The sequence below is a fragment of the Glycomyces algeriensis genome, from assembly GCF_027622855.1.
In the GTDB taxonomy this organism is placed as follows: Bacteria; Actinomycetota; Actinomycetes; order Mycobacteriales; family Micromonosporaceae; genus Glycomyces; species Glycomyces algeriensis.
This window is the reverse complement of sequence record NZ_JAPZVR010000010.1, coordinates 4005-61675: the sequence shown is the minus strand read 5'-3', so window position 1 is coordinate 61675 and position 57671 is coordinate 4005. Positions and strand designations below refer to the sequence as shown.

The 57671-nt window shown below is 70.1% G+C and carries 46 protein-coding genes, 2 tRNA genes, 1 other RNA gene, 2 pseudogenes and 1 riboswitch (1 of these 52 only partly in view); of the genes and pseudogenes, 30 read left to right on the top strand and 21 right to left on the bottom strand.

Annotation, left to right across the window (positions count from 1 at the left end):
- From O2L52_RS17845 to O2L52_RS17830, 4 genes are all read right to left on the bottom strand, one after another.
- Positions 1-662, bottom strand: the 5' portion of a protein-coding gene (locus tag O2L52_RS17845) for an ABC transporter permease (RefSeq protein ID WP_270117161.1). The gene continues 346 nt to the left of window position 1, outside the view; 662 of the gene's 1008 nt are visible here — the first part of the coding sequence; the start codon lies at positions 660-662; its stop codon lies off the left edge, out of view.
- 21 nt (positions 663-683) lie between these two features.
- Positions 684-2369 (bottom strand): ABC transporter substrate-binding protein, encoded by a 1686-nt coding sequence (locus tag O2L52_RS17840; RefSeq protein WP_270117160.1) that lies wholly within the window; start codon positions 2367-2369, stop codon positions 684-686.
- A 678-nt stretch (positions 2370-3047) separates the two neighbouring features.
- The gene (gene recR, locus O2L52_RS17835) at positions 3048-3644 is read right to left on the bottom strand and encodes a recombination mediator RecR (RefSeq protein WP_309299853.1); all 597 of its coding nucleotides are present in this window, start codon (positions 3642-3644) and stop codon (positions 3048-3050) included.
- A gap of 101 nt (positions 3645-3745) precedes the next feature.
- A complete protein-coding gene (locus O2L52_RS17830) occupies positions 3746-4084 on the bottom strand; it encodes a YbaB/EbfC family nucleoid-associated protein (protein ID WP_270117158.1) in 339 nt (112 codons plus the stop codon).
- Positions 4085-4493: 409 nt separating this feature from the next.
- On the opposite strand from O2L52_RS17830, the pseudogene O2L52_RS17825 reads away from it, so the two are divergent.
- A pseudogene (locus O2L52_RS17825) lies at positions 4494-4958 on the top strand (low temperature requirement protein A); the annotation flags it as partial.
- A 233-nt stretch (positions 4959-5191) separates the two neighbouring features.
- Here O2L52_RS17825 and O2L52_RS17820 read toward each other — a convergent pair.
- Positions 5192-5665 carry a GNAT family N-acetyltransferase gene (locus O2L52_RS17820; protein WP_270117156.1) on the bottom strand — a complete coding sequence of 158 codons (474 nt, stop codon included), beginning with the start codon at positions 5663-5665 and terminating at the stop codon, positions 5192-5194.
- 85 nt (positions 5666-5750) lie between these two features.
- Here O2L52_RS17820 and O2L52_RS17815 point away from each other — a divergent pair, with 85 nt between their 5' ends.
- Entirely contained in the window at positions 5751-7445 is a 1695-nt protein-coding gene (locus tag O2L52_RS17815) for a metallophosphoesterase (RefSeq protein WP_270117155.1), read from the top strand.
- On the opposite strand, the gene O2L52_RS17810 is transcribed toward O2L52_RS17815, so the two are convergent.
- A complete protein-coding gene (locus O2L52_RS17810) occupies positions 7442-9004 on the bottom strand; it encodes a peptide MFS transporter (protein WP_270117154.1) in 1563 nt (520 codons plus the stop codon). The two genes, O2L52_RS17815 and O2L52_RS17810, sit on opposite strands and share 4 nt — an antisense overlap.
- 176 nt (positions 9005-9180) lie before the next feature.
- Here O2L52_RS17810 and O2L52_RS17805 point away from each other — a divergent pair, with 176 nt between their 5' ends.
- The 7 genes from O2L52_RS17805 (at position 9181) to O2L52_RS17775 (ending at position 19380) form a co-directional block, all read left to right on the top strand.
- A complete protein-coding gene (locus tag O2L52_RS17805) occupies positions 9181-10134 on the top strand; it encodes a hypothetical protein (protein WP_270117153.1) in 954 nt (317 codons plus the stop codon).
- Between the two features lie 337 nt (positions 10135-10471).
- Entirely contained in the window at positions 10472-12097 is a 1626-nt protein-coding gene (gene groL, locus O2L52_RS17800) for a chaperonin GroEL (protein WP_270117152.1), read from the top strand.
- 378 nt (positions 12098-12475) lie between these two features.
- The gene (locus tag O2L52_RS17795; protein ID WP_270117151.1) at positions 12476-14380 is read left to right on the top strand and encodes a right-handed parallel beta-helix repeat-containing protein; all 1905 of its coding nucleotides are present in this window, start codon (positions 12476-12478) and stop codon (positions 14378-14380) included.
- Between the two features lie 127 nt (positions 14381-14507).
- Positions 14508-14708 carry a hypothetical protein gene (locus O2L52_RS17790; protein ID WP_270117150.1) on the top strand — a complete coding sequence of 67 codons (201 nt, stop codon included), beginning with the start codon at positions 14508-14510 and terminating at the stop codon, positions 14706-14708.
- A 102-nt stretch (positions 14709-14810) separates the two neighbouring features.
- Positions 14811-17105, top strand: a complete 2295-nt coding sequence (locus tag O2L52_RS17785; RefSeq protein ID WP_270117149.1) for an AAA family ATPase — start codon at positions 14811-14813, stop codon at positions 17103-17105.
- A gap of 255 nt (positions 17106-17360) precedes the next feature.
- Positions 17361-18185 carry a potassium channel family protein gene (locus O2L52_RS17780; protein WP_270117148.1) on the top strand — a complete coding sequence of 275 codons (825 nt, stop codon included), beginning with the start codon at positions 17361-17363 and terminating at the stop codon, positions 18183-18185.
- A 130-nt stretch (positions 18186-18315) separates the two neighbouring features.
- Entirely contained in the window at positions 18316-19380 is a 1065-nt protein-coding gene (locus O2L52_RS17775; protein ID WP_270117147.1) for a glycosyltransferase, read from the top strand.
- 1 nt (position 19381) lies between these two features.
- Here the strand turns inward: O2L52_RS17775 and O2L52_RS17770 are convergent, their stop codons facing one another.
- The 7 genes from O2L52_RS17770 to O2L52_RS17740 all read right to left on the bottom strand — a co-directional run bounded on the left by O2L52_RS17770 (position 19382) and on the right by O2L52_RS17740 (position 28286).
- Positions 19382-20404 (bottom strand): GNAT family N-acetyltransferase, encoded by a 1023-nt coding sequence (locus O2L52_RS17770; protein ID WP_270117146.1) that lies wholly within the window; start codon positions 20402-20404, stop codon positions 19382-19384.
- Positions 20405-20785: 381 nt separating this feature from the next.
- Positions 20786-22048, bottom strand: a complete 1263-nt coding sequence (thrC, locus tag O2L52_RS17765) for a threonine synthase (RefSeq protein ID WP_270117145.1) — start codon at positions 22046-22048, stop codon at positions 20786-20788.
- Between the two features lie 14 nt (positions 22049-22062).
- Positions 22063-22178: riboswitch (SAM riboswitch) on the bottom strand.
- A 164-nt stretch (positions 22179-22342) separates the two neighbouring features.
- Positions 22343-23140, bottom strand: coding sequence for a dihydropteroate synthase (gene folP / locus O2L52_RS17760; protein ID WP_344473587.1), 798 nt, complete (start codon positions 23138-23140; stop codon positions 22343-22345).
- Positions 23141-23241: 101 nt separating this feature from the next.
- Positions 23242-24351, bottom strand: a complete 1110-nt coding sequence (locus O2L52_RS17755) for a hypothetical protein (protein WP_270117143.1) — start codon at positions 24349-24351, stop codon at positions 23242-23244.
- A gap of 35 nt (positions 24352-24386) precedes the next feature.
- The gene (locus O2L52_RS17750) at positions 24387-25277 is read right to left on the bottom strand and encodes an HAD family hydrolase (protein ID WP_270117142.1); all 891 of its coding nucleotides are present in this window, start codon (positions 25275-25277) and stop codon (positions 24387-24389) included.
- Positions 25278-25960: 683 nt separating this feature from the next.
- Positions 25961-27034 (bottom strand): DUF5667 domain-containing protein, encoded by a 1074-nt coding sequence (locus O2L52_RS17745; RefSeq protein WP_270117141.1) that lies wholly within the window; start codon positions 27032-27034, stop codon positions 25961-25963.
- Between the two features lie 427 nt (positions 27035-27461).
- A complete protein-coding gene (locus O2L52_RS17740; protein WP_270117140.1) occupies positions 27462-28286 on the bottom strand; it encodes an ECF subfamily RNA polymerase sigma factor, BldN family in 825 nt (274 codons plus the stop codon).
- Positions 28287-28632: 346 nt separating this feature from the next.
- Here O2L52_RS17740 and O2L52_RS17735 point away from each other — a divergent pair, with 346 nt between their 5' ends.
- From O2L52_RS17735 to hemB, 6 genes are all read left to right on the top strand, one after another.
- Positions 28633-28881 (top strand): glutaredoxin family protein, encoded by a 249-nt coding sequence (locus O2L52_RS17735; protein ID WP_270117139.1) that lies wholly within the window; start codon positions 28633-28635, stop codon positions 28879-28881.
- A gap of 276 nt (positions 28882-29157) precedes the next feature.
- Positions 29158-29892 (top strand): redox-sensing transcriptional repressor Rex, encoded by a 735-nt coding sequence (locus tag O2L52_RS17730; protein ID WP_270117138.1) that lies wholly within the window; start codon positions 29158-29160, stop codon positions 29890-29892.
- A 68-nt stretch (positions 29893-29960) separates the two neighbouring features.
- A complete protein-coding gene (locus tag O2L52_RS17725) occupies positions 29961-31364 on the top strand; it encodes a glutamyl-tRNA reductase (RefSeq protein WP_270117137.1) in 1404 nt (467 codons plus the stop codon).
- Between the two features lie 15 nt (positions 31365-31379).
- Positions 31380-32345 carry a hydroxymethylbilane synthase gene (gene hemC / locus O2L52_RS17720; RefSeq protein ID WP_270117136.1) on the top strand — a complete coding sequence of 322 codons (966 nt, stop codon included), beginning with the start codon at positions 31380-31382 and terminating at the stop codon, positions 32343-32345.
- A 10-nt stretch (positions 32346-32355) separates the two neighbouring features.
- The gene (locus tag O2L52_RS17715) at positions 32356-33936 is read left to right on the top strand and encodes a bifunctional uroporphyrinogen-III C-methyltransferase/uroporphyrinogen-III synthase (protein ID WP_270117135.1); all 1581 of its coding nucleotides are present in this window, start codon (positions 32356-32358) and stop codon (positions 33934-33936) included.
- 24 nt (positions 33937-33960) lie between these two features.
- The gene (gene hemB, locus O2L52_RS17710) at positions 33961-34947 is read left to right on the top strand and encodes a porphobilinogen synthase (protein ID WP_270117134.1); all 987 of its coding nucleotides are present in this window, start codon (positions 33961-33963) and stop codon (positions 34945-34947) included.
- Here the strand turns inward: hemB and O2L52_RS17705 are convergent.
- The 3 genes from O2L52_RS17705 to O2L52_RS17695 form a co-directional block, all read right to left on the bottom strand.
- Entirely contained in the window at positions 34944-35372 is a 429-nt protein-coding gene (locus tag O2L52_RS17705) for a PIN domain-containing protein (protein ID WP_270117133.1), read from the bottom strand. The two genes, hemB and O2L52_RS17705, sit on opposite strands and share 4 nt — an antisense overlap.
- The gene (locus tag O2L52_RS17700; RefSeq protein WP_270117132.1) at positions 35369-35608 is read right to left on the bottom strand and encodes a type II toxin-antitoxin system VapB family antitoxin; all 240 of its coding nucleotides are present in this window, start codon (positions 35606-35608) and stop codon (positions 35369-35371) included. Before O2L52_RS17700 ends, O2L52_RS17705 begins: the two co-directional genes overlap by 4 nt.
- A 106-nt stretch (positions 35609-35714) precedes the next feature.
- Positions 35715-36524: a TetR/AcrR family transcriptional regulator gene (locus tag O2L52_RS17695; RefSeq protein WP_270117130.1), complete on the bottom strand. Its 810-nt coding sequence runs from the start codon at positions 36522-36524 to the stop codon at positions 35715-35717.
- Between the two features lie 94 nt (positions 36525-36618).
- Here O2L52_RS17695 and O2L52_RS17690 point away from each other — a divergent pair, with 94 nt between their 5' ends.
- On the top strand, positions 36619-38760 hold the full coding sequence (locus O2L52_RS17690) for an MMPL family transporter (protein ID WP_270117128.1): 2142 nt from the start codon (positions 36619-36621) through the stop codon (positions 38758-38760).
- On the opposite strand, the gene O2L52_RS17685 is transcribed toward O2L52_RS17690, so the two are convergent.
- Positions 38757-39812 (bottom strand): UDP-N-acetylmuramate dehydrogenase, encoded by a 1056-nt coding sequence (locus O2L52_RS17685; RefSeq protein WP_270117127.1) that lies wholly within the window; start codon positions 39810-39812, stop codon positions 38757-38759. The two genes, O2L52_RS17690 and O2L52_RS17685, sit on opposite strands and share 4 nt — an antisense overlap.
- Positions 39813-39859: 47 nt before the next feature.
- Between O2L52_RS17685 and O2L52_RS17680 the strand changes: the two genes are divergently transcribed.
- From O2L52_RS17680 to O2L52_RS17650, 7 genes and pseudogenes are all read left to right on the top strand, one after another.
- Positions 39860-40606 carry a hypothetical protein gene (locus tag O2L52_RS17680; RefSeq protein ID WP_270117126.1) on the top strand — a complete coding sequence of 249 codons (747 nt, stop codon included), beginning with the start codon at positions 39860-39862 and terminating at the stop codon, positions 40604-40606.
- A gap of 226 nt (positions 40607-40832) precedes the next feature.
- Positions 40833-41927, top strand: a complete 1095-nt coding sequence (locus O2L52_RS17675; RefSeq protein WP_270117125.1) for an ABC transporter ATP-binding protein — start codon at positions 40833-40835, stop codon at positions 41925-41927.
- Positions 41928-42091: 164 nt separating this feature from the next.
- Complete coding sequence (gene amrS, locus O2L52_RS17670) at positions 42092-43252, top strand: AmmeMemoRadiSam system radical SAM enzyme (protein ID WP_270117123.1); 1161 nt, start codon at positions 42092-42094, stop codon at positions 43250-43252.
- A gap of 47 nt (positions 43253-43299) precedes the next feature.
- On the top strand, positions 43300-44106 hold the full coding sequence (gene amrB, locus O2L52_RS17665) for an AmmeMemoRadiSam system protein B (RefSeq protein WP_270117122.1): 807 nt from the start codon (positions 43300-43302) through the stop codon (positions 44104-44106).
- Positions 44107-44463: 357 nt separating this feature from the next.
- A complete protein-coding gene (gene lysS / locus O2L52_RS17660; RefSeq protein WP_344473589.1) occupies positions 44464-45918 on the top strand; it encodes a lysine--tRNA ligase in 1455 nt (484 codons plus the stop codon).
- Between the two features lie 244 nt (positions 45919-46162).
- Entirely contained in the window at positions 46163-46519 is a 357-nt protein-coding gene (locus tag O2L52_RS17655) for a histone-like nucleoid-structuring protein Lsr2 (RefSeq protein WP_208498769.1), read from the top strand.
- Positions 46520-46937: 418 nt separating this feature from the next.
- Positions 46938-49448 (top strand): annotated as a pseudogene (locus O2L52_RS17650) (ATP-dependent Clp protease ATP-binding subunit); the annotation flags it as partial.
- Positions 49449-49925: 477 nt separating this feature from the next.
- Here O2L52_RS17650 and O2L52_RS17645 read toward each other — a convergent pair.
- Positions 49926-50372 carry an Hsp20/alpha crystallin family protein gene (locus O2L52_RS17645; RefSeq protein ID WP_270117118.1) on the bottom strand — a complete coding sequence of 149 codons (447 nt, stop codon included), beginning with the start codon at positions 50370-50372 and terminating at the stop codon, positions 49926-49928.
- A gap of 117 nt (positions 50373-50489) precedes the next feature.
- On the opposite strand from O2L52_RS17645, the gene O2L52_RS17640 reads away from it, so the two are divergent.
- On the top strand, positions 50490-50828 hold the full coding sequence (locus O2L52_RS17640) for a MerR family transcriptional regulator (protein WP_270117116.1): 339 nt from the start codon (positions 50490-50492) through the stop codon (positions 50826-50828).
- Between the two features lie 63 nt (positions 50829-50891).
- Here the strand turns inward: O2L52_RS17640 and O2L52_RS17635 are convergent.
- Positions 50892-50979 (bottom strand) — tRNA-Ser (locus O2L52_RS17635).
- A 125-nt stretch (positions 50980-51104) separates the two neighbouring features.
- Here O2L52_RS17635 and ffs point away from each other — a divergent pair.
- An RNA gene (gene ffs, locus O2L52_RS17630) (signal recognition particle sRNA small type) lies at positions 51105-51198 on the top strand.
- Positions 51196-51271, top strand: a tRNA-Thr gene (locus O2L52_RS17625). Before ffs ends, O2L52_RS17625 begins: the two co-directional genes overlap by 3 nt.
- Positions 51272-51364: 93 nt before the next feature.
- On the opposite strand, the gene O2L52_RS17620 is transcribed toward O2L52_RS17625, so the two are convergent.
- Together O2L52_RS17620 and O2L52_RS17615 are read right to left on the bottom strand one after the other, a co-directional pair.
- The gene (locus O2L52_RS17620; RefSeq protein WP_270117115.1) at positions 51365-52534 is read right to left on the bottom strand and encodes a sensor histidine kinase; all 1170 of its coding nucleotides are present in this window, start codon (positions 52532-52534) and stop codon (positions 51365-51367) included.
- 17 nt (positions 52535-52551) lie between these two features.
- Positions 52552-53208 carry a response regulator transcription factor gene (locus O2L52_RS17615; RefSeq protein WP_270117113.1) on the bottom strand — a complete coding sequence of 219 codons (657 nt, stop codon included), beginning with the start codon at positions 53206-53208 and terminating at the stop codon, positions 52552-52554.
- Positions 53209-53336: 128 nt separating this feature from the next.
- Here O2L52_RS17615 and O2L52_RS17610 point away from each other — a divergent pair, with 128 nt between their 5' ends.
- The 4 genes from O2L52_RS17610 (at position 53337) to O2L52_RS17595 (ending at position 57585) form a co-directional block, all read left to right on the top strand.
- The gene (locus O2L52_RS17610) at positions 53337-53885 is read left to right on the top strand and encodes a hypothetical protein (RefSeq protein ID WP_270117111.1); all 549 of its coding nucleotides are present in this window, start codon (positions 53337-53339) and stop codon (positions 53883-53885) included.
- Positions 53885-54973: a peptidoglycan-binding protein gene (locus O2L52_RS17605; RefSeq protein WP_270117109.1), complete on the top strand. Its 1089-nt coding sequence runs from the start codon at positions 53885-53887 to the stop codon at positions 54971-54973. The genes O2L52_RS17610 and O2L52_RS17605 overlap by 1 nt, the downstream gene beginning before the upstream one ends.
- On the top strand, positions 54970-55674 hold the full coding sequence (locus O2L52_RS17600; RefSeq protein WP_270117107.1) for an ABC transporter ATP-binding protein: 705 nt from the start codon (positions 54970-54972) through the stop codon (positions 55672-55674). Before O2L52_RS17605 ends, O2L52_RS17600 begins: the two co-directional genes overlap by 4 nt.
- 675 nt (positions 55675-56349) lie before the next feature.
- Complete coding sequence (locus O2L52_RS17595) at positions 56350-57585, top strand: ABC transporter permease (protein WP_270117105.1); 1236 nt, start codon at positions 56350-56352, stop codon at positions 57583-57585.
- Positions 57586-57671 lie beyond the last annotated feature (86 nt).

Sequence of the window (57671 nt, the reverse complement as noted above, 5' to 3'; positions counted from 1 at the left end):
CGGGTGATGCGGACGATGACCGCGAGCGGGATCGAGGAGAGCGCGATCGCGGGCAGGATCAGGTGCCGCACCGCGTCCCAGGCGATGTCGAGCTCGCCGGTGATGAGCCCGTCGAACACGCGCAGGCCCGTCACTTCGGTGAAGTCGGCGCCGGCGGTGAGGCGGAACGTCGTGGGCAGCCACCCGAGCTCCTGCGCGAACACCACTTTCAGCATGGCGGCGAGGAAGAAGATCGGGATGCAGGTGCCCAGGAGCGAGCCGGAGACGGTGCTGAAGTCGACCCAGGTGCCGCGGCGCTTCGCCGCGAGGTACCCGAGCGGAATGCCCAGGCCGACGGCGATGAGCATGGCGGCCAAGGAGAGTTCGACGGTGGCGGGCAGGCGTTCGGCGAGTTCCGTCGCGATCGGACGTCCGCTCGACAGCGAGGAGCCGAAGTCGAGGCGGACGATCCGGGCGAGGAACTCGCCGTACTGGGTCCAGACCGGCTCGTCCAGACCCAGGGCGGCCCGCAGCGCCTCCCGCTGCTGGTCCGTGGCGTTCTCGGGGAGCAACCGGTTCTCGGGTCCGCCCGGAAGGGCTTTGAACCACGCGAACAGCAGGAGCGAGAGTCCCAAGAGCGCCACGGACAGCTGCAGGAGGCGCTTAACGGTGTAGCGCAGCATATTCGGCTGTAATCGATCCGGTCAGGAACCGGTGGTGAAGTAGACCTGCGAGAAGTCCTCCCGCGTCAGCGGGGAGACGTCCGGCGGGTACACGTCCGGCGCGAAGGCGATCGACGGCGGCGAGGACGAGATCGGCAGGCCCGGGAGCTCTTCCATCACGGCCTCGTTCGCGGTCTTCCACAGGTCCACGCGGGTGGCCTGGTCGGGCTCGGTGTTGGCCGTGGCGATCGCGTCGAAGACCTCCTGGTTGTCGAAGCCCCATTCGGTGGACTCGGTGGCGAACCAGGTGCCGAGGAAGTTGTACGGGTCGGCGAAGTCGCCGGTCCAGCCCAGCAGGTACAGCGGGCATTCGCCGGAGCGGGTGGTCGGGATGTAGTCGACCCACGTGATCGGCTTGGCCTCCACCGTGACTCCCGCGGCCTGCAGGTCGGAGGAGATCATGTCGAAGATGTCCTTCGGGGCCGGCATGTACGGCCGGGTCACGTCGGTCGGGTAGCAGAAGGTGATGCTGAGGTCTTCCGCGCCCGCGTCGGCGAGCATCTGCTTGGCCTTCTCGGCGTCGTAGTCGTAGGTCGCGACGTCCTCCGAGTACCCCTCGAGGCTCGGGGGCATGAACTGGGTGGCGACCATGCCGCCGGCCGGGAGCACGGAGTTGACGATGCGCTCGCGGTCGATGGCGTAGGAGAGGGCCTCGCGGACGGCGTGGTCCTCGAGCGGGGCGTGGCTCTGCGTGTACGCGAGGTACAGCAGGTTGAAGACGCCGCGGACGGGGACCTGGTAGCCCGCGTCGAGGAGCGACTGGGCGTCGGCCGGGGCGGCGAGGTCGTAGCCGTGGATGTCGCCGGCTTCGAGGGCCTGGCGGCGGGCGGTCTCGTCGGAGATGGTCTTGAAGATGACCGTCTTGACCTTCGCGGGCTCGCCGAAGTACTCGTCGTTGCGGGTGAGCACGACCTCTTGCGAGCTGTGGTCCCAGCTCTCGAGCTTGTAGGGCCCGGTGCCGGCGAGGGTGCCGACGGTCTGGGTGTACTCGGGCAGCGGCGAGTCGGCCGTGGGGATCGCGGCGTCGGCGACGGCGTCGATCGAGGCCGGGCTGATGATCGAGAGCGACTCGAGGGTGAACGCGCCCGGGAAGCTCGAGGTGTACTTGCTCAGGCTGATGGTGACGTCGAGGCCGTCTGCGGCGCAGCCCTTGTAGATCGACTCGGCCTCGATGCCCATGGCCGGGTCGTTCTCGGCGAAGCCGCCGAAGACCGAGGAGTAGTAGTAGGTGAAGTTCGGGGACTGGTAGCCCGCCTTGAAGTTCGCCCAGCGTTCGAAGTTCTTGCAGACGGCGGCGCCGTCGAGGGCCTGCCCGTCGTGGAAGGTCACGCCCTCACGCAGGTGGAACGTCCACTCCGTGCCTTCCTCGTTCTGCTCGTAGGACTCCGCGAGACCGGGGACGGTGTCGGTGCAGTCGGCGTCCAGGAGGGTGTCGAAGACCTGGCGGTTGACGCGGAAGGTCTCACCGTCGGAGGCGAGGATGGGGTCGAGGCTGGTCGGGTCGCCGGGGGTGCCGAAGACGAACGGCTGCGAGTCGTTCCGGGCCGCGTCGGCGGCGGGTTCGCCGTCGGTGCGTTCAGGACACGAGAAGTCGAAGTCTTCGGCGGTGTCGGCGTCGCCGCCGCTTTCACCGTCGGAGCCGCAGGCGGCGAGCAGGCCCAAGGCCATTGCGGCGCCCGCCGCTGCGGCCAGAGCGCGCCTGATTGGGGTTGGGGACGTGCGCATAGGTTGTCTCACCCGTCGGTCGTTGGGTATTCGGAGGTAGAGACAGCCTAAGTGCAGGTGAGTTACACCACTGTTAAGCGTTATGTGATCGTGACCGTTTCGGCGAATATTGTTACCCAAATCGTAAGGATCGCACCGAAGTGAATCCCGTTGCACCACAACGGAACCCAAAAACCCGCCGCCTGACGGGCCCTAACGGAGAGCAAACCTGCCAATTACCGACCGCAGGACCTCAACGGCTTCGAAGCCCTGGGCGGACCAGAGCGCGCTCGCGGTGGACGCGCACCGCCCCGTCCGAGCACCAGACCTCGGCACCTTCAGGCCCGCAACCGCTGGCCCCATAAACCGGAACGGACCGCGCATGCACCGCACACCAATGCCCTTCGCCCGCAACGCCCCGACGAACCCCGCGCACCCAAGACCCCGGAACCAGTCGGCCCGCACACAGATGAACCCGGAGCCCGAAAACCCGGAGCGAGCCGCGCTCGCACCGCACCCCCATGCCCCGCACCTACACCTGCAACGCCCCATCGAACCCCGCGCCGAAACCACAACGCGGGGGCAACGCCAGAACCAGGGCTTGGGACCCGCGGCCCTTCGCGCCCGCCCTTTCGGTGCCGTCTAGTCGACGTCCCGCCGGCCCGAGAACGCCCGGCCGAGCGTCACCTCGTCCGCGTACTCCAGGTCCCCGCCCACGGGCAGACCGCTCGCGAGCCGGGTCACCTTGAACCCCATGGGCTTGATGAGCATCGCCAGGTAGGTCGCGGTCGCCTCGCCCTCGGTGTTCGGGTCCGTGGCCAGGATCAGCTCCTTGGTCTCTCCCTTTTGGAGACGGATCATCAGCTGGCGGATGCGCAGGTCGTCCGGGCCGATGCCCTCCAGCGGGTTGATCGCCCCGCCCAGCACGTGGTACCGGCCGCGGAACTCGCCGGTGCGCTCGATCGCGAGCACGTCCTTGGGTTCCTCGACGACGCAGATGAGCGTCTCCGACCGGCGCGGGTCCCTGCAGATGCCGCACTGCTCGGCCTCGGTCACATTGCCGCAGGTCTCGCAGAAGCGCACCTGGGCCTTGACCCGCTCGAGCGCGGAAGTGAGGCGCTCGACATCGACGCTCTCGGAAGCGAGCAGATGGAAGGCGAGCCGCTGGGCGCTCTTCGGCCCAATGCCCGGGAGCTGCCCCAGCTCTTCGATGAGGTCGCCCAAAGCCCCGTCGTACAAGGATCTCTCTTTTCCTGCGGCTCGTTCGTGGTCAATGTGGGGGTGGCGGCTGGTGAACGGCGCATACGCGCCGGGGCCTTGCGGCCCTGAGGTCTTCCGGTCTACATCCCGGGCAGGCCGAGGCCGCCGGTCATTCCCCCGAGGGCGTCCCCCAGCGGGCCCATCTTCTCGGCGGCGAGGCGCTTGGCGTCCGCGTTGGCGGCCTGGACCGCGGCGAGGATGAGGTCCTCGAGGGTCTCGGCGTCTTCGGGGTCGATCGCCTTCGGGTCGATCTTGACGCCCTTGAGCTCACCGTCGCCGGTGACCGTGGCGCTCACGAGCCCGCCGCCGGCGGAGGCTGTGACCTCGGACTCGGCCAGCTCGGCCTGGGCCTGCATCATGTCGGCCTGCATCTGCTGCGCCTGTTGCAGCATCTTCTGCAGGTCTCCTCCTGCGAACATGTCCATGTCACTCCTCGCCGTCGGCTCCGGGTCTCCTAGGTGTCCCGCCAGCCTAGCCGTCGCGGACGACAAACGTGTTGTGGCGGGCGGCCGGGCTGGTGGCTCGGCCGCCCGCGTGTGCTCCCGCGGGAGCGAGGGGCGGGGCATCTGGCGGGGACCGCGCGCGGCCGGATTGCCGCGCGCGACCTTGGTATGGCGACGTTCGCGAATCCCCTTCTGTCGCCGCCATCCCGCTGATGCCCGATGGCGTTTTTGCTATCTACTACAACACGTTGGGTAGTAGGGCAGCAACAGAAGTTTCCCGCCTGTGGATAACTTCAAGCGAAATGAGCATTAGCGCAGGTCAACCGCCTGTGGATAAATTTGGGGGTTTCGGGGCTTCTGCTGGACCGGTGTCGCGGGCGAGGCAGTGCCACTTCGGGCGCTCAGACGCCACGGCTTGGCCGGACGTGCTCCGCTCGTCTTCGCTGCGGCCTTTGGGGAGGCGGTCGTGATCCTCGGCGGTCTGGAGTTCACCGCGGGTGGCGTCACCGGGCTCGTGCTCGGCTTCGCGACCATGGTCATCGTCTGGCGGCTGTACCTCGCCGCCCGCGCTGCGGACGCCGAGCGCGGCAACGGCGCCCAGATTCCGCGCCGCGACTACGCTTTCGCGCGCGTCCTCATGGCGGCCGGGGCCGTCCTCATCGCAATCGGCGCTGTGCTCGTGCTCGCGCACCCGTGGGACACCGCCGACACGGCCGCCGTCGCCACCGTCCTCGGCGGGCCCGCGGCCTACCTCCTCGGCGACCTCGTGCTCACCCGCGCCGCCACCGGCCGGATCGCCGCCTCACGGATCGCGGCCCTCGCCTGCCTGGCCGTGCTCGCGCTCATCGCGTTCGCGTTGCCCGTCCTCGTCCTCGCGGCCCTCGCCCTCGCCGTGCTCCTGCTGCTCTCACTCGCGGCCTCCGGCTGGTTCCGCCTGCCGTCCATGAACGTCGAGGATGAGCAGAGGTGAATGAGCCCGACTGAGTGGCCTCAGATGGGTGGGCACGGACCAATGCGCACAATTGAATGCGCACAGTCGAATGCGCGCAGATAGAGCAGGGGGCAGGGGGATGAGACCAGTCGTCAGCGCAGCCGGTTCAGCCGCATCGCCGGCTCCTCCGAGACCGTGAACCCGAGCTCCCGGTACAGCCCCTCGCCCTGTTGCGACGCGAGTAGCTCCAAGACGTGCACGCTCTGGTCCCCGAACCAGTCCAGGAGCGCCTGCGTGCACGCCCGGCTGTAGCCGCGCCCCCGCCACTGCGGATCGGTGACCACGTTGAAGATCCAGCCGTACCGCCCCGAAGGGTTCACCGGGTTCGGCAGCCGCTCGCTGATCACCCCGGTCGCGCAGGACGCCAGCGCGCCCGAACCGCCCGGGGCCTCGACCACGGTGACGGCCATGGTCGGCTTCGGCTCGTCGAGGCGGCGCTGGAGGATCGCGGCGGTCTCGGGCTTCCAGCCGGTGTCGCTCATGTCGAACCAGGGCGCGAGCATGACCTCGCGGAGCCGGATGATCTCGTCGATGTCGCCGAGCTCGGCGTGGCGTGCATTCGTCATGCCGGGAGCTTACGGGCGGATCGGGGCCTTCGCCTAGACCGTTCGCGGGTTCCCTTGGCGCGCAGAACGTGCCATGATGTGGTCTATGTCCCACCGCCCCAAGGACCTCAGTCCCGAGCAGCTCCGCTTCCGGCCGCAGGGGCCGGTGCGCTGGCTGTCGCCGCGCACGCTGCTCGATACGAGCATGCGGTTCGGGCTCGCGCGGGTGTTCGGCGGCTATGTGGACAAGCGCGAGATCATCGGCGGTCGCCCGCAGGGGGTGTACAACCATGCGGACACCGACGAGTTGTGGCTCGATTACGTGGCGGACGTGGGGGACGGTTTCAACGCCACGTATTCGGTCGCGTATCTGATGGCGCAGGACCATGTCGAGGTCAAGGGCGCGGACGGCGCGGTCGAACGGCTGCCGCGCGGGTCGGTGCTGATCATGGGCGGCGACGAGGTGTACCCGGCGGGGGACTGGCTCGAGTACGAGCAGCGGATGAAGGGCCCGTACGAGGCGGCGAACCCCGGCCATCCGGTGTCGCTGTACGCGATCCCGGGGAACCACGACTGGTTCGACGGTTTGACCGCGTTCGCGCGGCAGTTCACCGAGGGCCGGAAGGTGGGCGGGTACCGGACGTACCAGAAGCGCTCCTATTTCGCGTTGGAGCTGCCGCACCGCTGGTGGCTGTTCGCGGTGGACGCCCAGTTCGACACGCATCTGGACCAGACGCAGATCGAGTACTTCCGGCATGCGGCGGAGCGGATGCGCCAGGGGGACCAGGTGATCCTGTGCGTGCCGCAGCCGTCGTGGCTGTGGACGGAGGACGATCCGCGTTCGTTCGACCGGATCGACCATTTCATCCGGGACGTGGTGGCGGCGCGGGGCGCGCGGGTGCCGCTGGTGGTCACGGGCGACCGGCACCATTACGCGCATTACGAGGAGATCGACGGGTCGCGGCACCTGGTGACTGCCGGTGGCGGCGGCGCGTACCTGTCGCCGACGCACACGCTGCCGGAGGAGTTGACGGCGCCGCGCAAGTCGGTGCCGGAGCCGGATGCGCGCGAGCGGGACTACAAGTTGACGCAGGCGTATCCGTCGAAGGCGAAGTCGATGGGGTACGCGTTCGGAATCTTCGCGCGCCTGCCGTGGTTCAACAAGGGCTTCGTGGCGCTCATGGCGGTGGTGGGCCTCATCGCGACGGTGTCCATTCTGGAGGGCACGGGCACGTTCGTGGCGGTGACGGCGGTGCTGCTGGGGGCCGGGGTCGGTTTCGCGCACCCGGGGCAGGGGAGCCGCACGTCGCGCCATTACGTGCTCGGCGGCCTGCACGGTCTGGCGCAGGTGGCGTTGTCGTGGGGCGGGGCCCAGGCGATAAAGATGTTCGACGACGTGAGCCTGTGGACGTACGTGGTGTACCTGCCGGTGGCCGGGCTCGTCGGCACCTGGCTGGTCGGCCTCTACCTGGTGGTGGCGAACCGCTTGGGGGTCAACGCGAACGAGCTGTTCGCGGGGATGTCGGTGATCGACCAGAAGTGCTTCCTGCGGATCAGGGTCGCCGCTGACGGGGTCACGGTGTACCCGATCGGCCTCGACCGCGTGTCGCGCCGCTGGGTCGCCGATCCCGACGGGGCGCCGACGGATTCGTTCATCAAGCCGGTGGAGCCGCTGAAGCCGCGGCTCATCGAGCCGGGGTTCGCGGCGCTGCATCCGGGGCCGCGCAGCACCGAGCTGCCGCCGCCGAGTCCGGTGCGCCGCTTGGTGGCCCAGGCCGGCGAGTGGTTCAAGTCGGGTTAGTCCCCGCGCACGTCGGGGCCGCGTCCGAACTCGGGTTCGGGCGGTGTCTCGAGGACCGCGTCGGGGCCGTGCCCGCCGCGGCCCATGAGCCGGTGGATGGCGGGTCCGCAGATCGCGAGGATGACGGCGGTGAGGATCGCGATGCCGGCGAGGATGTAGAAGAACGCGGCTTCACCGACCCTCGGCACGAGGAACGCGAACGCCTGCCCGCCGAGCGGCGTGCCCACCGCGGGGCCGAGGAACCACACGCCCATCATCTGGCCCTTGAGGCTCGGCGGCGCGAGCTGCGTGGTGACGCTCAATCCTACGGGCGAGACGCACAGTTCACCGAAGGTGAGCAGCAGGTACACCCAGGCCATCCAGCCGAGGGCGACGAGCACGCCGTCGTCGGCGCGGGTCTGGAGCCAGCCGAGGAACACGTACGAGAAGCCGGTGAGGAACACGCCGACCGCGAACTTGTACGCCGTCCCGAAGCGGGTGCCGGCCTTCAGCCAGATGACGCCGAAGATCGGGGAGAAGATCAGGATGAAGATCGAGTTGAAGTTCTGGACGCCGCCGGCGGGCAGGTGGAAGCCCCACGAGTCGAGGTCGACCGAGTTGGCTGCGAACGCGGTGAGCACGGAGCCCATCTGGAGGTACAGCATCCAGAACACGACCGAGGCGATGAACAGGCCCACGTAGGCGCGCAGCCCGGCCTTCTCGGCGGGCGTGATGTCCTTGGCCTCGCCGAAGATGTAGACGAAGTACCAGACTGCGGCGACGATCGACAGGCCCGTGACCACGGTCGGCACGGTCGAGAGGGTGAGCGTCCCGGTCCAGGCCCAGATCGTGATCGCGACGGTCGCGATGACCAGTGCGATGACGACGATCTTGGTGGTCTTCCGCTTCTCGGCCGCGTTGAGCGGGCGGGCGGGGCCGATGCCGGCGTTCGACAGGCGCGGCCAGCCGCGCACGTACCAGAGGAGGCCGAGGGCCATCCCGACCGCGGCGGCGCCGAAGCCGAGGTGCCAGCGGTCGTCGCCGGCCAGGTACGGGGTGATGAGGATGCCGAGGAACGCGCCGAGGTTGATGCCCATGTAGAACACGGAGAACCCGGCGTCGCGGCGGGCGTCGGTGTCGCCGTCGTAGAGCTTGCCGACCATCACCGAGATGTTCGGCTTCAGCAGGCCCGAGCCGGCGACGACGAGGAACAGGCCGAAGAACACCATCGCGGGGTTCTCGAGGGGGATGGCCATGGAGATGTGGCCGGCCATGATGATGATGCCGCCGATGAGGACGGCGCGGCGGGGCCCGAGGATGCGGTCGGCCAGCCAGCCGCCGGGCAGCGCCGTCAGGTACACGAGGCCGGAGTAGAGCGAGGCGATCGGGACGGCGACGGTGTCGGAGAGGCCGAGGCCGTTCTGCGCCGTGTCGGCGACGAGGAACGTGAGGAGGATGCCCTGCAGGCCGTAGAAGCTGAACCGCTCCCACATCTCGGTGCCGAAGAGGACGGCGAGGCCTCGGGGATGCCCGAAGAAGGTCTTCTCGCGGCCGACGGGACGCATCTCGCGGTGGGACATCGGCGCTCCCGGTGTGCTCGGCGGTGGCTTCTTCCGGCGCGACGTGCACCGATACCTGCGTACCGTAGTGGCTCGGGGGCGGCCGGGCAGGGGAATGCGCGAACGTGTCATCCCCGAACGGATGCGTTGCAGCCGTTTGTCTGATATGCACCGTTCATTGCCTTAGGATCCGGCGTATGAGCGACGATCCATACTGGAATGCGGGGCAGGGCGGCGAGCCCTCGGGCCGCTTCTCCGGCGGCGACCCCCTGGTGACCGACACGTTCGAGGGCTGGTGGCATGCGTCGATGGACGTCGTGCAGCGCTCCTGGCGCACCGTCGGCCTCATCCTCCTCATCGGCGTCGTCCTGCCGCGCTGGATCCTGGGCGCGTTCAACAGCACCGTGCGCACCCCCGACATCGACGTCACCCAGACCGACTGGGGCACCATCGTCCGCGAGTACAACCCCGGTGTCGCCGTCGGCGTGATCGGCGCGATCCTCTCCCTCGCCGTCCTCTACGTCTCCGGTTCGGCCGTCCTCGGCGCCGTCCGCACCGCCGCCGCCGAAGCGGCCGGCGGCTTCCTCGCCCTCGGCGAGGCCTTCTCCTTCGGGTTCAAGCGCGGCGGCCGGTTCTTCCTGTGGCTCCTGCTCGCCTGGATCACCATCGCCGTCGGCCTCGTCCTCTGCATCCTGCCCGGGCTGTGGGCGATCTTCGCGCTCAGCCTCATGGCCCCCGCCGCCGTCTTCGAGGCCCGCCGCAGCCCCTACGCCCGCTCGATCCAGCTGACGCACTCGGCGTTCTGGCCCGCCCTGGGCCGCATCGTCATCGTCGTACTCGTCGCCGTCGCCGCGAACCTCATCATCTCGCTCGTCGGCCTCCTCCTGGCCGGCGTCTGGCACGCCGTCTTCGCGTCCTGGCTCGCCACCGTGCTCACCGTCCTCACCGAGGCGGTCATGGCGCTGCTCCTGCTCGTCCCGATGATCTGGATCCTCGCCGCGTCCCTGTGCGCGTACGCGTGGCTGCGCGGGCGCGCCGAATCCGTCTCGGCCACCTCGCTCTCCGCGGAGGCCGCGGGCGTCGCCGTCGACCCGGCCGAACCCGGCGAGCCGGGCCACCCGGTCCCGCCCCCGCCGCCGCCGAATCCGTAGAACGCACCACCGAGGCCCGGGCGCACGCCCGGGCCTCTCTGCCCATCTGCGGGTTGCAAGCATTCCCGAGGCTGCTCATGTACGGCTCGCAAACGTCACTGAGGCCGCTCGTTCGCGGCTCGCAGGCGTCGCCGAGGCTGCTTTTCACCACTTGATTCACGCCCCGGATTGGCACTCTCAAGGCGAGAGTGCTATACCTGGAGCTGGCACTCGCAGCTGGCGAGTGCTAAAGAACGCTAAGAACGCGATGAGGTGGTCGAGCCTTCACAGGCTCACCGTCGCGGGGATGCCGCCTCACCGTCGACCACGAACGTTATCCGAAAGGAAGCCATCGACCATGGCGAAGATGATCGCATTCGACGAGGAGGCTCGCCGCGGGCTCGAGCGAGGCATGAACACCCTCGCTGAAGCCGTCAAGGTGACCCTCGGCCCGAAGGGCCGCAACGTGGTGCTCGACAAGAAGTGGGGCGCCCCGACGATCACCAACGACGGCGTGTCCGTCGCCAAGGAGATCGAGCTCGAAGACCCGTACGAGCGCATCGGCGCCGAACTGGTCAAGGAAGTCGCCAAGAAGACCGACGACGTCGCGGGCGACGGCACCACCACCGCCACCGTGCTGGCCCAGGCCCTCGTCAAGGAAGGCCTCCGCTCGGTAGCCGCCGGCGCCAACCCGATCGCCATCAAGAAGGGCATCGAGAAGGCCGTCGCCGCCGTCGTGGAGCACCTCCAGTCCACCTCCACCGAGGTCGAGACCGAGGAGCAGATCGCCAGCACCGCTTCGATCTCCGCGGGCGACGTCACCGTCGGCGCCATCATCGCCGAGGCGATGGAGAAGGTCGGCAAGGAAGGCGTCATCACCGTCGAGGAGTCGAACACCTTCGGCCTCGACCTCGAGCTCACCGAAGGCATGCGCTTCGACAAGGGCTACCTGTCCGGTTACTTCGTGACCGACCAGGACCGCATGGAGGCCGTGCTCGAAGAGCCGTACATCCTCGTGGCCAACCAGAAGATCTCCGCGGTCAAGGACCTGCTCCCGACCCTGGAGAAGGTCACCCAGACCGGCAAGCCGCTCCTGATCATCGCCGAGGACGTGGACGGCGAAGCCCTCCCGACCCTCGTCGTGAACAAGATCCGCGGCATCTTCAAGTCGGCCGCCGTCAAGGCCCCCGGCTTCGGCGACCGCCGCAAGGCCATGCTCGGCGACATCGCCATCCTCACCGGCGGCCAGGTCATCTCCGAGGAGATCGGCCTCAAGCTCGAGAACACCGACCTGTCCCTGCTGGGCCAGGCCCGCAAGGTCGTCATCACCAAGGACGACACCATCATCGTCGACGGCGGCGGCGAGGAAGAGGCGATCCAGGGCCGGATCAACCAGATCCGCGCCGAGATCGAGAACTCCGACTCCGACTACGACCGCGAGAAGCTGCAGGAGCGCCTGGCGCGCCTCGCCGGCGGCGTGGCCGTCATCAAGGTCGGCGCGGCCACCGAGGTCGAGCTCAAGGAGCGCAAGCACCGCGTCGAAGACGCCGTGCGCAACGCCAAGGCTGCCGTCGAAGAGGGCATCCTCGCCGGCGGCGGCACCGCGCTGGCCCAGGCCGGCGCGATCGCCTTCGACAAGATCGAGGCGGACGGCGACGAGGCCATCGGTGTCGAGATCGTGCGCCGCTCGCTCGGTGCGCCGCTGCGCGCCATCGCCGAGAACGCCGGCCTCGAAGGCGGCGTCGTGGTGGAGAAGGTCCGCAACCTGCCCACCGGCCACGGCCTGAACGCCGCGACCGGCGAGTACGTGGACATGCTCGCCGCGGGCATCCCCGACCCGACCAAGGTCACCCGCTCGGCGCTGCAGAACGCCGCGTCGATCGCCGCGCTGTTCCTCACCACCGAGGCCGTCGTCGCCGACGCCCCGGAGAAGGAATCCGCAGGCGGCGCGCCCGACATGGGCGGCATGGGCGGCATGATGTAAGCAGCCCTTCCGGGTTGCCCACTCAGGCCGACTGAGTACTGCAAGGGAGAACCGCTCACTGTATTGTGAGTGGTTCTCCCTTTCTCTGTACTGGCTGCCAGTGCAGACGGCGTAGTCCGCTGCGCAAGCGCGGCATACCGCCCCTTCCAAGGACGGTATGCCGCGCTTTTCGCCGCCGTCGGCACTCTTTCGAGTGACAGATTTCCTTACGACGGTAAGAACGACGGTTTTCTGTCAGACCCCGGCGAGAAGATTGAACCGGGGACGCCCCCCTGGGAGGGCGGGGGACTGCCCGGAGCGCGCGGAGGGGCCGAACCGGCTGCGCGCCAGCGCATTCCGCCCCTTCACATCGCGTGCCGCCCGCGTTACCCTGAGCCCGTGCCCCCCGCGCCCCGCCCCCAGCACCGCCTCGCGATGGCCGTCTTCGTCCTGATCGCCTTCGCGGGCATAGGGTTGAGCGGCCTCCTGGCCGCCCAGGGCCGCGTCGACGTGCTTCCCTATCCCGACGTCCCCGTCTACGAGCGCACCATCGAACCGCCCGTGTACCGCGAGGACGGCCCCTACCTCCTCGTCTGCCCTGCCGACCCCGAAGCGTTCGCGGCACGGAACGAGGGCGTGGAGTACCTGCGCCGCCTCGAGAACGAACGCCTCTACGAGGAGTGCCAGGACAGTGGGTTCCCTTCGCTCCCCGCCGCGCTCGCGCAGTCCGAACCCGGCATGCGCGTGCTCATCCTCCCCGGCGACTACACGCTCGACGAGCCCGCGCGCGTCCCCGAGGACCTCGAGAACCTCCAGATCGAAGGCCGCGGCGACGGCCCCGAAGACGTCCTCCTCTCCGGCCGCTTCGCACTCGACACGGTCATGGAAGTCGACGGCGCGCCCGGCCTGTACCTCAAAGGGTTCACCCTCGGACAGGCCCGCGAGAAGGCCCTGGGCCTCCTCTCGTGGGGCGCGACCGTCGAAGCGGTCGCCGCGGTCCAGAGCGGCGGCGCCGGCATCCACCTCTCAGGGTCCCGCGCGGTGGTGCTCACCGACTGCCGAGCAGAGTCCGCCGACACCGCGGGCATCCTCATCGAGGAGTCCGACGCCGACGTCAGCGGCTGCGAGGCCACCGGGAACACAGTCGGCGTCTGGTACTGGGGCTCGAGCGCGACCGGCCGCATCGCCGGGAACCGCCTGCACGGCAACACGACCGGGATCGCCGTCGAACATACCGGCGCAAGACCCGAGATCCCCGGAGTCGACGTCGCCGACAACCTCATATACGGCAACAACACCGACCACTACGACCACCTCGGCACGGCCGCCTGCCGAGCGCCCCTCGACGAGCGCGCCTGGGGCGAAGTCCTCTGCCCCGACTTCGCCGTGCCCGCGGGGGTCGGCCTCCTCGTCGCCGAATCCGACAAGCTGACCGCGACCGGCAACCGCATCTGGGACCAGCAGACCGCCGCGATCGCCGCCTGGGGCGGGACCGGCACCGACTTCCAGGCTTCGGGCGACCAGAACACCTTCTCCGGCAACACCTTCGGCATTCGCGAGGACGGCCAGCGTCAACGCAACCGGGTCGACCTGTGGTGGGACGGAACCGGAACCGACCTCTGCTTCGACGAGCCCGGCGCCTTCCGGTCGTCACCCGCAGTCCTCCCCGACTGCGATGCGACCTTGCAGCCGTCGCGCATCGCCGGTGATCCGATGAAGACGCTGAAAGTCGCGGTCTGCGGTGTCGACAGGACTGAGGAACTGCCCGACGGCTGCGACTGGTTCGGCGCGCGCTTCACCGACCGGCTCGAGTTCCAGGCCGTCGTGGTCTTCGCCGCCTCGCTCCTGTTCCTCACCGGCGCCGGGTGGCTCGCCGCCGCCCGCACCGACGACCCGCCGCGGGCGGGCCGGATGACGTTCTCCGCCATGGCGACCGGCGCGGGAGGGCTGCTCCTCGTGCTCGCCGTCTGGTCGGGCCGGGCCGACTACGAGGCGCTGGCGACCGGCCTGTGGGGCTTCGGCTGGCTGCTCGCCGGGCGGTCCTGGCGGCAGTGCGGCATGGTGTTCTTCGGGTTGTTCACGGGTCTCATCGGTGCCGTCGCCGTGCTCGACGCGGTCGACCGCGCGGTCTGGACGCTCCCGTTCGTGCCGGTCGCCCCGGCCTGGATCTGGGCCGCGCTGCTGCCCTTGTGGACATTGGTCGCGCTGAGCCTGGCGCTCGGTCCGCGCCGCCGCGAGGAGGAGCCGATCCCGGTCGAGCGCACCCCGGTGACCGCGCCGGCCCACGACCGCTTCGACTGGTGACCGCAGACCGCAGACCGCAGACCGCAGACCGCAGACCGCAGACCGCTCGCCCCGCGACACGTTTCCGGTCCGGTTCGGCGCCACGGCTCGGCAATCGCGGCAGGGGCCGATCACGTACTGTTGTGCCATGACTTGGACCTGGACTCTCGAAGACGCCGAAGGCAACGCGATCGACACTCCGGACAGCGACCTGGGCAGCCAGGGCGACGCGGAGTCGTGGCTGGGCGAGCGGTGGCGCGAGTTCGCCGACCAGGGCGCCACGGTCGCCGTCCTGCTCGAGGACGGCCGCCAGGTCTACCGCATGGACCTCGCCCCGGCCGAGGAGTAGCCGTCCCCGAAACCCGCGCACTGCGCCCGAGTTGCCGGTGTGGCAAGACTGGCGCACTGTGAGCGTCGCCGTGGGCGGCCGGACCGTAATAGGCTGGGCGGCGTGACCGACTCTGGTTCCCTCACTTTGACAGCGACCCGCGCCAAGGCCGGGCTCGACGCCCGCCGCGGCATCGTGCGCCTCCACCCCGAAGCCCTCACCGCGCTCGGCCTCCGCGCCGGCGACGCGGTCGAGCTGACCGGGCGGCGCACGACGGCCGCGATCGCGCTGGCCGCCGACCGTTACGCGTCCCGGCGCGCCCTCTACGCCGACGACCTGACCTTGGGGAACATCGGTGCGCGCGACGGCGACCCGGTGCGGCTCTCGCCCGTCGACCTCGCCGCGGCCGACCGCGTGGTGCTCTCCGGCCCGGCGTCGGCGGTGGCCGTGGTCGACCCCGACACGCTGCGCCTGGCGCTCCTGTCGAAGGTCGTGGGCGAGGGCGACGACGTGTCGCTCCTGCCGATCGAGCTGGGGGACGGGCAGCGCGACATCGTCGCCGCGACCCGCCGCACCCTCAACAACACGCTGGGCATCGGCTGGACCACCATGGTGCTCAACGTGGTCGAGGCCAGCCCGGCGAGCGGCGCGATGATCACCTCGGATACGCGCGTGGAGTGGGAGCACGACGCCCCCGCCGCGATCGACCTGCCGCTGGAGTCCGGCCGGGTCGCGAACCTGGGCCGCGCCCGCGCGCCGATGCCCGCGTCGTACTCCGGCGGCGAGGCCGCCGCGACCCGCCCGCGCACCGAACCGCAGGGCCGCGTCACCGCGCCTCCCGAAGCCCAGCCCGGCATCGCGCCGATCCCCTACGAGGAGCTCGCCGGGGCCAAGATTCCCGCCGAGGAGCTGCGCGAACTGCTCGACCTCGGCTTCAACCACCGCGAGGTCCTGAAGGTGGTGGGCACCGACATGGCGCTCGGCGTGCTCGTCTCGGGCCCCTCGGGCGCCGGGAAGGCCACCGTGACCCGCTCGGTCGCGGCCGCCGTCGGCGCCCGCGTCAGCGAGGTCTCCGGCCACGACCTGGCGGCGCTCGAAGCGAATGCGGCGGCCGACCGGCTCCGCGCCGCCGTCGCCGCGCTCGCCGTCCCCGGCGTGCTCCTGGTGCGCGGGGTCGAGGCGATCGCCCCGGCCGGGAAGCGGACCCCGTTGGGCACCATGTTCACCCAGCTCTGCGACGAGGTCCTCGCCGAAGCGGGCGAGCACGCGGTGGTGTGCACGACCGCGCGCGTCGAGGACGTCGACACCGCGCTGCGCTCGCGCCTCGAGCACGAGGTCGTCGTCCCGATGCCGGACGCCGACGCCCGCCGCGACCTCCTCGTCTACTACACGCGCGGCATGAAGGTGGCCGAGGACGTGAAGCTCGAGGCCGTCGCGCACCGCGCGCCCGGCTATGTGGCCTCCGACCTCGCCGTCTTGGTCCGCGAGGCCGGCGTGCGGGCCGCCATGCGCGCCAAGGCGGGCGGCGCGACCGCCCTGCAAGGAACGGACTTCGACGGCGCGCTCGAATCGGTGCGGCCCACGAGCATGTCCGGCGACTCTGTCGAGCTCGGCGGGCTCACCCTCGCCGACGTCGGCGGCATGGAGGACCTCAAGCAGACCCTCACCGAGACCGTGCTCTGGCCCTTGACGTACCCGGACGCGTTCACACGCCTGGGCATCGAGGCCCCCCGCGGCATCCTCCTGTACGGGCCGCCCGGCTGCGGCAAGACCTACATCGTGCGAGCGGTCGCCGGCGAAGGGCACGCGAACGTGCTCAGCGTCAAGGGATCCGAGCTGCTCAACAAGTGGGTGGGGGAGTCGGAGAAGAACGTGCGGGAGCTGTTCCGCCGCGCCCGCCAGGCCAGCCCGACCCTGATGTTCTTCGACGAGCTCGACGCCCTCGCGCCGGTGCGCGGCGGCGGGACCGACGGCGGCACCGCCGACCGCGTGGTCGCCGCGCTCCTCACCGAACTCGACGGCGCCGAGTCCCTGCGCGACGTCGTGGTCGTGGGCGCGACGAACCGGCCCGACATGATCGACCCGGCGCTGCTGCGCCCCGGCCGCCTCGAACGCCTCGTCTACGTGCCCCCGCCGGACGCGGTCGGCCGCGCGGACATCCTGCGCGCCAACGCCAAGAACGTGCCGTTCGCCGACGACGTGAACCTCGACGAGGTCGCCGACGAGCTGTGGCTCTACTCGGCCGCGGACTGCGCCGCGCTCGTGCGCGAGGCCGCGCTCACCGCGATGCGCGAGTCCCTGGACGCCAGCATCGTCACCGCCTCCCATGTGGCCCAGGCGATGGAGCGCGTCCGCCCCAGCCTCGACCCCGAGCAGCTCGAGTACCTGGAGAACTACGCCCACAACCGCGAAGGCTGAGGCGAGTGCAGCGAGGACGTCAGACGGCCGTCGGCGGCGACGCCTCCGACCTCACTGCCGACGCCGAGCATCGCCGCCGCGTTGAGGAAGCCACGGAGGCCGTGATGCGCCACTTCGATGCGTCCGGGGCCGCCGAGGAGTGGGCGAGTTCGCTGCAGCGCAGTCCGGATCGACCCCGGGAACGTTCGGTTCATGAGCGGTAGCGCGCGAACGGCGTGTCGTGCATTCGCGTCCGCGAGTCGATAGCCTCAACGCATGCCCGGCACCGCGATGCAATCCGACCACCGCTGGCCTCCCCAGTTGACCGCCTGGGAGCGCGCGACCAACCTGCCGCTGTTCGCCCTCGCCCTGCTGTTCCTGGTCGCGTACGCGGTCCCGATCCTCTACCCGGGGCTGCCGGCGTGGGTCGGCACGGCCGCGACCGCGGTCTACGCCCTGGTGTGGGCGGTGTACGGGGCGGACTTCGCCGTCCGGCTCGCGATGGCGGGCCGGGGGAACCGGTTCCGCTTCGTCTACTCGCACCCGCTCGATCTCGTCATGGTGCTGCTCCCGATGCTGCGCCCGCTGCGGGTCGTGCGGATCGTCGTGCTGCTGGCGGAGGTCTTCCGCCGCCACGCGGAGGCCTCGAAGCGCTTCCAGGCCGTCTTCTACGTCGTCACCGTGACCGGGATGATCCTGCTGGTCTCCAGCCTGGCGATCCTCGACGCCGAGCGGCACGCCCCCGACACCCAGGTCGCCGACTTCGGCGACGCCCTGTGGTGGTCGATCGTCACGGCGACCACGGTGGGCTACGGGGACATGGTGCCCCAGACCGTGGAGGGCAAGGCGATCGCGGCGTTCCTGATGTTCGCGGCGATCGGCCTGGTCGGCCTCGTGAGCGGTTCGCTCGCATCCTGGTTCGTCGACCGCGTCTCGGCCGCCGAGGAGACCACCGAACGCGCCGAGTTCGTCGAGCTGCGCACCCGCATGGAGCGCATGGAGCGCCAGCTCGCCGAGATCCACGCCGCCCTCGCGCCGCCGCACCCCGGGACCGACCTCCCGGCGCAGCGCCCGAGCAGCGCAGCGGCGCATGCGGACTGACCGGCACCCGCGAACCCCAGTGGACGGTCGCGCCTGAAATGTTCAGCCGCCGTTGGCATGCCCGTCACCAACGCGCACTAGCCTGCGCGGTGGCGCGCCGTACGGCCGCCGCCTTCCGGGAGGGAACCCCATGCGATTGACGCGACTGCTGCCCGCGCGGCTGCGCCGCAGGCTGCGCACGCTCCGCACCGCCGTCCCCGGCAGCGCCGAACGGACCCGCGGGCCGCTCCCGGACTCCCCGGCGCTCCTGCACGTCATCGCCACCCGCCACGGCATCGGCGTCTTCGACGAGCAGTGGTTCGCCTACCGCCAGCTCCTCCTGGAGCACCTGACGCTCGCCTCGCTCGACGCGCAGACCCACCGGGACTTCGTGTGGTACATCGCGATCGACCGCGAGATGCCCCCGGCCGCGAGGCGGCGCCTCACCGCGCTGGCCGCCGAGCGGCCGTGGATCCACCTGGCCGAGACCGAGCTCAAACGCGACTTCGTGCCCGACCTCGTGGCCTGGGCCCGGGAGGAGGCCCGCGCCCGCGGGAAGGGCTGGGTCCTCACCACCCGGCTCGACGACGACGACGCGGTCAACCGCGACCTGGTCGGCCGCCTCCATGAATCCGCCGCCGAGTACCTCGCCGAAGGCGGCGCCGCGCCCGCGATCCTCTCGCCCACCTTGGGCTGCAACTGGGTGCCGTCGGAGGCCGCCGGGCACCGCACCTACCACCACAGCCCCTCGATCGGCCTGAGCCTGCTCGAGCCGGCGTCCCGCGCCCTGAGCGTCTACCGCCGCAACCACTCCACGCTCGCGCAGAAGCTCGTCCCCGGCGGCGTCAGCGTCCGGCACATCGACGGCGAGACCATGTGGTGGCTGTACGCCCACACCGGCCTCTCCGACCAGCAGCGCGAAGGCTCCGAGCGGATGTCCAAAGTGGCCGACCATCCGAACGCGGTGGCGCTCGACGCGGCCGCGCTCGCCCAGTTCGGCATCACCGCCGAGGGCCTGCGCCTGCTGCGGCGCACGCCCGAACCCGAGCCGCACGAGACGCTGCACCTGCTCAACCGGCGCGGCCTCGACGTCGAGCAGGAGATCCACGACCTGCGGGAGGCCATGACCCGCACTGGTGGCGACGAGGCCCTGCAGGCGAAGATCGCGCGGCTCCACGCCGAGCGCCGCCGCATGCACGAGAAGCTGATCCGCTGAGCTAGCGCTTCTTCTGGTAGACGTTCTCGTGGTGGACGAGGCGGTAGCCGACCGCCTCGTTGATGGCGATCATGTGGGTGTTGCTGGTCGCGTTGCCGGTCCACACGTACCGCATCTTCGGCCGCCACTCGCGGACCGCGCGCTGGTTCGCGATCTTGAGGATCGTGCCGAGCCGGTGGCCGCGGAAGCGCGGGTCGACGATCGTGTCGCCCTGGATGCAGTGCTCCTCGCCGCCGGCCTCGACGATGACCTCGGTGAGCCCGGCGATCGAGCCGGTCTCCTTGTGGCGCACCACGGCCTGGAGGTGCAGCTCGCCTCGCAGGCGGCGCACCCGCGCCTCCTTGAGGATCCGCTCGCCGTCGACCGCGGCCTCCTGGAGGTCCCAGTCGCCCAGCGGCATGTCGGTGTACATGCGCGAATGCAGGTACGCGATGCCGTCGAGGAGCTCGGCGGGCGGCGCGCCCGCGAACGTGACCAGCTCGAAGCCCTCGGCCCGCTCCCAGGCGTCGTCCCAGAGTCGTTCGAGCTCGCTGTCGTCGACCGCGTCGAGGTCGCAGGCGCGGGTGGCGCCTTCGAGCGAGGTCCGGTAGCCCTGGTGCGCCGCGAAGTGCGAGCCGTCGGGGCTGATCGCCGCGCCGCCTTCGACGGGCACGGGCACCCATGAGGAGATGCTGGTCCGCCCTTCCTCGGCGGCGCGCTGCTCCGCGTGGCGCAGCAGGGCCGAGCCGACCCCGCGGCGGCGCTCGTCCGGGTGGGCGCCGAGTTCGAGGTTCATCAGGTGGGTGTTGTCGAGGAACGGCAGCGAGAGGTCGAGGTAGCCGAGGACGCGGTCGTCGCGGACCGCCGCCCACCGCTCGCGGCGGACGTCGCTGCTGGCCAGGACCAGTGCGGCCCAGGTGTAGACGGGGCTGAGGGGCCTGGTGCCGGGCCAGTCGCGGGCGGCGACGGCCTCCCGGGTCGCGAACCAGGACTGCACCAGCGCGTGGTCGTTCGGGTCGACCCGCACGATGTCGAAATAGGTCATGGGCCGATTGTGGCGCTGCGCGCCAACGGCGGCAAGCCCGTTTCCTCAAGGGAACGGGCTTCAAAAAGGTTTGGGCGCGTGGGGATCCGGGCAGTCCTCACGCAAGGGATTGGTCGGGAGACCGCAGATCCTGACACCGGCTGGCGCTGCTCGACACGTTCTAGCCCCAGGACTCGCAGTCAACCGGGTGAGTGGCGACAGGACGTCTGCGGCCTCCCGCAAGAAGAATTCTTGCTTATTCACTGAATAGGGTCAAGACCCGACGACTGATTGATTTCTGTCGGGTACCCGACACAACCATTCACATCGGTCACGCACAGTGATAAATTCGGGAGTTCGGAAAGCGTTTGACTGAGAATCCTTTCCAAACTCCCGCTCCATTCAGGACTCCAGAAGTCCCGCTTCCTTAGCCGCCTTCAGCGAAGGCTTCACCGTGTGCGTCGGTCCGACCAGCGAGGACACCGCGTCGAGCGTCTTGAGTCCTTCGCCGGTGTTGTAAATGACCGTCTCGGCCTCCGGGTCCAACTGACCGGACTCCAGGAGCTTACGGAGCGTAGCAACGACCACGCCGCCGGCCGTTTCAGCGAACACGCCGGTGGTCGCGGCGAGCAGCCGCACGCCCTCGCGGATCTCGTCGTCGTTCACCTTCGCCATGCCGCCGCCCGTGCTGCGGCACGCCTCGATCGCATAGGGCCCGGCCGCCGGGTCCCCGATGTTGAGGCTCTTCGCGATCCCCGTCGGCTTCACCGGCGTGATCACATCCGTGCCCTCGGCGTACGCGTCGGCGATCGGGCTGCACCCGGCCGACTGCGCCCCGAAGACCCGCACCTTGCCCGGCTCGACCAGCCCGATCTCGGCCGACTCCTCGAACGCCTTGTGGATCTTGGTCAGCAGCTCGCCCGAGGCCATCGGCACCACGACCTGCTCCGGCAGGCGCCAGCCGAGCTGCTCGGCCACCTCGTACCCGAGCGTCTTCGAGCCCTCGGCGTAGTAGGGGCGGATGTTGACGTTCACGAACGCCGTCGACTCGAAGTCGTCCGTCTCCGTCAGCTCCGAACACAGCCGGTTCACGTCGTCGTACGAGCCCTGCACCGCGACCAGCTTGCCGCCGTAGATCGCCGACTGGACGATCTTCCCCGGCTCCAGGTCGTGCGGGATGAACACGATCGACGGCACGCCCGCGCGGGCCGCGTGCGCGGCCACCGAGTTCGCCAGGTTCCCCGTCGAAGCGCACGCGAACCGGTCGAAGCCGAGCTTGATCGCGGCCGAGACCGCGGTCGACACCACGCGGTCCTTGAACGAGTGGGTGGGGTTCGCCGAGTCGTCCTTCACCCAGAGCTTGCGCATGCCCAGGGCCTTCGCGAGGTTCTTCGCGTCGATGAGCGGGGTCAGGCCGGGGTTCAGGCTCACCCGGTCCTCGGGGTGGACGCCCACGGGCAGCAGCGGCGCGTACCGCCAGATGTTCTGCGGGCCGGCCTCGATCTGCTCCCGCGTGACCTTCGCCAGCTCCGCCTGGTCGTAGTCGACTTCGAGCGGGCCGAAACACTGCCAACAGGCGTGCTGGGCGATCAGGTCATAGGTGGCGTTGCAGTTGCGGCAGACCAGGCCCTTGGCCGGGCTGTCTTCGAACAGGGTATTGGACATACGAGAAGGCTCCTCCCTCATCTTCCCCGCGCAGCGGGCCGGAATTGGCACCTGCCGCCTGCCCTGAAGGACAGGACGGTGGTTGCCGCAGCTTCACAGGGCCGGACCCCTCAGCTGCTCTGGATGAAGTACGAGCCGAATGCTACGGGTGATACGGGCGAAACCGCAACCGCTGTTCCAAGTTTCGAGATGACCTCGCAATCCCACCGCTCCGATCGGTGAGCTGCGCACGCCCAGGTCAAGGCGCACTGGGTGGCAGCACGCCGACGGCGCGCTGTCCGAGATCTGTCAGGACTACCGGGCCTGGCGCGTGGCCATCCACACGGCCCGCGCGTCGGCCGTCCCGGCCACGTCGTGCACTCGCACGCCCCACGCGCCCGCCTCGAACGCCAGCAGCGAGGTCGCCAGCGTCGCCGCCTCCCGCTCCCCGACCGGGCGCGGCTTTCCGCTCTCGTCCTCCAGGAGCTTCCCCAGATACGACTTGCGCGAGGCGCCGAACAGCACCGGGAACCCCAGCGCCACGAACTCGTCGAGATGCGCCGAGAGCCGCCAGTTGTGCGCGGCCGACTTCGCGAACCCCAGCCCGGGGTCCAGGATCAGCTTCGAGCGGTCCACACCGGAGTCCAGGGCCGCCTCGACCCGGTCCTCCAGCTCGGCCTTCACATCGGCGACCACGTTCTCGTAGTGCTGGAGGCGCTGCATGTCCGCCGAATGGCCGCGCCAGTGCATGAGCACCCACCGCACGCCCGTGTCCGCCACGACCCGCGCCATGTCCGGATCGGCCAGGCCGCCCGACACGTCGTTCACGACGCTCGCACCGGCCCCGATCGCCGCCGCGGCCACCGCCGCCCGGGTCGTGTCGATCGAGACGGCAAGGCCCCGTTCGCACAAGGCCGCCACCACGTCCACCACCCGCGCGATCTCGGTCTCCGGGTCCACCCGGTCCGCGCCCGGGCGCGTCGACTCGCCGCCCACGTCGATCAGGTCGGCCCCCTCGGCGCCCATCTGCTCGCCGTGCGCCACCGCGTCGCTGAAATCGAGGTAGCGTCCGCCGTCGGAGAACGAGTCGGGGGTGACATTGAGGACACCCATGATCTCGGGCCGGGCCGGACCCGGCTCCTGCGGCGCGCTCAACTCTCCAGGTGTCGTCACGGCATCGACGTTACCCGGGCCCGGTGCGTGAACGCCTCGCATTAAGCGAGGTCCGTGAGGTCCAGCACGTGCCACTCCAGCAGCTCGCCCGTCCCGGTCGACCACCACAGCGACCGCGCGTCCGCGCCCGTCTCGCCCGCACTGGAGGCCACCAGGTACTCGGCGCCCGCCTCGAGGTCGAAGAGCGTCACCGTCGTCGCGTCGCCCGTGGTGGCCGCGGCCTCGGCGAGCGGCTCGAACCGATCGATGAGCCCCACGTCAGGGGACACCGCCGACTTGAACCCCTCGGCCACGGTCACCCGGTCGCTCCCGTCTGGACGGACGAGGTCCACCCGCGCGCCGTCAGCGGCGGTCACGATCAGGCGGCACCACGTGGCCGAGCACAGCGTCAGCTCGTCCGAACCGGAGAACACCTTCACGCCCGCACCGGTGTCGGTGCGCACCAGCTGCGCTCCGCCGAGCGAGTCGGACCCGGCGCTGGCGAGCCACGGCCAGGCCGCGGACTGCCACGCCCCGCGGTGGCCGACGACCCCCACCTGGCCGCCGTCCACGCCGATCGAGCGGTGCTCGGTGACGAGCGATGCCCCGCGCGCGGTCGAGAGCCAGTGCAGCCCTTCGGCGGCGAACTGGAGGTCGTACGCGCTCCCGGCGGTGATCACGTCGCCGGTGTCGGCCGTCAGCAGCGCGGCCTCGCCGGGCCTGCCGTCCGCGCCGCGTTCGGCGGTCCAGAGTTCGGAGACGACCCGGCCCTGCGGGTCCGGCACGGTCTGGAGCCACGCGAGGCGCTCATCGGTCGCCGCCGCGGCGACCACCCCGGGCACGCCGCCGGGCTCGGCGATCACCGTCAGGGTCGGCTCGGCCTCGGCGGCACGCTCCACATAGAGCAGTGACCCGGCCTCGTCGGTGCCGAGCAGCGCTTCGGTACCAGGGGCCGGGTCGTCGAGGACGGCGAGCGGAGTCCAGGCCCGGCCGTCGATGAGTCCGGGCAGGTCAGTGGGTTCGGCGTCCCAGGTCGACCATACGGTCGGCGCCGCTTCGGGCACCGCGGCGGTCTCGGGACGGTCGGGGGAGGGCCAGGCGAGCCAGGCGACGGCGAGCACGGCCGTCCCCGCAAGGGTGAGCCGCTGCGCGGTGTCGATGTGCCCTGCCATTCGCCTCTTCGTGTTCCAGCCCGGGCCGGGTCGGCCTAATCCCGCTCGCGGGACTTGTAGAGGTACAGCAGGCCCGCGCCGACGCCGGCGGCGGCGGCCGTCGGCAGCGCGAGCTTCGCGGCGCGGCGCCCGCGCCGGTAGTCGAGGACGGGCCAGCCGTAGTGGCGGGCCTGGCGGGCGAGGCGCGTGTCCGGGTTGACGGCGATCGCGCGCCCCACCTTGCGCAGCATCGGCAGGTCGTTCGCCGAGTCCGAGTAGGCGGTGCACTGCTCGAGGTTGAGGCCGCGCTCGGCCGCGAGCTCGGCGATGCCGTCCGCCTTCGCGGGGCCGTGCATGAGGTCGCCGACGAGGCGCCCGGTGTAGCAGCCCTCCTCGACCTCGGCGATCGTACCGAGCGCCCCGGTCAGGCCCAGGCGCGAGGCGAGGACCCCGGCGAGCTCGACCGGGCTGGCCGTCACGAGCCACACCTCCTGGTCGGACTCGAGGTGGCGTTCGGCGAGGCGGCGCACGGGCGCGAGGATGCGCGGGGAGATGTCGCGGTCCACGACCTCTTCGCAGATGGCCCGCATCTGCTCGACCGGGAACCCGGCGACGAGTTCGAGCGCGGAGGCCTTGATCGAGGAGATGTGCCCGTGGTTCTCAGCGCCGAACTTGAACCGGGCCTGCTTCCAGGCGAAGTTGAGGATGATGCGGCCGGAGAGCACGCCGTGTTTGGAGAGGGCGCGCGCGAGCCAGTACGTGGAGGCGCCGTGCATGAGGGTGTTGTCGACGTCGAAGAAGGCGGCGGTGGGGAGGTGGGCGAGTTCGTCGTCGCCCGGCGCGGCGGGCTCGACGACGACGGAATGGGTCAGCGCGGTGCCGCCCGCCCGCACGGTTCGTGGAAGGGGCGTGGCGGAGGCGGTGGAGGAAGCCTCGATCTCAGACACCCTAAAAGCCTACAAGCCTCAGGCAGACGGCCTGTAACGCCAGGACGCGAGCCCGGTGAATTTCCAGTGTGGCCCTGGTTATACGGACATTGCCGCTTGCGAGGGGAAGGCCGGCGCCGCACTGGCCGATACGTCCGCAGCGCCTCACGGTCGAAAGACTCGGACCGCCCGGTCCCGGTCCATCCGGTCCGATTGAACAGCCCGGCTCGCCCGAACCGCCCGAACCGTCCGGTCCGGCCGAGCGACTCGGTCCGCCCGAGCAACTCGATCCGCCCGAACCGCCCGTACCGTCCGGTCCGCCCGAGCAACTCGATCCGCCGGGCTCGCCCGGTCTGCCCGGACCGCTCGGAGCGGCTCCGCGTCGAACGACCCCTTTCGGATGACATGGTCACGCTGACCCCCTCGTCTTGTCGTACCCCCGCGCCATCGTGGTGACTACGGTCCCCGGGTGGGTGGGGGCTAGGGAAGGTATACGGCCTTCAGCACCCCAGTGCCTGCAGTGCACGCGGCGGGCGGGCCGGGCCGGCACCTCCACAACCACACGGCGGGAGGCCGGGCCGGCACCTTCATCGCACAAGGTGGCGGGCCGGGACGCCTCTCGGCATCCCGGCCCGTTTACTCCACACCTTGCATTCTGCCGGGCCGAAATCAGCCCGCATAGGCGTACCCCGAAGGGCGCCAATCTACTCGAACAGGTCCGAGAGGATTCCGGTCAATTCCCCGAGGACGTCGCCGTCTGCGGGCTCGCTGCTCGGCTCACCGGTGGTCGCCGGGTCGCTCGCGCCGCCGGTGGTCGGGTCCGTCTGCGGCTCCTCGGCGCTCCCGGCGGGCTCCTCGCCCGCCGCGGGCTCCGACTCGCCGTCGGTCCCGACAGAGGCCTCGTCGCCGCCGGTCTCCACCGTGCCGTTCTCGGTGGCGTCGGCACCGCTCGGCTCGACCGGGGCCGTCGCGTCCATCGAGTCCTTCACGCACGAACCCGGGATCGGGCCCAGGTCGTCGCTCGCGCCGCCGGACTCGGTGCAGTCGAGCGCGCCGCGCAGCTCCACCGAGCGCACCGCCGCGGCCTCGAGCACCGAGACCAGCTCCTCGCCGGCCGTCAGCGCATCGCCGTCGAGCTCGGCCACCAGGTCCTCGAGCACCCAGCGGTGCTCGTTGGTGAACAGGTCCACGTAGTCGAGCGGTGCCGGGTCGCCGCTCTCCACTGCGATCGCGCCCAGCAGCGCGGTGCCGCTGCGCAGTTCACCGGTCGCGTCGCTCAACGCGCTGGCCACCGCCGCGTCGTCGCCGACGACCTCGGAGGCCTCCTGGATGCGCGTGCGCGCGAACTCCAGGTACAGCTGCGCCCGCCCGAGGTCGTTGCCCGCCAAGGCGAGCTGCGCCCGCTCGGTGGAGCGCTTGACGCCGTAGAGCGTCTCGCCCGGCAGCGCGTCGCCCGAGGCCGCTGAGACCCCGGAGACGGCCACGGTGCCGGTGAGCAGGGCCGCCACGATCGCGAGGCGGCGCCCACCGCGGGGGCGGCGCGGGAACATGTCGTCCAGCACCGGCGCCCGCTTGGTATCGGGCACGGCGGCGCTGGCGCGGGCACGGGCGGTGACGCCGATGCCTTCTTCTGCGGCGACGGCCATGAGCCGGCGCCTGGTGGCGTCCTGCCAATGCTGCGATGGCCGGCTTGCGGCCATGAGCTGCTCGCCGAGACCGCCGAGCCGTTCGGTGACGCCGACGAGTTCGGCGAACGCTTCCGCGGTATCGGTGTGCACTGTCGCGGCCGACGTGTCAGCCCTGTGCTGGTGAGGGAGGGAGGGTTCCTCGGAGTCAAGCAGCCGTGCGAATTCCTCCGCGCGGCGGCGCTCCATAGGGTTCAAAGTCACCGGGCACACCCCCTCTCACTGCATGGATCCTGCTCCTGTACTGAGAACAACGCACGAGTAGCCCCTGAGGTTACGGTTCGCCGAGAACCTTGCGACGCGGACCACTTTGTCCGCCTCGCTGCTCGATTCCACGGCGGTAGAGGGCCGGTGTACGGCCCTGACCTGGCAGTGTCGGTCCGCCCGGGTAGGGCCCGGCGGATCGCTGATGACGGGTTCGCGGGTCGGTGCCCGCGGAGACGGGTTTTTGTCGGTTTTCCGACAGCAGCCTGAGCCGCCGGAGTAGGAGGAGGAGAAAAAGGGATCGGAAACGCCTGCCTCAGCCTCTGAAGCCGTCCGGCAGCAGCCGGGCGAGGGTCCGCACGGCCCGGTACTGGAGCGCTTTGACCGCGCCTTCGTTCTTGCCCATGGTGCGGGCCGTCTCGGCGACGGTGAACCCCTGCAGGAACCGCAGGACGATGCACTCCTGCTGGTCGGGGTTGAGCTTCTTGACCGCGGTCAGGAGGGTGGCGTTGGTGAGCTTCTCCAGTGCGGCGGTCTCGGGCGAGGTGGTCGGGTCCGTCTCGGGGGAGTCGGTCCCCAGGACGTCGGGTTTGACGATCTCGAGCCGGTAGCGGCCCGATTTGAAGTGGTCGACGACCAGGTTCCGCGCGATCGTCACCAGCCAGGCCCCGAAGGCCCGGCCCTGCCAGCTGAAGCTGGAGATGCGGCGCAGCGCCCGGAGGAACGTCTCTGAGGCGAGGTCCTCTGCCAGCTGGGCGTTGTTCACGCGGAAGTAGATGTAGCGGTAGACCGTGTCGCTGTAGCGGTCGTAGATCTCGCCGAAGGCGCCCGGGTCGCCGTCCTGCGCGCGCGCCACCAGGTCGGCGACCTCGTCGCCGTCCACCTGGTCGGTGCTCGGGTCGTGCTGGTCGGGGCCGGCGGCCTCGGTGGCCCCTCCCGCGGCGCCGGGTCCGGAGCGCACGTGGTGCTGCTCGGCGGTGCCGGTGTCGAGGCTCAGGACCGTCCAGACGGCCTGCCGGAGCCGCTCGAAGGTCGGGGCGGGCAGCCGGGCCAGGGTCTCGGCGATGGCGCCGGCGTTCAGGTAAGGGGCGAAATCGGCTGTGAGCATTGCGGTGTGGCGGTTCGCGTAGTTCGTCACCATTGCTGGTGCAATACCGGGCACTAGTGGCCTCCTCGTGTGAGGGGTCGGGCCGAGTCATGCGATCGGGTCCCGCAGGGACTGACCCGCCTGAGTCTAGAAATCAGGAAGGCCGCCGACGCGGATTTGCGTTCGGCGTGTCGCGTTCGGTGACGGCTTGGTTGCGGGTGATGTCGGCGATCGCCCGGCGCACCGACGTACCCTTCTTCGCGGGGGCGGAATCCCACCATTACCTCCCCAAATGTTTGGAGGTCCGCGTTCGCGGACCGGTTCTGGCTCAATAGTGATCGAGGAATGACGGAGGGTGTCGCACAGATTGTGCGATCTTCTGTTCCAGGGAGGGAGCAGGGTGAACAGGCTGACGCTGCTGACTACAAGGGATTGCCATCTCTGCGGCGCCGCGCGCGCCGATCTTGGCCGGGTGGCGCGCGAGGCGGGCCTCGGATACACCGAGGTGGACGTCGCCGATGACGCTGCGTTGGCGCGCGAATACGGCGACCGGCTGCCCGTCGTGCTGCTCGACGGCCGCGAGCACAGCTACTGGGACGTGGACGTGCCGCGCCTGCGGCGCGATCTCGAGGCTTCCTCGAATTCGTGATTCCGGGGACGACGCGCCGAAAAACATTGATTTACGGGCATCGCCGGTCTTTTAGGGCAAAATCTATACAGACGGCGGCTCGCCGGGAATCGGCTTTCGGTACAGCTGGGCTTCGCCCAGTGTTACGGGGGTGTACCGCACCGGTCCCGCGAGCCGCCGAGTCGCGTCCGGCGCAGGTTAGCGCCGCCTGTGCGAGTCCTCCCGCGGTCCACCTCCTAAGCTGGGTTGCGCGCCGGTGAACGGCGGCGCGGAACTAGCGGACCTGGAGTTCCACCATTGACGACCACCGGCGAAGGCACTGACCACCGGGCCCCCGGCGGCCCGCCCGCGACGGCCGCCGACCTCCCGGCCGCCACGGTCAGGCGCCTGCCCGAGTACCTGCGGGCGCTCGGCTCGCTGGGCGAGTCCGGTGTCGAGACCGTCTCCTCCGAAACCCTCGCGGCCGCCACGGGCGTCAACTCGGCGATGCTCCGCAAGGACCTCTCCCAGCTCGGGGCCTCCGGGATGCGCGGCGTCGGCTACAACGTGGCCGCGCTCGCCGCCTACATCGCGGGTGTGCTCGGACTCACGAAAGACTCCCGCGTGGCCATCATCGGCCTGGGCCACTTGGGCCAAGCCCTGGCCAGGTACCCCGGGTTCTCCGAACGCGGGTTCGACATCGTTGGCCTCTTCGACGCCGACCCGGGCATCATAGGGAAGGACCTGGACGGGATCCAGGTGCGCGACGTGGCGCTCCTGGCCGGCGCGGTACGTGACGAAGGCATCAACATAGGGGTGATCGCCACACCCGGTGCGGCCGCCCAACATGTGGTCGACCTTCTCGTAGATGCTGGTGTCACAAGCATTCTCAACTTCGCGCCATGTGTTCTCGCCGTGCCGCAGGGCGTGGCGGTCCGCAAGGTCGACCTGGCCGTCGAACTGCAGATCCTCTCCTTCCACGAACACCACAAGACGATCGGCCGGAACAACGCAGACGTCGAGCAGTCACGCCGACCGCTCGCGGAGACGTAAAGAGAGCAGTCACGTCGACCGCTTGCGGAGACGTAAGAAGAGAACGGCCGAGAGACGGGAACGGTGAAGTGAACCTCCTGGTAGTGGGCATCTCGCACCGCAGTGCCGCGGTGGAGACCCTGGAACGGCTCGCGGTGGGCCCTGAGGCCGCCGCCGATCTCGCGCGCTCGCTCCTGGGCGGCGGCGAGGTCCGCGAGGCCGTCGTGCTCTCGACCTGCAACCGCGTCGAGGTCTACGCCACCGCCGCCACCTTCCACGGGGGCCTCTCCGCGATCGTCGACGAGCTCCACCGCGTATGGGGTCTGAGCGACGCGGAAGCCGAGCTCGACTTCGCCTCCTGCGGGTACGTGCGCCACGGCGCCGACGCCGCCGCCCACGCCTTCCGGGTCGCCGCCGGCCTCGACTCCATGGTTGCGGGCGAACCTCAGATCCTCGGCCAGCTGCGCGACGCCTACGAGACCGCGCGTGAGGCCGACCAGGTCGGACGCCACCTCCACGAGCTGTTCCAGCAGGCCCTGCGCGTGGGCAAGCGGATCCACGCCGAGACCGACGTGGACGCCGCCGCGCCCTCCGTCGTCACCGCCGCCCTCGAACTCGCCGAGCGCGAACTGGCCCGCGCCGGCTTCGCGAACGGCCTCACCCAGGCCCGCGCCGCCGTCGTCGGCGCCGGGGCCATGGGCAGCCTCGCCACCGCGACCCTCGCCCGCTCGGGCGTCAAGTCCCTCAAGGTCGCCAACCGCGACCGCGAGAAGGCCGAGCGGCTCGCCGCCGTCTGGGACGCGGAGACCGCCGCCTACGACGACCTCGCCTCCCTTGCCGCGCAAGTGGACCTGCTCGTGTGCGCGACCTCCTCGCCCGAGCCGGTGCTGCGCGCCGCGCACCTCGCCGGCCGCACCGCGCCGCTCGTCGTCTGCGACCTCGCCCTCCCCAAGGACGTCGCCGAAGAGGTCTCGCGCCTCGACGGCGTGCACGTCGTCGACATCGCCGAGATCCAGCGCGCGGACGCCGCCGGCGCCGCCGCGGACACCCTCGCCGAAGTCGAGGCCCTCCTCGCCGAGGAGATCGCGGCCTACAACGAGAGCCTGCGCGCCGACGCCGTCACGCCCACCGTGGCCGCCCTGCGTTCGGCCGCCGCCGACATCGTCGAGGCCGAGCTCTCCCGGGTCGCCCGCCGCGGCGACTTCACCGACGACCAGCGCGCCGAGGTCGCCCGCACCGTGCACCGCGTGGTCCAGCGCCTCCTCCACGAGCCCACCGTCCGCGTTCGAGAGCTCGCCGGCCAGCCCGGCGCGCCCGACTACGCCCGCGCCCTGCGCGACCTGTTCGCGCTCGACGCGGCCGCCGTCGCCGAACCGCAGAGCGGCGACCTCGCGGAAGCCCTCAAAGTCAATCCGGTCCTCGCGGCCGAAGCAAGCAACACCCTCGGCACTGCCCCACAGCAGCCCGGAGCGCCTTCGCGCCACCGGCCTTAGGAAGGGAAACCACCTGTGATCCGAGTCGGGACCAGGGGATCGAAGCTCGCGCTCGCGCAGAGCGGCATGATCGCGGACGAGATCGCGCGCCTCACGGGGGAGCAGGTCGAACTCGTCGAGATCAAGACCACAGGAGACGGCACCACGGTGCCCGTCGCCCAGTTGGGCGTCGGGGTCTTCGTGAACCAGCTGCGCGACGCGCTGGAGCGCGAGGAGATCGACATCGCCGTCCACTCGTACAAGGACCTGCCCACGGCCCAGCCCGAGCACCTCGTCATCGCGGTGCCCCCGCGCGCCGATCCGCGCGACGTGCTCATCGCCTCGGACGGCCGCACCCTCTCCGACCTGGGGCCGGGCGCGCGGATCGGGACCGGTTCGCCCCGGCGCATCGCGCAGCTGAACGCCTTGGGGCGCGGCTTCGAGTGCGTGCCGATCCGCGGCAACATCGACACCCGCATCGGCCGCGTCGGCGACGACCTCGATGGGGTGATCCTCGCGGCCGCCGGCATCAAGCGCATCGGCAGGCAGGCGGAGATCACGGAATACCTGGACCCGCTAGTGATGCTTCCCGCCCCAGCACAAGGGGCATTGGCGGTCGAATGCCGCAAAGCCGACATGACATCTGCGCGGATCTCAAGTAAGCTCAACGACCGGTACGCACAGGCCGCCGTCGCCGCCGAACGCGCCCTTCTGCAACGACTCGAAGCCGGATGCAGCGCTCCCGTCGCCGCACTCGCCGATGTCGCCGAAGGCGCTTCGCCAGACGAGGTCGACCTGTATCTGCGGGGGGCCGTCGGTGCCGAGGACGGTTCCGTCATCGAGCGGCTCTCGACCACCGCCGCTCTCCCTGACACAGGCGATGCGGGCGCCGCCGATATGGCCGCCCGCGCCGCCGCCGTGGGGCGAGCGCTGGCCGAGGACCTCCTCGAGGCCGGTGCCGAGCAACTATTGAAGTTAGACCCAGCTCTAGACGACTGTTGATGGAGAGAACATGACCAGTGCCCGTAAGCCGGTGGGCCGCGTGCGTTTCGTCGGGACCGGCCCAGGCGACCCGGGACTGCTGACCAAGCGCGCCCTCGACGCGATTCGCGAGGCCGACCGGGTCTACTACGACCGGTCGCTCCCGCAGTCGCTCATCGAGACCGCCAAGGAGCTCAACGGCGACGACTCGCGGATCAAGCTCATCGAGTCCTCCCCGAGCGACCAGGGCAAGCTCATGGCCGCCGCGGCGCGTGAAGGCGAGAACATCGCCCGCCTCATCGTCGGCGACGCGTACCCGAACCGGCTCGCGAAGGCCGAGATCAAGGCCGCCAGCGCCGAGCAGGCCCGCTTCGAGGTCATCCCGGGCATGAGCCACGCGCAGGCCGTCGCGGTGTACGCGGGCATGCCTCCGGGGGAGATCCGCACGGTCATCGACATCGACGACATCGCCTCCATCGAGCCGCTCATGATCGCGGACGCGATCAAGCGCGGCAGCCTCACTGTGACCGCGGACGTCTCGGACCTGTCGAGCCTGCGGGACATCCTGCTCGCGGGCGGGGTTTCGGGTGAGACGGCCGTGGCCGTGACGGGTGACGCGACGGGCGAGACCGAGTACACCACCACGTCCTCTGTGGACACCTTTGTGGAGGCGGCGCTCGGCTACGCCGGGCAGGTCGTGCTCACCATCGGTCCCGGCGTCGACGACCGGCACGAGCTCGCGTGGTGGGAGGGGCGCCCGCTGTACGGCTGGAAGGTCCTCATCCCGCGCACCAAGGAGCAGGCCGGCATCATGTCGGAGCGCCTGCGCGCCTACGGTGCGATCCCGTGCGAGGTGCCGACGATCGCGGTCGAGCCGCCCCGCACGCCCGCCCAGATGGAGCGGGCCATCAAGGGCCTGGTCGACGGCCGGTACGCGTGGATCGTGTTCACCAGCCAGAACTCGGTGAAGGCCATCTGGGAGAAGTTCAAGGAGCACGGCCTGGACGCGCGCGCGTTCGGCGGGCTGCGCATCGCCTGCATCGGCGAGGCGACCGCGAACGCCGTGCGCGAGTTCGGCATCGAGCCCGAGCTGATCCCGACCGGGCAGCAGTCCTCGGAGGGCCTCCTCGAGGTCTTCCCGCCGCACGACCCGATCCTCGACATGGTCGGCCGGGTCCTGTTGCCGCGCGCCGACATCGCGACCGAGACCCTGGTCTCGGGCCTGTCCGAGCGCGGCTGGGAGGTCGACGACGTGACCGCGTATCGCACGGTGCGCGCTTCGCCGCCGGCCGCGGACATCCGGGACGCCATCAAGTCCGGCGGGTTCGACGCGGTGCTCTTCACCTCGTCGTCGACGGTGCGCAACCTCGTGGGCATCGCGGGCAAGCCGCACCAGCGCACGGTCGTGGCGTGCATCGGCCCGGCGACCGCGGACACGGCGACCGAGTTCGGTCTGCGTGTGGACGCCAAGCCTGAGAACGCCTCCGTGCCGGACCTCATCGAGGCCTTGGCGGAGTACGCCATGGAGCTGAAGCAGCGCCTGGCCGAGGGCCCGATCAAGACCCGTCGGGGCCAGAAGATCCAGGGGCCGACGGCCCTGAGGTTCCGTTAGCAACGTGTAGAGGAAGTGGTCGCAGTGCCGAACAGTCCCGAGTTCCCGGTCATCCGCCCTCGGAGGCTGCGGCGCACTGCGGCCCTTCGCCGTCTCGTGGCCGAGACGCGCGTGCATCCGTCGGACCTGGTGCTGCCGGTGTTCGTCAAGGAGGGCCTCCACGAGCCCGTCGAGATCGCGTCGATGCCAGGTGTGCACCAGCATTCGGTCGAATCGGTCCGCAAGCTCGCGGTCGAGGCCGCGCGGGCCGGGCTCGGCGGGCTCATGCCCTTCGGCATCCCGGCGGTGCGCGACGCGATCGGTTCGGCCGCAACCGATCCGAACGGCATCCTGAACGTGACGACGCGGGCGATCCGCGAGGAGGTCGGCGACGACCTCGTGGTCATCCCTGACCTGTGCCTGGACGAGTTCACCGACCACGGCCACTGCGGCGTGCTCCGCCCGGACGGCACTGTGGACAACGACGCTTCGCTGGTGCGCTACGCCGAGATGGGCGTGGCCCTGGCCGAAGCGGGCGCGGACCTGCTCGGCGCTTCGGGGATGATGGACGGCCAGATCGGCTATGTCCGTGCGGCCCTTGACGAAGCGGGCCACACCGACACCGGTCTCCTGGCCTACGCGGCGAAGTACGCGAGCGCGTTCTACGGCCCGTTCCGGGACGCGGTGGAGTCGCAGCTGCAGGGCGACCGCCGCACGTACCAGCAGGACAACGCGAACGTGACCGAGGCGCTGCACGAGATCGACCTGGACATTCAGCAGGGCGCGGACATCGTCATGGTCAAGCCGGCCCTGCCGTACCTGGACATCGTGAAGGCCGCGGCCGAGCGGAGCCCCGTTCCCGTTGCGGCGTACCACATCAGCGGCGAGTACGCCCAGATCGTGGCGGCGGCCGAGCGCGGCTGGATCGACCGCGACGCGGCGATCCTGGAGTCCCTGACGAGCATCAAGCGCGCGGGCGCGGGCGTCATCGCGACCTACGCGGCGATGGAAGCGGCGGCGCTCCTCCGCTAGAGCGGCAGGTCTTCAGGAATTGTCGTGCTGATGCGCTGCTCGCTGAGCATCGGATGGTGACGGGCAGCCGCTGAGAAATCCGCATCCTCATGCAGGACAACGAACCCTTCCTGGATTGCGGTCGCTGCGATGAGGTAGTCGGCGAGGCTGAACATGGTGTGCATGCTGCGCTCGGTGAGGTCCCTTCGCAGGTCTCGCATGTAGGAACTGACCTTATCCGACATCGGCACCCATTGATGACTCGACAGCAGTTGAGCCTCAATCGCCTTGGCCTCGCGCTTCCCGGAACCTTGGACGAACTCGAAGAGCACTGGCTCGCAGATTCCGAACTTTGCCTGGTCGGCATAGTGAAGCCAGGCAGGATCGACCTGTCCTCGGATGACACGAACGAGTGCGCTCGTGTCGATGAGGTATTTGAGGATCATTTGTCAGTGCGGCCCTGCTTGTGAAGATTGCTAAGCCGCTCGACCTCGTCTAGGTCGAGTGTGCCGTCGGCCGCCATGCGGCGAAGATTGTTCCACGCGGTTTGCGGGCCGGTGCGCTGAGCTTCCCGGTAGTATTCCAGCGCTTCGTTGATCGCCTGCTTCTTGGTCCGCGCGCCGGTTTGCTCCATGACGTCGGCCAGCAGCTCGTCGTCAACGTCTACGAGTGTCTTGGTCATGTCTGCCTCCGCAGTTTGATATCCCATACCATTCAGAGTATATCCGGATTGGCTAAATCTCGCGAACCTTAGGAGCGCTCGGCGTGTTGTTTCGGCGCTGTCCGCGCTAGCGCCGGTCTTCTCGGGGATGGTCCCGGTCCAGAACGTTCTCGACCGCACGCACGTGTTCTGCGCGAGCTTCGTGGATCGCGGTCAACACATCGTCGGTGGTTACGTTGCTGCGCATAGCGATGTGCGCAGCCTTGCGCGCGGCCTCTTCAGGGGTGAGCGTGCGCCTGTTGTGCTGCGGCGTCGCTTCCAGATCGATTCGGGGCGACAGGTAGCTGAAGAGGACTTCTTTGGTCTCGGCGACGAGGACCGGGAGTTCCGCTTCCGTTGCGGTCATGATGAGGGGGAGCAGGCCTCTGAAGAGGTGGACTGCGACTTCTGCTGTGCGGGTGCGCTGTTCGGCCGGGAGGTCGGGGGCTCGCCGTTCCAGGATCTGGTCGAGGCGCTGGAACATGAGCTTCTGGGCGGGCTTCTTCGCGCTCGCGAGCTCGGGTGACAGGGCGGGGTCCGCGAGGAGCGCGTAGAACCCCGGGTTGGCCCGGTCGAAGGCGACCACCGGGTCGATGATGCGGTCGAGCATCTCCTCGAGCGGCAGTTCGGCCACGGCCGGGTCGAAGGCCTCGCCGTGGGCCGCGCGCAGTCGCACCACATACCGGGCCATGAGGGCTTCGGCGATGGCCTCCTTGTTCTGGAAGAACTGATACAGCGTGCCGGGGGAGGCGCCCGCGCGCCGGGCGATCTCGTTGGTGCCGGCCGCTTTGTAGCCGCGCTCCGCGAAGACCTCGGCGGCGGCGTCGAGCAGTTCTTCGATGCGCTTCTCGCCTCTGGCCTGGCGTTTTCGTTCGGGCTTGGCTGTGTCGTCGGGCACGCGTCCCCCTCGGGCTTGTAATTGCGAGCGATCGCTCGTATTTTTATTTGCGAGCGCTCACTCGCATTTTCAAGTCTAGCCAGACGGAGACCCCATGCACCGCCTTGGTCGATTCACCGTGCGCCGCAGACGCATCCTCCTGCTCGTCGCCCTCCTCGCCTTCCTCGCCAGCGCCTTCATCGGCTCCGGAACCATGAACGCGCTCGTCCTCTCCCGCTTCGAGGCGCCCGGCTCCGAGTCGATCGTCACCGGCGACGAACTCGACCGGCGCTTCGGGATCGGCAGCGCCAACTTCCTGCTGCTCGTCACGGCCGCCGACGGCGACGTGGACTCCGCCGCGAGCGCCGAGGCGGGCGCCGTGCTCGCCGCCGAACTGGCCGCCGCCGAGGGCACCGCCGCGGTCGACTCCTACTGGGACTCGGGCTCGCCCGCGCTCCGCTCCGAAGACGGCTCGCAGGCGCTCGTCACCGCGTACCTGCCCGGCGACGTCACGTTCGTGCGGGAGGAGCTGCTGCCAGCGCTGAAGGCGGACTTCGCCCGCGACGACGGCGCGCTCACTGTGGCCGTCGGCGGCTCCGACGAGCTGTTCCGCGAGGCCGCGCAGCTCGCCCGCGAGGACTTCCTGCTCGCCGAACTGATCATCCTCCCGGGGATGCTGGTGCTGCTCATCGTGCTCTACCGGCGCCCGGTCGCGGCCCTGCTCACCCTGGGGGTCGGGGTCTTCGCGCTCGTACTCTCCCTGGCCGCCATGCGCGCTGTGGCGGCGGCGACCGAGGTCTCGACGTTCGCCGCGAACCTCATCCTGGTCATGAGCATGGGCCTGGCCGTGGACTACTGCCTGTTCATCGTGCACCGGTTCCGGGAGGAGTCGGCGCTGCACGACCGCGCTGAGGCGGTCGCCCGCACGGTGGCCAGCGCCGGGCGCACCGTTGTCTTCAGCGCCGTCACTGTGGCTGCGAGCCTCTCGGTGCTGCTGCTCATGCCGTTCCCGTTCCTGCGGTCCTTCGGGTACGCGGGGATCATCGTGCCGCTCGCGGCGCTGCTCGGCGCGGTCGTCGTCCTCCCTGCGGCCCTGGCGGTCTGGGGCGGGCGGGTGACGCGGACGCGCCCGGTGCGGCCGCTCGAGACCGGGCGCTGGTTCCGGACGGCGTCGGCGGTCATGCGCCGCCCGTTCCTCTGGGGCACAGCCGCTTTGGTCCTGGTGCTGACGCTGGCGTCGCCGATCCTGGGCGTGCGCTTCGGGGTCCCCGACGAGCGGGCGCTCCCGGAGGACGCCGCGAGCCGCGTGGTCACCGACCAGATCACGGCCGGGTTCGCCGCCGAGGAGTCCGACGCGTTCCAGATCCTCGCCGAAGGGGCCGATACTGATGCGCTCGCCGCCTACGCGGCCGAACTGTCGACAGTGGACGGCATCGCGCAGGTCGACTCGAGCGCCGGGCGGTTCATCGACGGCACCGCAGTCGCTCCCGGCGACACCGACCGCTTCGCGCACCTCGACGGCGCCACTTGGGTTTCGGCGGTGCCCGCGGTCGAGGCGATGCGCGACGACCCGTACGCCCTCGTCGGCGACATCCGCGCCGTCGAAGCCGGATTCGCGGTGTCCGTGTCCGGCTACCCCGCGGACCTGGCGGACTTCCGCGACGCCCTCCTCGACCGGCTCCCGCTCGTGCTCGGCCTCATCGTCCTCATCACCGTCGTGATCCTGTTCCTCATGACCGGCAGCGTGATCGCCCCGCTCAAAGCCACTGTCCTCAATGGACTCTCACTCGCGGTCATGTTCGGCGCCCTCGTCTGGGTCTTCCAGGACGGGCACCTCGCAGTCCTCATCGGATTCACCCCGCAGGGCTCCTTCGAGCCGAGCATCCCGATCCTCATGTTCTGCATCGCCTACGGACTCTCCATGGACTACGAGGTGTTCATGCTCGCGCGCATCAAGGAAGAGCACGACCGCACCGGGGACCGGACCGGCTCGATCGCAGTCGGCCTGCAGCGGTCAGCGCCGCTCGTCACCGCCGCCGCCGCGGTCCTGGCGTTCTCCTTCGCGGTCTACGCCACCGGCGACGTCGTGTTCCTGCAGATGCTCGGCCTCGGCATGGCCCTCGCGGTCCTCGTGGACGCCACCGTGATCCGCGGCGTGCTCCTGCCCGCGCTCATGCGCCTCACCGGCCGATGGAACTGGTGGGCGCCCGCACCCCTGCGGCGACTCCACGACCGCATCGGCCTGCGCGAGAACTAAAGGACCATCACCGGCTCGGGGTGGAGGCGGACACCGAAGTCCGCTTCCACCTTGTCCGCCACCTCGTCCGCGAGCGCGAGCAGCTCGCCCGCCGTGGCGCCGCCACGATTCGTCAGAGCCAGCGTGTGCTTCGTCGAGAGACCCACGTTCCCCCGCTCGTACCCCTTCGCGAAACCCGCCGCACCGATGAGCCACGCGGCCGAGACCTTCACGGTCCCCTCGCCCGCCGGCCAGTGCGGGGGCTCGCCCCCGGCCCGCTCGGCCACCTCATGGAACGCATGCGCATCGATCAGCGGATTGGTGAAGAACGAACCGGCGCTCCACGTGTCGTGGTCGGCCTCGTCCAGCACCATGCCCTTGCCCCGCCGCAGCTCCAGCACCGCCTCGCGCGCCAGGCCCAGCGGCACCCGCTCACCCACGTCCACGCCCAGCCGCTTCGCCAACTCCGCGTACGCGACCGGCTGCGACACGCCCGAAGCCTCGAGCCGGAAGTCGACGCTCAGCACCAGGTACCGGTCCGAATGCTTGAAGACACTGCGGCGGTACGCGAACCCGCACTCCGCCGGAGACCAGTCGCGGATCTCGTCGACCTCGCGGTCCCAGACCTTCACCGCCGCGATCGTCTGCGCGACCTCCTGGCCGTACGCCCCCACGTTCTGAATCGGCGTCGCACCCGCCGAACCGGGAATCCCGCTCAGGCACTCGACACCGGAGCACCCGTTCGCCACGGTCCACGCCGCGAACTCGTCCCACACATGCCCCGCCTGCACCCGGACCAGCCCGCCGCCGACCTCCTCGACGCCCTCGCCGCGCAGCAGCACAACCGTCCCGTCGAACCCGGCGTCGCCGATGACGACGTTCGAGCCGCCCCCGAGCACCAGCGTCCGACCGGCCGCCCCGCGAATCGCCTCGACCGCCTCCGACCAGTGGCGCGTCTCGATCAAATCCCGGGCCGGACCTCCTATCCTCAGCGTCGTGTACGCACTGAGGGACCTGCCCGGAACCGGGCCGTCGGGAGCCTGCTCGCTCCGCGTTGGACTGGCGTCTGTCACACCGGAAAGCCTAAGCTTTACGCAGGCTACGAGGAACGGCGGTCACCATGGCTAAGCTGCGCATCACCGACTACCTCACCGAGTTGAAGACCGAGGCCGCAGGCCTGCGCTCGGCATGCGGACCCGAGGCCCTCGACCGCGTCGCGCCCTCCCGCCCCGACTCCACCGTCGCGGGCATCCTCCTCGAACTCGCCCGCGAGTACCGCTGGGCCGTCGACGCCCTCTTCACCCGCCCCACCGCCGACCAGGACCTCCCGCAGCCACCGCCCGTCACCGCGCAGGGCACCGCCGTGCTCGACGCCTACGACCACGCGCTGGCGGCCGTGCTCGACGCGATCGAGGCGCGCGGGGCCGATTCGCCCGCGTGGACGTGGGCGCCCGTGGAGTGGCGGGCCGAGTTCTGGCACCGCCGGGTCGCCGTCGCCACGGGGCTGGCCCGCTGGGACGTCCAGATGGCCGTGGGCGCGACCGCGCCCGTCCCCGTCGCGCTCGCCGCGGAGGCGATCAGCGAGGTGTTCGAAGCGTTCCTCCCGGTCGGCGCCCGCCGCGGCGCCCACCCGGAGGCCTCGGGGCTCGTGCAGCTGTTCGCGCAGGACGCGGACGCGACCTGGTTCGTGCGCCTGCGCGAGGGCCGGGTCGCGCTGCTCGACCAGCCCGATTCGCGCACGGAACTGCAGGCCCGCGCGGCGGGCTCGGCCTCGGACATCGCCCTCGCATTGTGGGGCCGGCTGCCGTTCGGGATCTGCGACGTGGCCGGCGACGAGGGGCTGCTGCAGGCCATGCGGGTGGAATAACGTTTCGGTAAACCTTCGCGGTAAACCGGACAAACGTTCGGCTGCGACTTGGCAAAGGCATTCCCCTGCGGCTAGGCTCACCTCACGACTGCACGGTGCCGAGCATCACGCGGTCGTGATCGCAGCGCAGGGTCGCGCCGCTTCGGCGAGGTCCCGTCTGTGATGAAAAGCCGCCTTTTACCACGGATCGTCTGGCACGTACCTGCCAGTGAAAGGGACCATAATCATGGCCACAGTGACGTACGCCGGTGCCACGCGCATCTACCCGGGCACCGAGAAGCCCGCCGTCGACAAGCTCGACATCGAGATCCAGGACGGCGAATTCCTCGTCCTCGTCGGCCCCTCCGGTTGTGGAAAGTCCACCTCCCTCCGGATGCTCGCCGGCCTCGAAGAGGTCGACGAAGGCTCGATCTTCATCAACGACACCGACGTGTCGAACCTCCCCCCGAAGTCCCGCGACATCGCGATGGTCTTCCAGAACTACGCGCTCTACCCGCACATGTCCGTCTTCGACAACATGGCGTTCGCCCTCAAGCTGCGCCGCATGCCGAAGACCGAGATCAAGCAGCGCGTGGAAGACGCCGCGAAGCTCCTCGACCTCACCGACTACCTCGGCCGCAAGCCGAAGGCCCTCTCCGGCGGCCAGCGCCAGCGCGTCGCCATGGGCCGCGCGATCGTGCGCGAGCCGCAGGTGTTCCTCATGGACGAGCCGCTGTCGAACCTCGACGCCAAGCTCCGCGTCCAGACCCGTTCGCAGATCGCCTCGCTCCAGAAGCGCCTCGGCATCACCACCGTCTACGTCACCCACGACCAGGTCGAGGCGCTGACGATGGGCCACCGCATCGCGGTCATGAAGGACGGCCTGCTGCAGCAGTGCGACACCCCGCGCACCCTGTACGACGCGCCGAAGAACACCTTCGTCGCGGGCTTCATCGGCTCCCCGGCCATGAACCTGAAGACCGTGAGCCTCACCGAGGCCGGCGGCCTGTTCGGCGACGTGACCCTCCCGCTCTCGCGCGAGGTCCGCGACGCCGCCACCCAGGACGGCGGGGACCAGAAGGTCACCATCGGCATCCGCCCCGAGCACTGCAAGCTCGGCACCGAGGGCTCCGGCGGCATCCCGATCGAGGTCGACCTCGTCGAGGAGCTGGGTTCGGAGGCCTACGTGTACGGCCACGCCGCGTACAACGGCGACTCCGAGCGCTTCGTCGTCCGGACCGAGTCGGCCAACGTGCCGCGCCTGGCCGAGACCGTGTACGTCGTGCCCGAGCCGGGCCACGAGCACGTCTTCCACGCCAACACCGGCGAGCGCCTGAACTAGTACCGCCCGGGCCGCACGCTGCGGCCTCAGCGGTCGTACCAGCACTGTCAAGACCGGTAGGGGCCGTTTCGAGCACGACGCTCGGGGCGGCCCCTTTCGCGTGCGAACTGCTCGCGCCCATGCCGAAACGCAACGGCAACGGCGCAGGCGCTACGGTAGTGAGTATGGCCACCCTCACTCCCCGTAGGCCACGGACCGAAGGTGCGGACGATTTCACCGTCGGCACCGGGTTCCACCGCGCGCTCGACGACGGGCGCATCGAATGCACCGTCTGCCCGCGCGCCTGCCGCTTGCGCGAAGGGCAGCGCGGCCTGTGCTTCGTGCGGGCGCGGCAGGGCGACCAGATCGTGCTGACCTCGTACGGGCGCTCCTCCGGCTTCTGCATCGATCCCGTCGAGAAGAAGCCGCTCAACCACTTCCTGCCCGGCACGCCCGTGCTCTCGTTCGGCACCGCCGGATGCAACCTGGCCTGCCGGTTCTGCCAGAACTGGGACATCTCGAAGTCCCGCGAGACCCACACGCTCACTTCGGAGGCCGAGCCCGAGACCCTCGCCACCACCGCGAAGCGCCTGGGCTGCAGGTCGATCGCGTTCACCTACAATGACCCTACGGTGTTCCTCGAATACGCTGCGGATTGCGCGGACGCGGCCCGCGAGGCCGGGCTCAAGGCCGTGGCGGTCTCGGCGGGGTACATCAGACCCGAAGCGCGACGAGAGCTCTACGCGCACATGGACGCCGCGAACATCGACCTCAAGGCGTTCACCGAGGAGTTCTACCGCAAGATCGCTTTCGCTTCACTGAGGACCGTCCTCGACACACTCGAATACCTGGTGCACGAGACCGGCGTGTGGACCGAGATCACCACACTGCTCATTCCCGGGCACAACGACTCCGATGCGGAGATCGCCGCGGAATGCGAGTGGATCCACGACCACCTCGGACCCGACGTGCCGCTCCACTTCACCGCGTTCCATCCGGACTTCAAGATGCGCGACGTGCCGCCGACCCCGGTCGCGACACTCCGCCGGGCCAGGCGGATCGCCCGCGACGCCGGCCTGCACTACGTCTACACCGGCAATGTGCACGACCCGGAAGGCCAGACCACGACCTGCACCGGTTGTGGCGAAGCCCTCATAGTGCGTAATTGGTACCGGATTGACCGGTATGCGGTGTCGGATAGCGGACAGTGCGGCCGTTGCGGCGCGGCCGTTCCCGGAGTTTTCGACGGACCGGCGGGAGACTGGGGTCCCAAACGGCAACCGATCCGCATCGCCCCGCCGTCAACCAGGCGAGCACCGGCGCACGACCACATTCCGGCTCACTGACCAGAGCCTTCACACCGACCATAGGAACCACCACCGGAAGACCTGCGATGCCTTCGATCACATCAGACACCGTACGGCCCGCTGCCGTCGCCGGACGCTTCTACCCGGCCGACCCCGGGCTGCTCCGCGCCGACATCGAGCGGCTCATCGACGCCGCCGGACCGGTGAGCGAGCCGCTCGCCGACGCCTACATCGTCCCGCACGCCGGCCACCGCTATTCCGGGCCGGTCGCCGCCGAGGTCTACGCCCGGCTCGCCGCCCACCGCGGCCGCGTCAAGCGCGTGGTCCTCGTCGGACCGTCCCACCACTACCCGCTCCGCGGGCACGCCGCCGCGCCCTACGCGCGGTGGGCGACCCCGCTCGGGGAGGTCCAGGTCGCGGCCACGGGCGTCGTCGGCTCCTCGCGCCTCCCGCACGAGGCCGAGCACTCGCTCGAGGTCCAGCTGCCGTTCCTGCAGGTCGCGCTCGGCACCGACATCGAGATCACGCCCGTCGCGTTCGGCATGGGGCAGACCCCGGACGCCGCGAGGCTCATCAGCGCGCTCCGCGAGGAGGCCGGCGAGGACTCGGTCATCATCTGCTCCACCGACCTCTCGCACTTCCACGACCAGGCCACCGCCGAGCGCATCGATGCGTCGACCGCCGAAGCGATCCGGAGCCTGCGGCCGCGCGAGATCGCCCCGCACCACGCCTGCGGCGTGTTCGCCCTGCGCGCCACGCTCGCCTGGGCCGACGCCACCGGCCGCCGCCCGCGCCAGCTCGCCCTGGCCACCTCGGCGGACACAGTGGGCCGGCCCGACCGCGTCGTCGGTTACCCGGCCTTCGCGATCGAACGGCCGATCCTGGCCGACTAGGCGAACACTCCGGAGCGGCCGTTCCCGATGGGAGCGGCCGCTCTCCACGTGCCGGCCAACCGCCCGCCCACGCGAACAAGATTCGCGTTCGATGGCATGTCGGACCCGTGTGGGATGGTCGTCCCATTTCTTCGGTTGGTCGGAGGTGGATGCGGGTGGGAAGGGGCATGCCCTACGTCCGCAGCCGTCCGCAGCCGTCCGTTCCGGGGCCGCAGACCTCCGGAGCCCGGCGGTGTGACACGGCGCGATGCGGGGAAACTCGCATGCCGTCCCGCAGCGACGGCATTTACCCTGTAAGACGTGACCGAGCACGAGCAGCACAGCGACAGCGACAGCGGCGACGACCTTCCCGAGCAGATGCAGATCCGGCGTGACAAGCGCGCCGCCCTCCTCGCGGAAGGCAAGGAGCCCTACGCGCTCGGCTACCCGCGCACCCACACGCTGGCCGAGCTGCGCGAGCAGTTCGCGGGCCTCGTCGACGGCGAGTCCTCGGGCGTCACCGTGGGCACCACCGGACGGGTGATCTTCGTCCGCACGGCCGGGAAGCTCTGCTTCGCGCGCCTGCGCGACGGCGACGGCACCGAGTTCCAGGTGATGCTCTCCCAGGGCAAGATCGGCGAGGAGCGCCTCGCCGACTGGAAGCGCCTGGCCGACATCGGCGACCACATCGGCGTCACCGGCGAGGTCGTCACCTCCAAGCGCGGCGAGCTGTCGGTCATGGCCGACTCCTTCGAGATCACAGGCAAGGCCCTGCGCCCGCTGCCCGTGGCCCACAAGCCGCTCGCCGAGGAGACCCGCGTCCGCCAGCGGTACGTCGACCTCATCGTCCGCCCCGAGGCCCGCGCGAACGCCCGCAACCGGGCGAAGGTCGTCCGCTCGCTGCGCGCGCAGCTCGACGACCGCGACTTCGTCGAGGTCGAGACCCCGATGATGCAGGTGCAGCCGGGCGGGGCGACCGCGCGGCCGTTCGTGACGCACATGAACGCGTACGACATGGACCTGTACATGCGCATCGCGCCCGAGCTCTATCTGAAAAGGTGCGTCGTCGGCGGTATCGACCGCGTATTCGAGATCAACCGGAACTTCCGCAACGAGGGCGCCGACTCGTCGCATTCGCCGGAGTTCGCGATGCTGGAGGCCTATCAGGCCTACGGCGACTACCGCACCATCGCCGGCCTCACCAAGTCGCTCATTCAAGGTGCGGCGCGCTCGGTGTTCGGGACTGAGACCGTGGCACTCGCGGACGGCTCCGAGTTCGATCTCGGCGGCGAGTGGGCCGAGATCACCCTCTTCGGGTCCCTTTCCGAAGCACTCGGAGAAACCGTGACCGTGGACACCCCGCTGGAGACGCTGCGCGCTTACGCGGAGAAAGTCGAACTCGCGGTCGACCCCAAGTGGGGCCCCGGGAAACTCGCGGAGGAATTGTTCGAGCTGCTGGTCTCCGACCACATCGTCGCACCGACCTTCGTCTTCGACTACCCCGAGGAGACCTCCCCGCTCACGCGCGGTCACCGCACCACTCCCGGACTCACGGAGAAATGGGACCTGTACGTGCGGGGCTTCGAACTCGCCACCGGCTATTCGGAGCTGATCGACCCGGTCATCCAGCGCGAGCGCCTGGAGGCCCAGGCCAGACTGGCCGCGAAGGGCGACGACGAGGCCATGGGCGTCGACGAGGACTTCCTCCGCGCGATGGAGTACGGCCTCCCGCCGCTGTGCGGGATGGGCATGGGAATCGACCGGTTGCTTATGGCGCTCACCGGACTCGGTATCCGAGAGACCATCCTCTTCCCGCTGGTGAAACCCGAATAGCAAAGCCAAAGGAACCGCGTCCGAAGCCGTTATTCAAGGGACGGCCTCGGGCGCGGTCCCTTTTCGCCCGGAGCCGGGACACTTGGACGCATTCAAGTCGCCACGTGGCCTGGACGGTAGCGATGTATTCACAAATAGATGCGCCCACCCTCTTTCCCTTCGCTAATGGACTCGTATATGCTCTGGCACTAGCAAGACGGTTGTCCCGGCAGCGGTAGTCGCTACAGTTCGAGAGGAATTTGCCATGGCGAAGAAGACACAGGTCATCCTGATCGACGATATCGACGGCAGCAAGGCTGAGGAGACCGTCAAATTCGCTATCGACGGACAGGCCTACGAGATCGACCTCTCGGCCGGGCATGCCAAGGAACTGCGCGACGCGTTGGAGAAGTTCCAGGAGGCCGGCACCCGACTCGGCCGTTACAGCCTGGGCGCCCCCCGCGGCCCGGTCCGCGGCGCCGTCGCCCCCCGCCGCCAGACTGTGGACCGCGAGCAGAACAAGGCCATCCGCGAGTGGGCCGAGCGCAGCGGCAAGCGCGTCTCGCCCCGCGGGCGCATCCCGCAGGCCATCGTCGAGGAATACAACGCCGCGCACAACTAGTCAGGCACCCGTCGAACCGACTTCCATGCCCGCTCTCCCCAGGGGAGCGGGCATTTCGCGTGCGGTGAACTGCGGCGCGTTCGCGGGCAGCGAACAAAATGGGGAGCCGAGCCGCGATCGGCATAGCGGACACGCAGCGGACATAGGCGCGGAACGGCCGCGCGGTTCCGTTCCTTGGGACGGCGGATTCGGCCCGCGTGTCACACCCGTCGGGCACCATTGGATTGCTGCGGCGGTGCACGGGTATTGCGCTCACAGCGAACCTGTTATCACCGGGAATGGTCTTAGAGGCACGCTTGTTGTCACCCACGTGGCACCCGTCGTCCGCGGACCCGGGAGATAAGGTGTACCCACAGGGTTTTGCAAGCCACGACCAGTAACGACGACAAGTAGCGGCGGACGCGAGGAGCAGAAGCGCATGTTTGAACGGTTTACGGACCGTGCCCGACGCGTGGTCGTCTTGGCTCAAGAAGAAGCCAGGATGCTCAACCACAACTACATCGGCACGGAACACATCCTGCTCGGCCTCATCCACGAGGGCGAGGGCGTGGCGGCGAAGGCCCTGGAGAGCCTGGGCATTTCCTTGGAAGGCGTCCGCCAGCAGGTCGAGGAGATCATCGGCCAGGGCCAGCAGGCCCCGTCCGGGCACATCCCCTTCACCCCGCGGGCGAAGAAGGTGCTCGAGCTGAGCCTGCGCGAGGCGCTGCAGCTCGGCCACAACTACATCGGGACCGAGCACATCCTGCTCGGCCTGATCCGCGAGGGCGAGGGCGTCGCCGCCCAGGTCCTCATCAAGCTCGGCGCGGACCTCAACCGCGTCCGCCAGCAGGTGCTGCAGCTGCTCTCCGGCTACCAGGGCAAGGAGCCCGCGGGCGCGACCGCCGGCGGCACCTCCCAGGAGGCGCAGCAGTCCGGTTCGCTCGTGCTCGACCAGTTCGGCCGCAACCTCACGCAGGCCGCGCGCGACGGCAAGCTCGACCCCGTGATCGGGCGCCAGCGCGAGATCGAGCGCGTCATGCAGGTCCTGTCCCGCCGCACCAAGAACAACCCGGTGCTCATCGGCGAGCCCGGCGTCGGCAAGACCGCCGCCGTCGAGGGGCTCGCGCAGGCGATCACCAAGGGCGAGGTCCCCGAGACCCTCAAGGACAAGCAGCTGTACACGCTCGACCTGGGCGCCCTGGTGGCCGGGTCGCGGTACCGCGGCGACTTCGAGGAGCGCCTGAAGAAGGTCCTCAAGGAGATCAAGACCCGCGGCGACATCATCCTGTTCATCGACGAGATCCACACGCTCGTCGGTGCGGGGGCCGCCGAGGGCGCGATCGACGCGGCCTCGATCCTCAAGCCCATGCTGGCCCGCGGCGAGCTGCAGACCATCGGTGCGACCACGCTCGACGAGTACCGCAAGTACCTCGAGAAGGACGCCGCCCTGGAGCGCCGCTTCCAGCCGATCCAGGTGGCCGAGCCGTCGCTGGCGCACACCATCGAGATCCTCAAGGGCCTGCGGGACCGCTACGAGGCCCACCACCGCGTGTCCATCACGGACGGCGCCCTGGTGCAGGCCGCGACGCTCGCGGACCGGTACATCTCGGACCGGTTCCTGCCCGACAAGGCCATCGACCTCATCGACGAGGCCGGCGCGAGAATGCGCATCCGCCGCATGACCGCACCGCCGGACCTCCGCGAGATCGACGAGGAGATCGCGGAGACGCGCCGCCAGAAGGAGTCGGCGATCGACGCCCAGGACTTCGAGGCCGCCGCGCGCCTGCGCGACACCGAGAAGCGCCTCCACGAGAAGCGCGCCAAGCGCGAGCAGGAGTGGAAGGCGGGCGACCTGGACCAGGTCACCGAGGTCGACGAGGAGATGATCTCCGAGGTCCTCGCGAACTGGACCGGCATCCCGGTCTACAAGCTCACCGAGGAGGAGACCTCCCGTCTGCTGAAGATGGAGGAGGAGATCCACAAGCGGATCATCGGCCAGGAGGACGCCGTCAAGGCGGTCTCGAAGGCGATCCGCCGTACTCGCGCCGGGCTCAAGGACCCCAAGCGCCCGTCCGGCTCGTTCATCTTCGCCGGCCCGTCCGGTGTGGGTAAGACCGAGCTGGCGAAGGCGCTCGCGGAGTTCCTGTTCGGCTCCGAGGACTCGCTGATCCAGCTGGACATGTCCGAGTTCCACGACCGGTACACGGTGTCGCGCCTCGTCGGTGCGCCTCCCGGGTACGTCGGGTACGACGAGGGCGGGCAGCTCACCGAGAAGGTGCGCCGCAAGCCGTTCTCCGTGGTCCTGTTCGACGAGATCGAGAAGGCCCACCCGGACGTGTTCAACACGCTCCTGCAGATCCTTGAGGACGGTCGTCTGACGGACGGTCAGGGCCGCATCGTGGACTTCAAGAACACGGTGATCATCCTGACCACCAACCTCGGCACGAAGGACGTCGGCAAGGCCGTCTCGCTGGGCTTCCAGTCGGACGCGTCCGAGGGCGGCGACTACGACCGGATGAAGGAGAAGGTCTCGGAGGAGCTGAAGAACCACTTCCGCCCCGAGTTCCTGAACCGCATCGACGACACGATCGTGTTCCCGAAGCACTCGCAGGACGCGATCGTCGCGATCGTCGACCTCATGGTCAAGCGCATCGAGAACCAGCTCGCGAACCGCGACATGGCTCTGGAGCTCACGGACGCGGCGAAGCTGTACCTGGGGCACAAGGGCTACGACCCGGTCATGGGCGCGCGGCCGCTGCGCCGCACGATCCAGCGCGAGATCGAGGACACGCTCTCGGAGAAGATCCTCTTCAACGAGTTCACCCCCGGTCAGATCGTGATCGTGGACGTCGACGGCGACCCGAAGGACGTCGAGAAGACGAACCTGACGTTCAGGGGCGCCGACAAGCCCGCGAGCGTCCCGGACACGCCTCCGGCCGAGCTGGCCGGCGAGCGGGCTCCCAAGAGCCCGGGAGCCGGTACCGGCACGATGCCGCCGAAGAGCCCGGGAGCCGGGCCGCGCGGCGGCCAGGTGGGCCAGGGCGGCGCCGCTTAACCGCGGAGGCCGATAGAGCGAGACAGGGGCGGGACCGCGAGGTCCCGCCCCTTCGTCGTCCTGGCGCCGTGTGATGGCGCCGTCATGCCGCGACGAGCCTGCGGCTGTCGCGGGAGCCCAGCGGGCGCACACGTGCTCGCCGTCGAGTCCGGGCCCGACCAGCCAGCCCTCGGCCTCGGCGGCGCCGCACAGCACCGGCCAGCTGTAGTACGAGTCGTCCCCGCAGTCGAACCGGGCACCGCAGTGGTCGCAGACCAGTTCGTAGTCGGGGATGCCGTCGCGCGTGTAGTAGACGCGGCCGCTCATGGTGTGTTCCTCCCGTCCGATGCCGTCTCGGACGCGGGTGCTCGCCCCGCGTCCGGGACGGGTGCGCTACTGCTCGATGGCCTGCTTGCCGCTGGCGACGAGCACCTTGCGTGGCTTGGCCTCCTCGGCCATGGGGATCGTCAGCGTGAGGACGCCGTCCCTGTAGACCGCTTCGACGTGCTCGGTGTCGAGGACGTCGCTGAGGAAGATCTGCCGCATGAAGGTTCCCGCCGGGCGTTCGGCGTGGATGATCTCGCGGTCGCCGGGCTCGGCAGTGCCGTTGTCCAAAGTGCCGTTGTCGACAGTGCGGCGTTCGGCCTTGACGGTGAGGACGTTGCGCTCGACCTCGAGGTCGATGTCGTCCTCTCTGACGCCGGGCAGGTCGAGTTCCACCATGAACCGGTGTCCCTCCCTCCACGCGTCCATCGGCATGGCCAGCCGGGTGTCGTTCTGTCCGAGCAGCTGCTGTGCGAGACGGTCGAGCTCGCGGAACGGGTCCGTGCGCATCAGCATCGCCAGGTCACCTCCTGCAAAGAGTGTGCTTACCGATCGATACGAAAATATATAACACACGATGCAGATTTCGTCCACCCGACTATAAGAGATAAACTCGGCGGGTACGTTCCCGCCATGATGGAGGAGCACTTGGACCGCCAGCCGCAGCCCGCCGCCCGGCCCGCACCCGACCGCGCCGTCTACGGCATCTCGGTCGCGGCCGAGCTGCTGAACCTGGCCCCGCAGACCCTGCGCGTCTACGAGGCGCGCGGCCTCGTCGAGCCCCGCCGGACCTCGGGGGGCACCCGGCGCTACAGCGACGACGACATCGATCGCGTCCGCCGCATCGGCGAACTCCTCGCCTCCGGACTCAACCTCGCCGGCGTCAAGCTCGTGCTCGACATGGAACTGGAGAACCGCCGCCTCCGCGCCGAACTCGGCGAGGCCCTGGCCCGACTCGCCTCCCGCGACTGAACCCCAGCGCACAGGGCACGAAAAAAGCCGGAGCGACCGCTCCGGCTTCTCTCTTCCCGCTAGTGGCGGAGGATAGGGGATTCGAACCCCTGAGGGCGTTAACCCAACACGCTTTCCAAGCGTGCGCACTAGGCCACTATGCGAATCCTCCGCGGAAGACCTTACCGGATGCCTCCGGAGTACTTCCACCGGGTTGAACGAGGTGACCTGCGCTGCATCGGGCCCGATCCGGGCGCTCCCGGTTCGGCGGCGGGAAGGGCGTGGGGTAGACTTTCGCCCGTCCCTCATGCGGCGTCATCTTGTGAACCTCCCCAGGGCCGGAAGGCAGCAAGGATAAGCGGGCTCTGTCGGGTGCGTGAGGGACCCCGCCGCCTTAGCTCAGTCGGTAGAGCGATTCACTCGTAATGAATAGGTCAACGGTTCGATTCCGTTAGGCGGCTCCAGTAAGGCCCTGGTGACAGGGCCTTTTTTCATACCCGCTGGTCTGCCGGCCGGCAGCGGGCTAGTCCCAGTAGCAGCTCCCGTAGCGAGCCCGGTCAGTCGCCTGCGGCCGGCAGGCGCACCGTCACCGTCAGGCCCCCCTCGGCGCGGGCAACGGCGGCCACTTCACCGCCGTGGGCCTTCGCTACTGCCCTGACGATGGACAGGCCGAGCCCGGCGCCCTTGGAGGCGGTGGCGAGGCGCTCGGTGCCGAAGCGCCGGAAGGGCTCGAATAGGCCCTCCACTTCGAATGCGGGGACGACCGGGCCCGAGTTCACGACCTCCAGGACCGCGAAGGCGCCCTCGCGGCGGGTCGCCACCCGCACCCAGCCGCCCTCCGGCGCGTTGTACCGGATCGCGTTCTCCACCAGGTTCTGCGCCAGGCGCTCCAGCAGCACGGACTCGCCCAGCGTCGGCGCCTCCTCGCACGCGGCCGTCACCGCGACGCCGCCCGCGGGCGTCTGCGCCACCACGTACTCCGCCACGTCCGAGAGGTCCACGTACGACCGCTCGGCAAGCTCCCGGTCCGAACGCATGAGCAGCAGCAGCCCCTCGATGAGCCGCTCGTGCCGGGCGTTCACCTCCAGCAGCGTCTCGCCCAGCAGCCGCACCTCCGCCGATGCGTCCTGCCGGTGCAGCGCCACCTCCAGCAGCGCCCGCGTCACCGTCAGCGGCGTCCGCAGCTCATGGGAGGCGTTCGAGATGAACGTCCGCTGCCCGTCGAAGGACTGGTCGAGCCGCTCCAGCATCCGGTTGAACGTCTCCGAGAGGTCCCGCAGCTCATCGCGCGGACCGCTCACCTTGATCCGCTGGTGCAGGCCCCGGTCGGCCGCCGGGGACTCCGCGATCTGCGCCGCCGTGTCGGTCACCCGCTGCAGCGGCCGCAGCATCCGCCCCGCCACCAGCCAGCCGATCGCGATCGTCCCGAGGCCGACCAGCAGCAGCGCCAGCGGGCCCTGGTTGCGGATCGCGTCCAGCGCCTCGGCCCACACCTCGTTCGTGGCCAGCAGCCGCAGGTTCTGGTCCTCCGTCAGCACCTCGGTCCCCGGCTGGGGGACCTCCTCCCCGGCGGAGTTGAAGCTCCGGATGATCGCCCCCTCATCGGGGATGCCCTGCTCGACGAGGCTGTACGTGAGGACCAGCAGCAGCGCCCCGCCGGCGAGGAACAGCCCGCCGTAGACCAGGGTCAGGCGGGCCCGGAGCGTCAGTCGGATGCGGCGCTTCATTGCAGGAGCTCTGCCACTCATTTCAGGAAGTACCCCACTCCAGGATCGGTCAGGACCACCGGCGGGTCGCCGAGCTTGCGCCTGAGCTTGAGGATGGTCATGCGCACCGCCTGCGTGAACGGGTCGGTGTGCTCGTCCCAGGCCTTCTCCAGCAGCTGCTCGGCCGAGACGGGCGCGCCGTCCGCCCGCAGCAGCTCCGTCAGGACCGCGAACTCCTTGCGCGACAACGGCACATACCGCCCGTCACGGAACACCTGGTGCCGGTGCGTGTCGAGCGTGATCCCCGCCCGCTCCAGCACCGGCGGCGCCGCCGGCCGGGCCCGCCGCCCCAGCGCCGCGACCCGCGCGGCCAGCTCCCGGAACGCGAAGGGCTTCGGCAGGTAGTCGTCAGCGCCGAGCGCCAGCCCGGTCACCCTGTCGTCGATGTCCGACGCCGCCGTGAGCATCAGCACCCGCGTCTCCCCGTGCCCGGCCGCGATCGCCCGGCACACCTGGTCGCCGTGCACCCCCGGCAGGTCCCGGTCCAGGACGACCACGTCGTAGTCGTTCACGCCGAACCGCTCGAGCGCCGCCGCACCGTCGAACACGATGTCCACCGCGTGCGACTCACCGCGCAGCCACTCGGCCACGGCATCGGCGAGCAGCGGCTCGTCCTCCACCACCAGGATTCTCATGCCCCCATCATGGCCCGCCCCGCATTGCCGCGGCATTGCCGAATCGGCTTACGGCCGGGCAACGCCGCCGCGACTGTACTGGTGCTGCCGCCGGGACCTCCCCGGCGGCGGCGAAAGGACGAACATCCATGCGGCGATACACGATCGCACTCCTCTTGGGTCTCATGGCCCTGTCGGTCGCGGCCTGCAGCGACGACGACGACGGCGGCGGCGTCGCCACCGCCGACGGCGCCACCGAATCCGCGAGCGAGGACGCCGGCGACGGCGAGGACCTGGACGGCTTCGAGCAGGCGCTGGCGTACTCGGAGTGCATGCGGGAGAACGGCATTCCGGACTTCCCGGACCCGGAGCGCAACGGCGAGAACGGGGTGGGCCTGTCCCTGCCCGAGGGCATCGACCCGGAGGACGAGGACTTCAAGGCGGCCGAGGAGGCCTGCGAGGACCTGATGCCCGGCCCCGGGGAGGGCGAGACGCTCGACCCCGAAATCTACGAGGCGCTGCTCGACTATTCCGAGTGCATGCGGGAGAACGGCATCGCCGAGTTCCCGGACCCCCAGCCGAACGGCGGCATCATGATGAACGGCGAGCAGGGCTTCGACCCGCAGAGCGACGAGTTCCAGGCGGCCGACGAGGCGTGCGCGGAACTGCGTCCCGAGCGCCCTGATGAGGACGAGTGATGACCCGCAAGCGCCGCAAGGGCGGCGCCGGGAAGGCCGTGGCCGTGACCGCCGTCGTGGTCGCCGCCGCCGGGGCGGCCGCGGCCGCCCTCGGCTTCGATCCGCGGGCGTTCTTCGACGAGGCCGAGGCCGGCGCGTCGCAGGAGACCCCGGCGACCGCCGAGGTCGTGCAACAGACCCTCACCGAGACCGTCACGGTCTCGGGCGACCTGGGCTTCGGGGACGTGATCGGCCTCGACTGCCTGAAGAGCGGCACGTTCACGGCGCTGCCGAAGGCGGGCGACGTGATCGAGCGCGGCGGCGAGCTGTTCGCCGTCGACGACGAGCCGGTGACCCTCCTGTACGGGACGCTCCCGGCGTACCGGTCGCTGACCCCGGGCGCCGAGGGCTCGGACGTGAAGCAGTTCGAGGAGAACCTCTCGAAGCTCGGATACGACGGGTTCACTGTGGACGACGAGTACACGGACGCGACCGCGGAGGCGGTCGAGGAGTGGCAGGAGGACCTGGGCCTGCCGGAGACCGGGGTCATCGACCTGGGCCAGATCGCTTACGCCCCAGGGGAGGTCCGGGTCGACACGGTCGGGGTCGAGCTGGGCGATCCGGTCCAGCCGGGCTCGCCGGTCCTCGACTACACGGGCCTCGACAAGGTCGTCACCGTCGAGGTCGAACTGGAGGACCAGGAGCTGGTCACGGTCGGCGAGGCCGTCGCGATCACGCTCCCGGACGGCACCGAGGCGACCGGCACGATCGCCGACTCCGAGTCCCTGGTGAGCGAAGAGGAGTCCCAGAGCGGCACCGAGAGCGTCACGTACCTGGAGGTGACGGTGGCCGCGGACGACCCGGCGGTGTTCGACGGGCTCGACCAGGCCGCGGTCGACGTCGGCTTCGCGGGCGAGACGGCCGACGACGTGCTCACCGTTCCGGTGGAGGCCCTGCTGGGCCTCGGCGGCGGCGGATACGGCCTCGAGATCGCGAACGGCGACACCACCGAGGTGATCGCGGTCGACACGGGCCTGTTCGCGGACGGCTCGGTGGAAGTGAGCGGCGAGGGCCTCGAAGCGGGCATGTCCGTGGTGGTGCCCTCATGAGCGCCCTCGCGGAGGCGACCGTGGAGGCCCCGCCGACCGGGCCGCGGCCGGTGGTCGAGCTCGACGGCGTCTCGAAGACGTATCCCGGCGGGGTGCGGGCGCTGCGCGGCGTCTCCCTGCGGATCGACGCGGGGGAGATGTGCGCGATCGTCGGCCCCTCCGGCTCGGGCAAGTCGACGATGCTGCACCTCATCGGCACGCTCGACCGGCCCAGCGAGGGCACGGTGCGCATCGACGGGTTCGATGTGGCGCGGCTGCGCGACAAGCAGCTGTCAGCGCTGCGCGCCACCCGGATCGGGTTCGTGTTCCAGCAGTTCCACCTCGCCGTGGGCCAGCAGGTGCTCGACAACGTCGCGGACGGGCTGCTCTATTCGGGCCGGCGCGGCCCGGACCGGCGGACCCGTGCCGCCGAGGCCTTGGAGAAGGTCGGGCTCGGACACCGCCTGGACCACCTGCCGAACGAGCTGTCCGGCGGCGAGCGGCAGCGGGTGGCGGTGGCACGGGCGATCGTCGGCGAACCGGCGGTCCTCCTCGCGGACGAGCCGACGGGCAACCTCGACTCGGTGTCCGGGTCCGGCGTTATGGCGCTGCTGCACGAGCTGCACGAGGCCGGGACCACCGTCGTGGTCATCACGCACGACCAGGACATCGCGCGGTCACTGCCGCGGCAGGTCGCGATGCGCGACGGAGAGGTGGTCTGAATGACAACGCCCCCAAGCGGTCCGGGCAGCGGGGAGGAGCCGCCGCCGGGCGACTGGCCGCCTCCGCCGATCCCCGCCCCGCCGGCACCGAAAGCCGACGCGACCAGTCCAGCGGGCGACCGACCTGGACCGCGAACGCCGACCGGGTCTTCACGGAGCGAACCCGTTCCGGCTTCGGACGCGGACAAGGCGGTGCCGAGTCGACCGAATGGCGCGCCTTCACGACCGCAACCGGGTAGTGCTCCGCTCGAGCCCGCGCCAGGCGTCGAGCAGTCGACGACGCCGATTCGATCGGCAAGTGCGCCTTCGCGACCGCAACCAGGAGCGGCGTCGCGGGGAGGTCCGCCCGCATCGGAGCCGGGCGCCGCTTCGGCGACACCGCCGCCCGATCGAGGGACGGGACCGGCGCCGAGGACCAGCGGGACCGACGCGCCGGGAAGCCGCTCGGAACCACGAGCACCGGGCGGGCCTTCGCGGAACGAACCGCATGCTTCGGGCTCGGACAAGGCACCGCCGAGACGACCGGCAAGTGCGCCTTCGCGACCGCAACCGGGAGCCGCTCCGCAGGGAGGTCCGCTCGAACCCGCGCTGGCCGCCGCTTCGGCACCGACTTCCGGTCCAGATCCGGCTCCGGACGCCGGCCCGCCGCCGGAGCGGCGGAAGGGGGCTCGCCGGATGCGGTCGCTGCGGTCGTCCGGTCCGGCGGAGCCTTCGGCGAAGTCGCTGCGGGCGGCGCGGATGCGCCCGGGGGACGTGCTGCGGGTGGGGGCCACCGGCCTGCGGACGCGGCCGCTGCGGGCGTGGTTGTCCGCGTTGGGGATCGCGATCGGGATCGCGGCGATGATCGCGGTCGTCGGGATCTCGTCGTCGAGCCGGGCGGAGCTCGACCGGCAGCTCGCGGCGCTCGGCACGAACCTGCTCACGGTCACGCCGGGCACGTCGATGATGAGCGGCGAGGTCGGGGTGCTGCCGTACGAGGCGGTGTCGATGATCGGCCGGATCGCGCCGGTCACGCAGGTCGCGGCGACCGGGGTGGTGCCGGACGTGAGCGTGTACCGGTCGGACCGGATTCCCGAGGGGCAGAGCGGCGGCATGACCGTGTGCGCCGCCGAGCTCAACCTGCTCGACACGGTGGGTGCGGCACTGGCGGACGGCGTGTGGCTGAACGAGGCCACGTCGCAGTACCCGGCGGTGGTGCTCGGGTCAAGCGCCGCCGAGCAGCTGGGGGTCACCGGCGCGGGCGTGGACGTCTACATCGGCGGGCAGTGGTTCTCGGTGGTGGGCGTGCTGGAGCCGGTGGCGCTCGCGCCGGAGCTGAACCTGACGGCGCTCATCGGCTGGGAGTCCGCGGCGGCGTACCTCGCGTTCGACGGGCACGCGACCACGGTCTACACCCGCGCCGAGGACGCGTACGTGCTCGATGTGGCGAATGTGCTCGCGGCGACGGCCGATCCTTCGGCGCCCGATGAGATGTCGGTGTCGCGGCCCTCGGACGCGCTCGAGGCGCAGCAGGCGGTGGACTCCGCGTTCACCGGGATGCTGCTGGGGCTCGGCGCGGTGGCGCTGCTCGTCGGCGGCGTCGGGGTCGCGAACACGATGGTGATCTCGGTGCTGGAGCGGCGCAGCGAGATCGGGCTGCGGCGGTCGCTCGGGGCGACGCGCGGCCAGGTGCGGGTGCAGTTCCTCGCGGAGTCGCTGCTGCTCAGTGCGCTCGGCGGCCTGGGCGGGGTGCTCATCGGGACCATGGTCACCGTCGGGTACGCGTCCTCGCAGGGCTGGCCTGCGGTGGTGCCGTACTGGGCGAGTGTGGGCGGGGTGGGCGCGACGCTGTTCATCGGCGCGGTCGCGGGGCTCTACCCGGCGATCCGGGCGTCCCGGCTCTCGCCGACCGAGGCCCTCGCGGCCCAGTAGGCGCGCCATGGAGAACGGTGGTGCCCGGCTCATTCGAGCCGGGCCGCCCAGTGCGACGGACTGGACCGTAGGTGTACCCGGCGGGA

Coding starts and splice junctions, on each gene's coding strand:
- O2L52_RS17680 (WP_270117126.1), top strand. CDS start 39,860: ATGGCTAAGCTGCGCATCACCGACTACCTCACCGAGTTGAAGACCGAG.
- O2L52_RS17615 (WP_270117113.1), bottom strand. CDS start 53,208: ATGAGAATCCTGGTGGTGGAGGACGAGCCGCTGCTCGCCGATGCCGTG.
- O2L52_RS17655 (WP_208498769.1), top strand. CDS start 46,163: ATGGCGAAGAAGACACAGGTCATCCTGATCGACGATATCGACGGCAGC.
- O2L52_RS17700 (WP_270117132.1), bottom strand. CDS start 35,608: ATGACCAAGACACTCGTAGACGTTGACGACGAGCTGCTGGCCGACGTC.
- amrB (WP_270117122.1), top strand. CDS start 43,300: ATGCCTTCGATCACATCAGACACCGTACGGCCCGCTGCCGTCGCCGGA.
- O2L52_RS17805 (WP_270117153.1), top strand. CDS start 9,181: ATGAGCGACGATCCATACTGGAATGCGGGGCAGGGCGGCGAGCCCTCG.
- O2L52_RS17790 (WP_270117150.1), top strand. CDS start 14,508: ATGACTTGGACCTGGACTCTCGAAGACGCCGAAGGCAACGCGATCGAC.
- O2L52_RS17645 (WP_270117118.1), bottom strand. CDS start 50,372: ATGCTGATGCGCACGGACCCGTTCCGCGAGCTCGACCGTCTCGCACAG.
- groL (WP_270117152.1), top strand. CDS start 10,472: ATGGCGAAGATGATCGCATTCGACGAGGAGGCTCGCCGCGGGCTCGAG.
- lysS (WP_344473589.1), top strand. CDS start 44,464: ATGCAGATCCGGCGTGACAAGCGCGCCGCCCTCCTCGCGGAAGGCAAG.
- O2L52_RS17675 (WP_270117125.1), top strand. CDS start 40,833: ATGGCCACAGTGACGTACGCCGGTGCCACGCGCATCTACCCGGGCACC.
- thrC (WP_270117145.1), bottom strand. CDS start 22,048: ATGTCCAATACCCTGTTCGAAGACAGCCCGGCCAAGGGCCTGGTCTGC.
- O2L52_RS17605 (WP_270117109.1), top strand. CDS start 53,885: ATGACCCGCAAGCGCCGCAAGGGCGGCGCCGGGAAGGCCGTGGCCGTG.
- O2L52_RS17610 (WP_270117111.1), top strand. CDS start 53,337: ATGCGGCGATACACGATCGCACTCCTCTTGGGTCTCATGGCCCTGTCG.
- O2L52_RS17780 (WP_270117148.1), top strand. CDS start 17,361: ATGCCCGGCACCGCGATGCAATCCGACCACCGCTGGCCTCCCCAGTTG.
- folP (WP_344473587.1), bottom strand. CDS start 23,140: ATGGGTGTCCTCAATGTCACCCCCGACTCGTTCTCCGACGGCGGACGC.
- O2L52_RS17740 (WP_270117140.1), bottom strand. CDS start 28,286: ATGGTGACGAACTACGCGAACCGCCACACCGCAATGCTCACAGCCGAT.
- O2L52_RS17830 (WP_270117158.1), bottom strand. CDS start 4,084: ATGTTCGCAGGAGGAGACCTGCAGAAGATGCTGCAACAGGCGCAGCAG.
- O2L52_RS17715 (WP_270117135.1), top strand. CDS start 32,356: ATGACCAGTGCCCGTAAGCCGGTGGGCCGCGTGCGTTTCGTCGGGACC.
- O2L52_RS17640 (WP_270117116.1), top strand. CDS start 50,490: ATGATGGAGGAGCACTTGGACCGCCAGCCGCAGCCCGCCGCCCGGCCC.
- O2L52_RS17595 (WP_270117105.1), top strand. CDS start 56,350: ATGCGGTCGCTGCGGTCGTCCGGTCCGGCGGAGCCTTCGGCGAAGTCG.
- O2L52_RS17775 (WP_270117147.1), top strand. CDS start 18,316: ATGCGATTGACGCGACTGCTGCCCGCGCGGCTGCGCCGCAGGCTGCGC.
- O2L52_RS17620 (WP_270117115.1), bottom strand. CDS start 52,534: ATGAAGCGCCGCATCCGACTGACGCTCCGGGCCCGCCTGACCCTGGTC.
- O2L52_RS17690 (WP_270117128.1), top strand. CDS start 36,619: ATGCACCGCCTTGGTCGATTCACCGTGCGCCGCAGACGCATCCTCCTG.
- O2L52_RS17770 (WP_270117146.1), bottom strand. CDS start 20,404: ATGACCTATTTCGACATCGTGCGGGTCGACCCGAACGACCACGCGCTG.
- O2L52_RS17705 (WP_270117133.1), bottom strand. CDS start 35,372: ATGATCCTCAAATACCTCATCGACACGAGCGCACTCGTTCGTGTCATC.
- O2L52_RS17840 (WP_270117160.1), bottom strand. CDS start 2,369: ATGGCCTTGGGCCTGCTCGCCGCCTGCGGCTCCGACGGTGAAAGCGGC.
- O2L52_RS17810 (WP_270117154.1), bottom strand. CDS start 9,004: ATGTCCCACCGCGAGATGCGTCCCGTCGGCCGCGAGAAGACCTTCTTC.
- O2L52_RS17820 (WP_270117156.1), bottom strand. CDS start 5,665: ATGACGAATGCACGCCACGCCGAGCTCGGCGACATCGACGAGATCATC.
- O2L52_RS17815 (WP_270117155.1), top strand. CDS start 5,751: ATGTCCCACCGCCCCAAGGACCTCAGTCCCGAGCAGCTCCGCTTCCGG.
- amrS (WP_270117123.1), top strand. CDS start 42,092: ATGGCCACCCTCACTCCCCGTAGGCCACGGACCGAAGGTGCGGACGAT.
- O2L52_RS17755 (WP_270117143.1), bottom strand. CDS start 24,351: ATGGCAGGGCACATCGACACCGCGCAGCGGCTCACCCTTGCGGGGACG.
- O2L52_RS17600 (WP_270117107.1), top strand. CDS start 54,970: ATGAGCGCCCTCGCGGAGGCGACCGTGGAGGCCCCGCCGACCGGGCCG.